The organism is Superficieibacter electus (assembly GCF_002915575.1).
GTDB classification, from domain to species: Bacteria; Pseudomonadota; Gammaproteobacteria; order Enterobacterales; family Enterobacteriaceae; genus Superficieibacter; species Superficieibacter electus.
Window position 1 is genome coordinate 57,672 of sequence record NZ_PQGD01000015.1, and the last position, 57,671, is coordinate 115,342.

The 57,671-nt window shown below is 51.3% G+C and carries 51 protein-coding genes (2 of these 51 cut by a window edge); 23 read left to right on the plus strand and 28 right to left on the minus strand.

The window, feature by feature from the left end; all coding sequences use genetic code 11:
* The 7 genes from ptsP to rhaS form a co-directional block, all read right to left on the minus strand.
* Nucleotides 1-528: the start of a phosphoenolpyruvate--protein phosphotransferase gene (ptsP, locus tag CHU32_RS18335; RefSeq protein ID WP_103676837.1), read on the minus strand. It extends 1,944 nt beyond the left edge of the window; the window shows 528 of its 2,472 coding nt (coding positions 1-528); its start codon is at nucleotides 526-528; its stop codon lies beyond the left edge, outside the window.
* Nucleotides 521-3,130, minus strand: a complete 2,610-nt coding sequence (locus tag CHU32_RS18340) for a glycoside hydrolase family 38 N-terminal domain-containing protein (RefSeq protein WP_103676836.1) — start codon at nucleotides 3,128-3,130, stop codon at nucleotides 521-523. The genes ptsP and CHU32_RS18340 overlap by 8 nt, the downstream gene beginning before the upstream one ends.
* 97 nt (nucleotides 3,131-3,227) lie before the next feature.
* The gene (locus CHU32_RS18345) at nucleotides 3,228-4,346 is read right to left on the minus strand and encodes a PTS fructose transporter subunit IIC (RefSeq protein ID WP_103676835.1); all 1,119 of its coding nucleotides are present in this window, start codon (nucleotides 4,344-4,346) and stop codon (nucleotides 3,228-3,230) included.
* Nucleotides 4,339-4,653 carry a PTS fructose transporter subunit IIB gene (locus CHU32_RS18350; RefSeq protein WP_103676887.1) on the minus strand — a complete coding sequence of 105 codons (315 nt, stop codon included), beginning with the start codon at nucleotides 4,651-4,653 and terminating at the stop codon, nucleotides 4,339-4,341. Before CHU32_RS18350 ends, CHU32_RS18345 begins: the two co-directional genes overlap by 8 nt.
* Nucleotides 4,654-4,664: 11 nt before the next feature.
* Complete coding sequence (locus tag CHU32_RS18355; RefSeq protein WP_103676834.1) at nucleotides 4,665-5,117, minus strand: hypothetical protein; 453 nt, start codon at nucleotides 5,115-5,117, stop codon at nucleotides 4,665-4,667.
* Between the two features lie 120 nt (nucleotides 5,118-5,237).
* Nucleotides 5,238-6,110, minus strand: coding sequence for an HTH-type transcriptional activator RhaR (rhaR, locus tag CHU32_RS18360; RefSeq protein ID WP_103676833.1), 873 nt, complete (start codon nucleotides 6,108-6,110; stop codon nucleotides 5,238-5,240).
* 75 nt (nucleotides 6,111-6,185) lie between these two features.
* A complete protein-coding gene (gene rhaS, locus CHU32_RS18365; RefSeq protein WP_103676832.1) occupies nucleotides 6,186-7,022 on the minus strand; it encodes an HTH-type transcriptional activator RhaS in 837 nt (278 codons plus the stop codon).
* Between the two features lie 290 nt (nucleotides 7,023-7,312).
* Here rhaS and rhaB point away from each other — a divergent pair, with 290 nt between their 5' ends.
* The 5 genes from rhaB (at nucleotide 7,313) to rhaM (ending at nucleotide 12,981) form a co-directional block, all read left to right on the plus strand.
* Nucleotides 7,313-8,782, plus strand: coding sequence for a rhamnulokinase (rhaB, locus tag CHU32_RS18370; RefSeq protein ID WP_103676831.1), 1,470 nt, complete (start codon nucleotides 7,313-7,315; stop codon nucleotides 8,780-8,782).
* Nucleotides 8,779-10,038: an L-rhamnose isomerase gene (gene rhaA, locus CHU32_RS18375; protein WP_103750905.1), complete on the plus strand. Its 1,260-nt coding sequence runs from the start codon at nucleotides 8,779-8,781 to the stop codon at nucleotides 10,036-10,038. Before rhaB ends, rhaA begins: the two co-directional genes overlap by 4 nt.
* Before the next feature lie 466 nt (nucleotides 10,039-10,504).
* Nucleotides 10,505-11,335, plus strand: a complete 831-nt coding sequence (rhaD, locus tag CHU32_RS18380) for a rhamnulose-1-phosphate aldolase (RefSeq protein ID WP_103676829.1) — start codon at nucleotides 10,505-10,507, stop codon at nucleotides 11,333-11,335.
* A gap of 186 nt (nucleotides 11,336-11,521) precedes the next feature.
* Entirely contained in the window at nucleotides 11,522-12,670 is a 1,149-nt protein-coding gene (gene fucO / locus CHU32_RS18385) for a lactaldehyde reductase (RefSeq protein WP_103676828.1), read from the plus strand.
* Nucleotides 12,667-12,981 (plus strand): L-rhamnose mutarotase, encoded by a 315-nt coding sequence (rhaM, locus tag CHU32_RS18390; protein WP_103676827.1) that lies wholly within the window; start codon nucleotides 12,667-12,669, stop codon nucleotides 12,979-12,981. The genes fucO and rhaM overlap by 4 nt, the downstream gene beginning before the upstream one ends.
* Before the next feature lie 289 nt (nucleotides 12,982-13,270).
* On the opposite strand, the gene CHU32_RS18395 is transcribed toward rhaM, so the two are convergent.
* On the minus strand, nucleotides 13,271-14,671 hold the full coding sequence (locus CHU32_RS18395) for a carbohydrate porin (RefSeq protein ID WP_103676826.1): 1,401 nt from the start codon (nucleotides 14,669-14,671) through the stop codon (nucleotides 13,271-13,273).
* Nucleotides 14,672-15,119: 448 nt separating this feature from the next.
* On the opposite strand from CHU32_RS18395, the gene CHU32_RS18400 reads away from it, so the two are divergent.
* The 4 genes from CHU32_RS18400 to CHU32_RS18415 all read left to right on the plus strand — a co-directional run bounded on the left by CHU32_RS18400 (nucleotide 15,120) and on the right by CHU32_RS18415 (nucleotide 19,922).
* Nucleotides 15,120-16,430 (plus strand): 6-phospho-beta-glucosidase, encoded by a 1,311-nt coding sequence (locus CHU32_RS18400; RefSeq protein WP_103676825.1) that lies wholly within the window; start codon nucleotides 15,120-15,122, stop codon nucleotides 16,428-16,430.
* A 36-nt stretch (nucleotides 16,431-16,466) separates the two neighbouring features.
* Nucleotides 16,467-17,717 carry a PTS sugar transporter subunit IIC gene (locus CHU32_RS18405; RefSeq protein WP_103676824.1) on the plus strand — a complete coding sequence of 417 codons (1,251 nt, stop codon included), beginning with the start codon at nucleotides 16,467-16,469 and terminating at the stop codon, nucleotides 17,715-17,717.
* A 155-nt stretch (nucleotides 17,718-17,872) separates the two neighbouring features.
* Nucleotides 17,873-19,111, plus strand: coding sequence for a PTS sugar transporter subunit IIC (locus CHU32_RS18410; protein WP_103676823.1), 1,239 nt, complete (start codon nucleotides 17,873-17,875; stop codon nucleotides 19,109-19,111).
* Between the two features lie 19 nt (nucleotides 19,112-19,130).
* Nucleotides 19,131-19,922, plus strand: coding sequence for a GntR family transcriptional regulator (locus tag CHU32_RS18415; protein ID WP_245880239.1), 792 nt, complete (start codon nucleotides 19,131-19,133; stop codon nucleotides 19,920-19,922).
* Nucleotides 19,923-19,959: 37 nt separating this feature from the next.
* Here CHU32_RS18415 and CHU32_RS18420 read toward each other — a convergent pair whose 3' ends face one another.
* From CHU32_RS18420 to CHU32_RS18455, 8 genes are all read right to left on the minus strand, one after another.
* Entirely contained in the window at nucleotides 19,960-21,222 is a 1,263-nt protein-coding gene (locus tag CHU32_RS18420; protein ID WP_103676821.1) for an MFS transporter, read from the minus strand.
* 41 nt (nucleotides 21,223-21,263) lie between these two features.
* On the minus strand, nucleotides 21,264-23,387 hold the full coding sequence (locus tag CHU32_RS18425; RefSeq protein ID WP_103676820.1) for an alpha-galactosidase: 2,124 nt from the start codon (nucleotides 23,385-23,387) through the stop codon (nucleotides 21,264-21,266).
* A gap of 110 nt (nucleotides 23,388-23,497) precedes the next feature.
* Nucleotides 23,498-24,493 (minus strand): substrate-binding domain-containing protein, encoded by a 996-nt coding sequence (locus tag CHU32_RS18430; protein ID WP_103676819.1) that lies wholly within the window; start codon nucleotides 24,491-24,493, stop codon nucleotides 23,498-23,500.
* A gap of 69 nt (nucleotides 24,494-24,562) precedes the next feature.
* The gene (locus CHU32_RS18435; protein ID WP_103676818.1) at nucleotides 24,563-25,642 is read right to left on the minus strand and encodes an ABC transporter ATP-binding protein; all 1,080 of its coding nucleotides are present in this window, start codon (nucleotides 25,640-25,642) and stop codon (nucleotides 24,563-24,565) included.
* Nucleotides 25,643-25,659: 17 nt separating this feature from the next.
* Complete coding sequence (locus tag CHU32_RS18440) at nucleotides 25,660-26,475, minus strand: carbohydrate ABC transporter permease (protein WP_103676817.1); 816 nt, start codon at nucleotides 26,473-26,475, stop codon at nucleotides 25,660-25,662.
* Nucleotides 26,472-27,215, minus strand: a complete 744-nt coding sequence (locus CHU32_RS18445; protein ID WP_245880240.1) for a carbohydrate ABC transporter permease — start codon at nucleotides 27,213-27,215, stop codon at nucleotides 26,472-26,474. Before CHU32_RS18445 ends, CHU32_RS18440 begins: the two co-directional genes overlap by 4 nt.
* A gap of 189 nt (nucleotides 27,216-27,404) precedes the next feature.
* Nucleotides 27,405-28,652, minus strand: a complete 1,248-nt coding sequence (locus CHU32_RS18450; RefSeq protein WP_103676816.1) for an ABC transporter substrate-binding protein — start codon at nucleotides 28,650-28,652, stop codon at nucleotides 27,405-27,407.
* Between the two features lie 311 nt (nucleotides 28,653-28,963).
* On the minus strand, nucleotides 28,964-29,512 hold the full coding sequence (locus CHU32_RS18455; protein ID WP_176691672.1) for a helix-turn-helix domain-containing protein: 549 nt from the start codon (nucleotides 29,510-29,512) through the stop codon (nucleotides 28,964-28,966).
* 103 nt (nucleotides 29,513-29,615) lie between these two features.
* On the opposite strand from CHU32_RS18455, the gene CHU32_RS18460 reads away from it, so the two are divergent.
* Both CHU32_RS18460 and CHU32_RS18465 read left to right on the plus strand, forming a co-directional pair.
* A complete protein-coding gene (locus CHU32_RS18460) occupies nucleotides 29,616-30,278 on the plus strand; it encodes an AzlC family ABC transporter permease (RefSeq protein WP_103676814.1) in 663 nt (220 codons plus the stop codon).
* On the plus strand, nucleotides 30,278-30,601 hold the full coding sequence (locus tag CHU32_RS18465; protein ID WP_103676813.1) for an AzlD domain-containing protein: 324 nt from the start codon (nucleotides 30,278-30,280) through the stop codon (nucleotides 30,599-30,601). Before CHU32_RS18460 ends, CHU32_RS18465 begins: the two co-directional genes overlap by 1 nt.
* A gap of 251 nt (nucleotides 30,602-30,852) precedes the next feature.
* Here the strand turns inward: CHU32_RS18465 and CHU32_RS18470 are convergent, their stop codons facing one another.
* Genes CHU32_RS18470 through CHU32_RS18500 form a run of 7 tightly spaced genes read right to left on the minus strand, consistent with a single transcriptional unit; the run spans nucleotide 30,853 to nucleotide 35,681 of the window.
* Nucleotides 30,853-31,413, minus strand: a complete 561-nt coding sequence (locus CHU32_RS18470; RefSeq protein WP_103676885.1) for a P-loop nucleotide/nucleoside kinase family protein — start codon at nucleotides 31,411-31,413, stop codon at nucleotides 30,853-30,855.
* A complete protein-coding gene (locus tag CHU32_RS18475; RefSeq protein WP_103676812.1) occupies nucleotides 31,413-31,850 on the minus strand; it encodes a PTS sugar transporter subunit IIA in 438 nt (145 codons plus the stop codon). Before CHU32_RS18475 ends, CHU32_RS18470 begins: the two co-directional genes overlap by 1 nt.
* Nucleotides 31,851-31,859: 9 nt before the next feature.
* Nucleotides 31,860-32,126, minus strand: coding sequence for a hypothetical protein (locus CHU32_RS18480; RefSeq protein ID WP_103676811.1), 267 nt, complete (start codon nucleotides 32,124-32,126; stop codon nucleotides 31,860-31,862).
* A 60-nt stretch (nucleotides 32,127-32,186) separates the two neighbouring features.
* Nucleotides 32,187-33,029, minus strand: a complete 843-nt coding sequence (locus tag CHU32_RS18485) for a class II fructose-bisphosphate aldolase (RefSeq protein ID WP_103676810.1) — start codon at nucleotides 33,027-33,029, stop codon at nucleotides 32,187-32,189.
* Nucleotides 33,016-34,383 (minus strand): PTS sugar transporter subunit IIC, encoded by a 1,368-nt coding sequence (locus tag CHU32_RS18490; protein WP_103676809.1) that lies wholly within the window; start codon nucleotides 34,381-34,383, stop codon nucleotides 33,016-33,018. Before CHU32_RS18490 ends, CHU32_RS18485 begins: the two co-directional genes overlap by 14 nt.
* Complete coding sequence (locus CHU32_RS18495; protein ID WP_103676808.1) at nucleotides 34,376-34,690, minus strand: PTS sugar transporter subunit IIB; 315 nt, start codon at nucleotides 34,688-34,690, stop codon at nucleotides 34,376-34,378. Before CHU32_RS18495 ends, CHU32_RS18490 begins: the two co-directional genes overlap by 8 nt.
* A 10-nt stretch (nucleotides 34,691-34,700) precedes the next feature.
* Nucleotides 34,701-35,681, minus strand: coding sequence for a 6-phosphofructokinase (locus CHU32_RS18500; protein WP_103676807.1), 981 nt, complete (start codon nucleotides 35,679-35,681; stop codon nucleotides 34,701-34,703).
* A 495-nt stretch (nucleotides 35,682-36,176) separates the two neighbouring features.
* Between CHU32_RS18500 and CHU32_RS18505 the strand changes: the two genes are divergently transcribed.
* The 4 genes from CHU32_RS18505 to CHU32_RS18520 are packed head-to-tail and all read left to right on the plus strand — an operon-like array spanning nucleotide 36,177 to nucleotide 40,882.
* The gene (locus CHU32_RS18505) at nucleotides 36,177-36,623 is read left to right on the plus strand and encodes a PTS fructose transporter subunit IIA (protein WP_103676806.1); all 447 of its coding nucleotides are present in this window, start codon (nucleotides 36,177-36,179) and stop codon (nucleotides 36,621-36,623) included.
* 10 nt (nucleotides 36,624-36,633) lie between these two features.
* Nucleotides 36,634-38,076 carry a PTS fructose-like transporter subunit IIBC gene (locus CHU32_RS18510; protein ID WP_103676805.1) on the plus strand — a complete coding sequence of 481 codons (1,443 nt, stop codon included), beginning with the start codon at nucleotides 36,634-36,636 and terminating at the stop codon, nucleotides 38,074-38,076.
* Nucleotides 38,066-39,127 carry an aminopeptidase gene (locus CHU32_RS18515; RefSeq protein WP_103676804.1) on the plus strand — a complete coding sequence of 354 codons (1,062 nt, stop codon included), beginning with the start codon at nucleotides 38,066-38,068 and terminating at the stop codon, nucleotides 39,125-39,127. Before CHU32_RS18510 ends, CHU32_RS18515 begins: the two co-directional genes overlap by 11 nt.
* Nucleotides 39,128-39,136: 9 nt before the next feature.
* The gene (locus tag CHU32_RS18520) at nucleotides 39,137-40,882 is read left to right on the plus strand and encodes a putative frv operon regulatory protein (protein WP_103676803.1); all 1,746 of its coding nucleotides are present in this window, start codon (nucleotides 39,137-39,139) and stop codon (nucleotides 40,880-40,882) included.
* A gap of 42 nt (nucleotides 40,883-40,924) precedes the next feature.
* On the opposite strand, the gene CHU32_RS18525 is transcribed toward CHU32_RS18520, so the two are convergent.
* Nucleotides 40,925-42,001 carry a YiiG family protein gene (locus CHU32_RS18525; RefSeq protein WP_103676802.1) on the minus strand — a complete coding sequence of 359 codons (1,077 nt, stop codon included), beginning with the start codon at nucleotides 41,999-42,001 and terminating at the stop codon, nucleotides 40,925-40,927.
* Nucleotides 42,002-42,408: 407 nt separating this feature from the next.
* Here CHU32_RS18525 and CHU32_RS18530 point away from each other — a divergent pair, with 407 nt between their 5' ends.
* From CHU32_RS18530 to CHU32_RS18565, 8 genes are all read left to right on the plus strand, one after another.
* Entirely contained in the window at nucleotides 42,409-45,012 is a 2,604-nt protein-coding gene (locus CHU32_RS18530) for a sigma 54-interacting transcriptional regulator (RefSeq protein WP_103676801.1), read from the plus strand.
* Nucleotides 45,013-45,189: 177 nt separating this feature from the next.
* On the plus strand, nucleotides 45,190-45,672 hold the full coding sequence (locus CHU32_RS18535; protein ID WP_103676800.1) for a PTS sugar transporter subunit IIA: 483 nt from the start codon (nucleotides 45,190-45,192) through the stop codon (nucleotides 45,670-45,672).
* Nucleotides 45,669-46,847, plus strand: a complete 1,179-nt coding sequence (locus CHU32_RS18540; protein WP_103676799.1) for a glycoside hydrolase family 88 protein — start codon at nucleotides 45,669-45,671, stop codon at nucleotides 46,845-46,847. Before CHU32_RS18535 ends, CHU32_RS18540 begins: the two co-directional genes overlap by 4 nt.
* A 13-nt stretch (nucleotides 46,848-46,860) precedes the next feature.
* Complete coding sequence (locus tag CHU32_RS18545) at nucleotides 46,861-47,358, plus strand: PTS sugar transporter subunit IIB (RefSeq protein WP_103676798.1); 498 nt, start codon at nucleotides 46,861-46,863, stop codon at nucleotides 47,356-47,358.
* Nucleotides 47,359-47,369: 11 nt separating this feature from the next.
* Nucleotides 47,370-48,173 (plus strand): PTS mannose/fructose/sorbose/N-acetylgalactosamine transporter subunit IIC, encoded by an 804-nt coding sequence (locus CHU32_RS18550; protein ID WP_103676797.1) that lies wholly within the window; start codon nucleotides 47,370-47,372, stop codon nucleotides 48,171-48,173.
* Nucleotides 48,166-49,008: a PTS system mannose/fructose/sorbose family transporter subunit IID gene (locus tag CHU32_RS18555; RefSeq protein WP_103676796.1), complete on the plus strand. Its 843-nt coding sequence runs from the start codon at nucleotides 48,166-48,168 to the stop codon at nucleotides 49,006-49,008. Before CHU32_RS18550 ends, CHU32_RS18555 begins: the two co-directional genes overlap by 8 nt.
* A gap of 44 nt (nucleotides 49,009-49,052) precedes the next feature.
* Entirely contained in the window at nucleotides 49,053-50,018 is a 966-nt protein-coding gene (locus tag CHU32_RS18560; RefSeq protein ID WP_103676795.1) for an NAD(P)-dependent oxidoreductase, read from the plus strand.
* A gap of 211 nt (nucleotides 50,019-50,229) precedes the next feature.
* Nucleotides 50,230-50,928, plus strand: a complete 699-nt coding sequence (locus tag CHU32_RS18565) for an oligogalacturonate-specific porin KdgM family protein (RefSeq protein WP_103676794.1) — start codon at nucleotides 50,230-50,232, stop codon at nucleotides 50,926-50,928.
* Nucleotides 50,929-50,966: 38 nt separating this feature from the next.
* Here CHU32_RS18565 and CHU32_RS18570 read toward each other — a convergent pair whose 3' ends face one another.
* From CHU32_RS18570 to fdhD, 4 genes are all read right to left on the minus strand, one after another.
* Nucleotides 50,967-52,478: a glycoside hydrolase family 43 protein gene (locus CHU32_RS18570; RefSeq protein ID WP_103676793.1), complete on the minus strand. Its 1,512-nt coding sequence runs from the start codon at nucleotides 52,476-52,478 to the stop codon at nucleotides 50,967-50,969.
* Between the two features lie 231 nt (nucleotides 52,479-52,709).
* Complete coding sequence (locus tag CHU32_RS18575; protein ID WP_103676792.1) at nucleotides 52,710-55,016, minus strand: hypothetical protein; 2,307 nt, start codon at nucleotides 55,014-55,016, stop codon at nucleotides 52,710-52,712.
* Between the two features lie 2 nt (nucleotides 55,017-55,018).
* Nucleotides 55,019-56,854 carry an ATP-binding protein gene (locus tag CHU32_RS18580; protein ID WP_103676884.1) on the minus strand — a complete coding sequence of 612 codons (1,836 nt, stop codon included), beginning with the start codon at nucleotides 56,852-56,854 and terminating at the stop codon, nucleotides 55,019-55,021.
* A 340-nt stretch (nucleotides 56,855-57,194) separates the two neighbouring features.
* Nucleotides 57,195-57,671, minus strand: partial view of a formate dehydrogenase accessory sulfurtransferase FdhD gene (gene fdhD / locus CHU32_RS18585; RefSeq protein ID WP_103676791.1) — the 3' portion only. 336 nt of this gene lie beyond the right edge of the window; 477 of the gene's 813 nt are visible here — the last part of the coding sequence; its start codon lies off the right edge, out of view — the gene reads right to left on this strand; the stop codon is at nucleotides 57,195-57,197.

The following is a 57,671-nucleotide window of genomic DNA, read 5'->3' on the forward strand; positions in this document are numbered from 1 at the left end:
CGCCTGGCGGCTCTCCTCTTTTAGCTGCGTGCGGGTGACTGCCAGCGTATGCGCCAGCCGCTGCTGCTGAAGGCCAGCGTCTTCCGGCGCTTCCTGCTCAGCAAACTGCGGCAAATCCACCGCCCCCAGAGGCACCGCCACCCCGCTTGCCAGGCCCGGGCTGACGCCGTTACCCCGCAGGCAGATGGACGTGGTGGCGGCCAGAAACACGGGCAACGGCTGTTCTTGATGCCTCGTCACAGGGGCAAGCGGTCCGTCGCATTCTGCCAGATCGCACGTAATAAATGCGCTCAGCATCTGCCAGGCGTCCTGCTCATCCTCACCGTCAATATGCAGTTCACACGCATCATGGTGAAGCACATCTGCGCCGATGAGCGCCAGCACGCTTCCGGCATCGACCTGCCGCTTATTACGCAGATTATGCAGCGTGACGCGGGAACGAAATTGCGCCACGCGCTGTTGCAATTCGGCCGCCGGCCGGGCATGAAGCCCATTTTCGAGGGGGCATACAAACGCTATTTTACGCATCGGATTTTCCTTTTTCCGCAGGAGCGATTCGCCAGCTGACTGGTGAACAGGGCTGGACAGGGTTATGGCTTCCCGGACGCGGCGTTTCCGCCAGCGTTACGTATGTCAGGTCGCCAGAGATTACGGGTTTGCCACTGTCGAGTGGCACGGTGCCCGGATTCCAGCCGCGCAGGATTAGCGCCTCCTCGTTCTGCGCTTTCTTCAGCGTGCTGAAGTGCAGTGGGGTATCCCAGCGCAGCAGACTGTATGTTGCCGGGAAGCGCATGCCGTGAGGATTGGTTTTAAAGCGTGACCAGCCGGAGTCCAGCCAGCCGGAAGCGGGTGTACGCCAGTTCTCGACGTCACGCCAGAACGCCGCATCCGGCCCGTGATGCAGCGGCACCAGCGCCAGGTGACACTCAAAACGTCCAGGCAACTGCGAGTCCGGCGAAGGGAGCACCATGCCGGAGGCGCGCCCCGGACGCCACGGCATATCTGGCTGCCCCAGCCAGCCGACGCTGCGCAGCAGGGTAATCGCCAGCGTCCCGGGACGGTCAGCGGGGATTTCATACTCGCGCAGCCCGTCGGTGACCACGCACATGCTGTGTTGCTGATCATGCATCATCGCCAGGCTTTGCATCGGCCACAGCGACGCGGGCGCTTCCGTCCACTGCTCATGTTGCCAGATATCCAGCGCCTGCGGACGGTTTTCCCGACGGATCAGGCCAAAGGGCTGATCGGCAAAATGGAACATTCCGCTGATGCCGGTGGGGATCTCAAGCTGGAGCCGATGATCGCGCAGGGCGTTGTCGATCCTAATGTGCACATCCAGCAGCGGACGATCGCGATCGAGGGCGATCGTCATGCTGACGTTAAGTTGTCCGTTACGCTCGTGCTGCTGGCGGGCAGGCAGATCCTGCGGCGCAGCGATGCGCCAGTTCAGGTTAAGCGTATCGGCCAGTGCATCCCGCTGCCAGGTAGCGGATACTAATGCGCCGTCGCTGGTGACCCGCCAGTCATCTTCCGGCGGGGAATAGTTATAGTTATCTCCCGCATCGCCGCCATCAACCAGCCGCAGGATATGGCTCCAGTGCTTGCCACTACGTTTGTCGAGCAGCGAGATGTGCCCGTCCGTCAGCGTCAGGCGCAGCCACGGGTTATCGAGCGCAGAAATCGTTTCTTGCGGCACGGTAAACCCGGCAGGCGCATCCTCCTGCAGGTAAAGCGTTTGGTAACCACAGGCAGGGAGAGCTTTTGCCTCAAGGATAATATCGCATTTGCGATACCATACCGTTGTCGTACTGTTGGAAAGCTCCTGCACAATTACCGACATATCCTGCTGTTCTTCCTGCACAATTTGCCAGCGGCACGGCTGCCCTTCTTCATCCACAATGGCAAAATGTGCGCCCGGCACGTAAACCGTCAGCGCCACTCGCCCGTCGCGCGGGTAAGGCAGCGGGTTGAAGACAATGATTTTTTTGCCCTGCTGCCGCGCAGCGATCCCTTCCGCCAGCATTTTCATGTTGAGTTCGAAAAGCTGGCTGGCGGATTCATGGCCTGAGGTCAGACGGGCTTTCACCATCGCATTGACGCGATCGGCATTGCAGCCGCCAATGCTGTCATGGGCGTGGGATTTCATTGCCTCACGCCAGATATTTTCCACCGCCATTTGCGGATAAGGCAGCCCCAGTTGCCAGACCACGCTCAAGAATGGTTCAAGCTGCTGGCTGAGGAAGGTCTCCAGCCGGACGTTAGCCTGCTTGATATCCATACGCGTTGAGAAAATGCCGCGATGAATACGCATATATTTCGGACTGAGTAACTCGCCCTGATACGTCGCCAGTTCGGCTCCCGTGCGTTCCAGCGCCGCAAAATAGCGGCTAAAATCGCTGCGCACAAAATGGTAGTCAGATTGCTGCGTATTAAGCGCATCGAGCATCGCCGGAACGCCATACTCAAAGGGGGACTGATCGTTACCGTTGGGGAGCAAGATGTGCCCGCTGGTGCTGAATTTCGCCTGTTTTTGCAGAATACCGGGTAGCACCTGCCATGCCTTCTGCGCGTCGGTGGGCAGCCATTTCGCGCAGCCATACCCCCACGGCAGCACGGCGGTGGTGACGCAACTGCCGTCAGCGCTCTGCCAGCGAAACTCGCTGGCAGCCACATCGTGCTCGCACCAACCGCGCCAGATCACCGCGCAATCCATCGCAAACTGCGCCAGGAACATCGGCAACTGGGCGCTCTGGCCGAAGGAGTCGGGTACGTAACCTACCGGCATCCGGCTTCCCATCGCGTTACAGTCCGCCATGCCCAGCAGCAAATTGCGGGTAATGGATTCTGCGCCGACCACTAAGAAATCAGTTTGTGTATACCACGGACCGATAAGCAGCCTTCCCCCGGCGATCAGTTTTTGCACCCGTGCACGGTTTTCGGGCGCGCTAGTAAAATAATCTTCCAGTACTACGGTCTGCCCATCAAGTATAAATGGACCTAATGATTCATCGGCCTCAAGGCGTTGCAGTAAATCAGCCATAAAATAAAAAAGCACGGCGCGAGAATCATTTTCAGTGAAATACCACTCGCGATCCCAGTGCGTATGCTGGATCAAATGAACTGTTTTCATCTTTATTCCTGCCTTTTTTAGGGGCGAGAAAATACCACGGATAATTATCCGTTAATTTTCATGATTAGTGACGAACCGCCGTTAATATATCGTTATATTAACGACTGGCTTTAAATTTAGGTGCCGTCATTTCTTTTTTAATGGCTTCGCCCGGTGCATTGCGAAATACCAGCAGCGATCCACAGGCAATAATCGCGGAGCCGCAGGCGATAGAGAGAACATATATTGGCCAGTGCTCTACCGCCAGCCAGCCGTAAAACCCGGAAATGGGAGCCTGGTTCACCGCACCCAGTCCTACCGCCATTGACGCGCCGACCGCAGAGCCGATCATGTTAACCACAATGATTTTAGGATTGGACAGCGCGAAAGGAATGGCCCCTTCCGAGACGCCAATCAGCCCCATCAGCGTGGACGCCTTGCCCGCTTCACGCAGCGATTCCGGGAAGCGTTTTGCCCACAGCAGCGTGGCAACGCCCAGACCGATAGGCGGTACGATAATGGCAACCTGCGCAGCGGTATTGGGATCGTAAATTCCGGAAGCCAGGAGCGCCATCGCCGTGGTGACCGCGGCCTTATTCACCGGACCGCCGAGGTCAAAGCCCACCATGCCACCAATTACCGCGGCCAGCAGCACTTTATTGGTACCGGACATTGACAGCAGCCAGTGCTCCATACCGTGATTAAGCGCCGCCAGCGGCGTGCCAATAACAAACGCCATCACAATGCAGGTCAGCAGCGTTCCGCCGACCGGCAGGATAAAAATCGGCCCGGCCGAGGCCAGTGCTTTAGGTAATTTGATGTATGTGGTGAGCGCCCGGACGATATATCCTGCAACGAAACCAGCGGCCAGCGCCCCCAGAAAGCCGGTTCCGAGACTGCTCGCCAGTAACCCACCCACCATACCCGGCGCGATGCCCGGCTTATTGGCGAGGGCAAAACTGATATAACCTGCCACTACCGGCAGCATCAACGACAGCGCCAGCCCGCCGAAACCATCGAAGCGATGCAGGACCTGTACGACCAGGCTGGCAGCCTGTTCATGGCTGGCATCCCAGATATTATCAATGCCGTACATCGACGCACCAATACGCGCGATCCCCATAATGACTGCCCCAGCAATCACAAAAGGCAACATCCACGACACGCCGGTCATAATGGCATTTTTCACTTCCGCGCCCGCTGAAAGCTTGCCGCCTCCTCCCTGAAACTTAGCCATGCGCAACCTCCTGTTCAACGGCCTCAAAGACAGCATCCCCGAATTTAATGGGATCGGAGACGCTGCACTCCAGCTTAACCATCCCTGCAAAACGTTCTTTACCGCTGATGGCGACATCGGCGGCAATAATCACCGCATCGGCCCGCGCCAGATCCTCGTCAAGGATCTCATTCTCCGCCCCCATGCTGCCCTGGGTTTCAACTTTAACCTCGTGACCCCGTTTTTTCCCCGTCATTTCAAGCGCTTCCGCAGCCATGTAAGTATGGGCAACACCGGTCGGACATGCAGCAACACAAACAATAAACATCATTCAGCCTCTCAGGTTTGTTCAGACAAAAAAAAGCACAATGGCGAAAACGCGCATTGTGCTTTGTGGATGACACCAAATTGGCCTGCGCGATGGCAATCGGCACCGCTGGCATGGCGGCAGGCGATTAACTGGCGCAGGCTGGATATACGGAAACTAAAACGCAATTCATCGCGTTTACGGCAACATAACACGCGCTGGCAAGGCGACGGCGAAATCGCCGCGAGGCGTTGTTTGTGCCGGTGGAAGCGGGCGCGTAATGCCTGCCCGGTACAATCCCATAAACGGGACCACTCCTGCGACATTTGATAATGCGGACAGTCGGCGGAAGACAGGTCAACGTCGGCAAGATCGTCAGGTGAATTTAGCCAACAAATATCATCAAGCGCGACGTTACCTTTGTTATCTCGCGATAACAAAAAAGCAGCGGCGGATATAAACAGCAAAATGATAAGGGCTAACATTCTACCTCCATGAGTGAATGATATATTATAAAACAAAATTTCCGCAAACAAATGTGATTTATAGCACAGAGATTTATTTTAATTTTCGCCAGCGGTTTGCGAATGTTATTTCGCCTCCCGTTAATTATTCATCATATTTATATTTACCGCAGTTCCGTCGCGGCTGCGATGACGCCATTGTCCCGGTGTCATGCCTATTTCGCGGTTAAATACCACAGAAAAATAATTACTGTCCTCAAAGCCGCACTGCATGGCGATATCACCAATCAGTATTTCCGTGTGCTGCAGGAGATATTGTGCGTGGCAGATCCGCAACTGACGCAGATACTGGCTGATGGTCATCCCTGTCTGGCTGCGAAATTGCTGGCGAAGGGGACGCTCGCTGCACTGCTCCTGTTCGCAAAAGGTTTCGAGTACGAAAGGTTTATCCAGACTTCCTGCCAGCGCGGTGATCAGCTTATCCAGCAATGGCTCGCGCGACGTCGCCGATAAATTATCAGTGGTATAGCGGTGTCTTTTCAGCAGTACCACCAGCTGCGCAAAGAGCAGTTCAGCCATGTCATTGGCCTGCGCGTCATGGTGGATACTTTCATGTTCGAGCTGGGAGATGACCTGCCGGGCCTGCGTCATCCCGCTACTGCTAAGCCGCCAGTGCGCGCGCCGATCGTTTCCCTTAAGGCCAGGAATATGCGCGTCCCAGTCGACATTAAGTTTAAGCCGGTCGGGGCAGTAGATAATATTTTGCAATACCAGGTCGTTGACCGAAGCATAAGAGTGTTTGTCTTCGGCGCGGATATAAAATAGATCGCCGCGCGTAATGCGGTACGGACGGTCATTGAGGACGTGCAGGCCATTGCCGCGCCATACCAGCACCAGTTCGCAAAACTCGTGAGTATGTTCAGCAAAGACGTTTTGCGGATAGCGATCCGCAACGGCAACGGCCTGGCCGGCGCTGGTGAAAAAGTCGGCTTTACGAAGAATTAACTGGCCCACAGCAGGATCACCTCAACGACGAATGACTGGTTATTATCGTCTGACGGGTGGTTAAAAACGTTGATTGTCTTCGCGTTACTGAAGAATTTCGTCGCGCCCCTGGCGGATATCGCGCGGCGACCATGAAAACTCGCGGCGAAAAAGGGTCGAAAAATGGTTACTGTCGCCGAATCCGCAGCGATAAGCGATATCAGTGACGCTATCGTCGCTGTGCCGCAGCAGGTGACGCGCTTTAATCAGACGCAGCCGGTTCAGATAACGTTGCGGCGTCAGGCCGGTGGATTGCTTGAGCTGACGATGCAATGTCCGCAGCGACAACGAGAAACGATCTGCCAGATCGTCCCAGCACACCTCGTCGGCAAAATGATCGTCAAGCCAGGCGATCAGCTGATTCAGACGAGCGTCATTATCCTGCGCGCCTTCCGCCAGGCTGCTTTTACGCAGCAGTACCAGCAGTTGCATAAACAGCAGTTCGCGATTCGCCCGTTCCGGCGCATCCGCCGCGTCGTCTTTCGGTTCAAGCTGGCTGACAAGCTGCCGCACCTGCGTCAGCACCGTCTGATTAACGCGCCAGTGTGAAGGGTATTGACCATTCTGCTCCTGCGGCAGCAGCAGATTCAGACCGCTCAAAAACTGAAAGGCGTCCGGCGATCGGTACAGCACGTTGGTCAGACACAGGTTATCGGTGTGCTCATACAAATGACGATCGTGGTCGCGAACAAAACAGATCGTCCCGCCGCTGATGGTATAGGGCTGTCCGTTAAAAACATGAATGCCAGTACCGTGTTCGACAATCACGATTTCATGAAAGTCATGATGATGCTCCGGGAAGGCCGACTGCGGAAGACGCGGCTCGATCGCCACTGGCGAACTACCCGAAGGAAAGAAATCCACGCTGTGAAGTACGGTCATAAGAGTCGCCACCAGTGAGAAGAATTCTCATCATAGTAATTAAGGGCTCGCATTCTCATCTTGAAATTTTGACGACAAAGCATGCAAACACTGCCGATTTTTCAAGAAACGGCGGGAAAGCGTCGGAAATGCGGCGGCGGTCACATACCCGCTTTCGTGGGAAAGTGTGAGCTTTCTCACGTTCATCTTTGCTTTCTTGCCAGCGGCCAATTGCGCCTGTCAGTAGCAAGAAGGTAGAAACCAACGTCCTTTTTTAGACTGTCCGCAATGACATTAAGAAGGACCCGATCATGACTTTTCGCCATTGTGTTGCTGTCGATTTAGGTGCCTCCAGCGGGCGTGTAATGCTCGCACGCTATGACCGCAAACAACGCACCCTCGCACTGCGTGAAATGCACCGCTTCGTCAATCGTCTGCAAAAAGTGGACGGTTATGACTGTTGGGATATCGACAGTCTGGAGGCGGAAATCCGCCGTGGTCTGGAGAACGTGTGCGAGGCGGGCATCGTTATTGACAGTATCGGCGTGGATACCTGGGGCGTGGATTACGTACTGCTGAACCGCCAGGGCGAACGCGTTGGCTTGCCCATCGCCTATCGTGATAAGCGTACCGACGGGGTGATGGCGCAGGCGCTGAATGAGCTCGGTAAAGAGGAAATTTACCGCCGTAGTGGAATTCAGTTTTTGCCGTTTAACACGCTCTATCAACTACACACACTGGCCCATCAACAACCGGAGGTGACGCACGATGTCGCTCATGCGTTACTGATCCCCGACTATTTCAGCTACCGCCTTACCGGGCAAATGAACTGGGAATATACCAACGCCACTACCACACAACTGGTTAATATCAATACCGATAGCTGGGATGAAACTCTGCTGCACTGGACGGGAGCCGACGCCTCATGGTTCGGTAAACCCACGCATCCGGGCAATGTGATTGGCCACTGGACCTGCCCACAGGGTAATGCCATTCCCGTCGTGGCGGTCGCCAGTCACGATACCGCCAGCGCGGTGATTGCCGTTCCACTGGAAGGCAAAGATGCTGCGTGGATCTCCTCCGGCACCTGGTCGTTGATGGGCTTTGAGAGTAAAACACCGTATACCAGCGATCGCGCGCTGGCCGCCAATATTACCAACGAAGGCGGCGCGGAAGGCCGTTACCGGGTGCTAAAAAACATCATGGGCCTGTGGTTGCTCCAGCGGGTACTCACCGAGCAGAAGGTAACCGATCTGCCGGCGCTGATTACCCGTACTGAAAGGCTACCTGCCTGCCGCTTTGTCATTAATCCTAACGATGACCGCTTTATCAACCCGGATAACATGAGTATTGAGATCCAGGCCGCCTGTCGCGAAGCCGGACAGCCCGTTCCGCAAAGCGACGCAGAACTGGCACGCTGCATTTTCGACAGCCTCGCGATCCTGTATGCCGATGTGTTGAATGAATTGGCGTTCCTGCGCGGTAAACCGTTCAGCCAGTTGCACATTGTCGGCGGCGGTTGCCAGAACCAGTTACTTAATCAGCTTTGCGCTGACGCCTGCGGCATTACGGTGATCGCCGGACCGGTTGAAGCATCAACGCTCGGCAATATTGGCGTGCAGTTGATGACACTGGATGAACTGAGCGACGTCTCTGATTTTCGCAAGGTTGTCGTTTCTAACCACGACCTGACCACCTTTACCCCTCATCCTGATAATGAGATCGCCCGCTACGTCGCGCAGTCTCAGAACACACGACAGACAAAGGAGCTTTGCGCATGACCACTCCATTAGAACACGCCTGGGAACTCGCGAAACAGCGGTTTGCTGCTGTAGGTATTAATGTCGAGGAGGCGCTGCGCCAGCTCGATCGCCTGCCCGTCTCCATGCACTGCTGGCAGGGCGATGACGTTGCCGGTTTTGAAAACCCCGAAGGAAGTCTGACTGGCGGCATACAGGCCACAGGTAACTATCCGGGCAAAGCGCGTAATGCCGCTGAACTTCGCGCCGACCTGGAGCTGGCATTTAGCCTGATACCCGGGCCGAAACGTCTCAATCTGCACGCGATCTACCTCGAAGCTGCCGCCCCGGTTGCGCGCGATCACATCAAACCAGAACATTTCAAAAACTGGGTTGAATGGGCCAAAACTAACAAACTGGGGCTGGATTTTAACCCCTCCTGCTTTTCCCATCCGCTGAGCGCCGATGGCTTTACGCTTTCACATGCTAACCCTGAGATTCGTCAGTTCTGGATCGATCACTGCAAGGCCAGCCGCCGTGTTTCGGCCTACTTTGGCGAACAGCTTGGTACGCCGTCGGTAATGAATATCTGGGTCCCGGACGGCATGAAAGACGTTACCGTCGACCGCCTCGCGCCGCGTCAGCGCCTGCTGGAGGCGCTGGATGAGGTGATCAGCGAGAAGCTGGACCCGGCACACCATATTGATGCGGTAGAAAGCAAACTGTTCGGCATCGGCGCGGAGAGCTATACGGTCGGCTCCAACGAATTTTATATGGGCTACGCCACCAGCCGCCAGACCGCGCTGTGCCTGGACGCCGGACATTTTCATCCGACGGAGGTGATCTCCGACAAAATCTCCGCCGCCATGCTCTACGTGCCGCGCCTGCTGCTGCACGTCAGCCGCCCGGTTCGCTGGGACAGCGATCACGTGGTGCTGCTGGATGATGAAACGCAGGCCATCGCCAGCGAAATTATTCGTCATGACCTGTTTGACCGCGTGCATATCGGCCTCGACTTCTTTGATGCGTCCATTAACCGCATCGCAGCATGGGTGATTGGCACGCGCAATATGAAAAAAGCGTTGCTCCGCGCCCTGCTGGAGCCAACCGAACATCTGCGCCAGCTTGAAGAGGCGGGTGATTACACCGCGCGTCTGGCGCTGCTGGAAGAACAAAAATCACTGCCATGGCAGGCGGTGTGGGAGATGTATTGCCAGCGTCACGATACCCCGGCAGGCAGCCAGTGGCTGGATAACGTGCGCGGGTACGAAAAAGAGATTTTACGCCAGCGCGGGTGAACCTGTGCCGGATGGCGCTGCGCTTATCCGGCCTACAGTGGCCGCCACCGGGCAGGAAGGTTCAACAATCTCGCAGGCCCGGTAAGCGCGGCACCACCGGGCAGGAAGGTTTAACAATCTCGCAGGCCCGGTAAGCGCAGCGCCACCGGGCAGGAAGGCTTAACCATCTCGCAGGCCCGGTAAGCGCAGCGCCACCGGGCAGGAAGGCTTAACCGTCTCGCAGGCCCGGTAAGCGCAGCACCACCGGGCAGGAAGGCTTAACCATCTCGTAGGCCCGGTAAGCGCAGCGCCACCGGGCAGGAAGGCTTAACCATCTCGTAGGCCCGGTAAGCGCAGCGCCACCGGGCAGGAAGGTTCAACAATCTCGCAGGCCCGGTAAGCGCAGCGCCACCGGGCAGGTCAGCTCAACAGTTAACGCAGGCCTGGTAAGCAAAGCGCTACCGGGCATTTTAAGGAAAGTGAAGATATGCAGACTATTACCGATTCCTGGTTTGTCCAGGGCATGATCAAAGCCACCTCTGACGCCTGGCTGAAGGGCTGGGACGAGCGCAACGGCGGCAACCTGACGCTGCGTCTGGATGCCGCAGATATCGCGCCCTACGAAGCCGACTTCCACGCGCAGCCACGCTATATCGCGCTGAGCCAGCCGATGCCTTTACTGGCGAATACCGCGTTTATCGTCACCGGCTCCGGCAAATTCTTCCGCAACGTCCAGCTCGATCCGGCGGCCAGTCTTGGCGTAGTGAAAGTGGACAGCGACGGTGCGGGCTACCACATTTTGTGGGGACTTACCGATGAGGCCGTGCCGACCTCGGAACTGCCGGCGCACTTTCTCTCACACTGCGAGCGCATTAAGGCCACTAACGGAAAAGATCGGGTGATCATGCACTGCCATGCCACCAACCTGATTGCGCTCACTTACGTGCTGGAAAATAACAGCGCATTGATCACCCGCAAGCTATGGGAAGGCAGCACTGAATGTCTGGTGGTTTTCCCCGATGGCGTCGGCATTCTGCCATGGATGGTGCCCGGTACCGATGAAATCGGCCAGGCCACCGCGCGGGATATGCAACAGCATTCGCTGGTACTGTGGCCTTTCCATGGCGTCTTCGGCAGCGGGCCGACGCTGGATGAAACCTTCGGCCTGATCGACACCGCTGAAAAATCCGCAGAAGTGCTGGTCAAAGTGATCTCCATGGGCGGCATGAAACAGACCATCACCCGCGAAGAGCTGATTGCCCTCGGCAAACGTTTTGGCGTGACCCCGATGGCAAGCGCCCTGGAACTGTACGCTTAATATTGCCCCGCCCTGCGCATTCAGACGGGGCGCGGCTTTTATTGCAATTTTCCTCGCCCGCGTAAACGTAGTGCTACCGGGCATAAAAAACATTGCGTCATAACATCATTCAAGCTGCATCAGGACATAAGCACATGACTGGGATTTACCCCGGCAGCCTGAAGGATGTCATTAAGGAGAATGATCATGAGCTTTATGTTGGCACTTCCCAAAATCAGCCTGCATGGTGCAGGCGCAATCGGCGATATGGTTAACCTCGTTGCCGGAAAACAGTGGGGCAAAGCGCTGATCGTCACCGATGGTCAGTTGGTCAAACTCGGCCTGCTGGATAGCCTGTTTGCCGCGCTGGATGCGCATAATATGTCTTACCATCTGTTTGACGAGGTTTTCCCGAACCCGACAGAAGCACTGGTGCAACAGGGTTACAAAGCATATCAGGACGCAGAGTGCGACTACCTCATTGCCTTCGGCGGCGGTAGTCCGATTGACACCGCCAAAGCGGTGAAGATCCTGACCGCCAACCCTGGCCCCTCTACGGATTACTCCGGCGTCGGCAAAGTGAAAAATCCGGGCGTGCCGCTGGTGGCAATCAATACCACCGCCGGGACCGCAGCCGAAATGACCAGCAACGCGGTGATCATCAATAGCGAGCGTCAGGTAAAAGAAGTCATTATTGACCCAAATATCATCCCGGATATCGCTGTAGACGACGCCAGCGTGATGCTGAACATTCCCGCATCCGTGACGGCGGCAACCGGCATGGACGCCCTGACCCATGCGGTTGAAGCTTATGTTTCTGTGGGCGCGCATCCGCTGACTGACGCCAACGCGCTGGAGTCCATCCGCCTGATCGCCCAGTGGCTGCCGAAAGCAGTTGATGATGGACATAACCTGGAAGCCCGCGAGCAGATGGCGTTCGGTCAGTATCTGGCGGGAATGGCATTCAACAGCGCTGGTCTCGGACTGGTACACTCGCTGGCCCACCAGCCAGGCGCTACCCATAACCTGCCGCATGGCGTCTGCAATGCCATCCTGCTGCCCGTGGTCGAAAACTTTAACCGTCCGAACGCAATAGCTCGCTTTGCCCGCGTGGCACAGGCGATGGGAGTGGATACGCGCGGTATGAGCGATGAGGCAGCAAGCGTGGCGGCGATCGACGCCATCCGTGCCCTGAGCAAACGCGTCGGCATTCCGGCTGGCTTCAGCCAGCTCGGCGTGACAAAAGCGGACATTGAAGGCTGGCTGGACAAAGCTCTCGCTGACCCCTGTGCGCCCTGTAATCCACGCACCGCCACACGTGACGAGGTCCGTGAGCTGTATCTGGAGGCGTTATGATCCGCAAAGCCTTTGTGATGCAGGTCAATGCCCACGCGCATGAAGAGTACCAGCGCCGCCATAATCCCATCTGGCCGGAACTGGAAGCCGTATTGAAAGCGCACGGCGCGCACCACTATGCAATTTACCTTGATAAAGAACGCAACCTGCTGTTCGCCAGCGTTGAGATTGAATCGGAAGAACGCTGGAATGCGGTGGCCGGAACGGAAGTCTGCCAGCGCTGGTGGAAGCATATGCGCGACGTAATGCCTGCGAATGCGGACAACAGTCCGGTGAGCAGTGAGCTGCAAGAAGTGTTTTATCTGGCATAAAGGAAGCATGGCGTTAACGCCAGGCATCAGGCTCCACGGAATAACGCTTGCTAGCCATCAATAAAAAACGTCTGATTTATCAGGCGTTTTTTAATTATACTCGCTGTTTTATCGGGTGGCGGTTTCGCCTTACCCGGCCTACGAAAACCATCAATATCGATACGTTATGCGTAACCCGTAGGCCTGTGCAAGCGAAGCGCCGCCAGGCATAATTCCACGGTATAACGTTTGTCAGCAGTCTAAAAAAACGCCTGATAAATCAGGCGTTTTTTGCACTTCAACAATAAACTTAGAAGTAGTATTTGAAACGAACACGCGCGCCGTAACGATCGTCGTCGCTGGAAATCTCTTCGCTGCTCTGGATTTTAGAGTAGTACGCCCCCAGATAGACATTGAAGTTCTGCATATCCATTACGTTCGGGATCAGGTAAGACGCATGAACGGTGTGGATGTCATAGGTGCCTTCATCATCGATCCAGCAGTCGTTATCGCAGACCACACCGTTGAAATCGTCGATTTTGTTATGCGCGTAGATATAACCCAGCTCGAAGTTTCTCCACAGGGCGTTGGTTGCCGCAGTGAAGTCTTGTTCGTTATCTGCATCCATATAGGCGGTATTCAGGTTGAATACAATACCGTTTTCCGGATCGGATTTCAGGCCGTTCCAGGTCATGGTCAAACCGTAACCAGTACGACCGGACTGATCGACAAGATCGCCTTTTTTATCGTAATAGCCATAGGCGTTGTTAACCACGTTAGCTTCCATACCCGCCGAGAACGACAGTTCCGGCGTTGCGGCCCAGGAAACGACCGGACGCAGGTAAACGACATTTTTCTCTTTCGTCATTTCGCGGCCATGATAGGTGCGGCCATCCACACCCTGGATATTGCCGCTATCGGCATAAAGCGATGAACCATCTTCAATCAATGAGTTCAGCTCGAAGTACCAGTTATCGATCTGTTTGCTGATCAGGAAATTACCGCCCGCATCTGAACGACCACGGCCTTCTTTCATCATATAGATGTAGCCCTGACCATCGCTATAAAGATCATTGGCGGTATTACCGGAATGCTCAACAAAGGTATCCTGGTTCAGCGGGAACATATCGAAGGCTTCGAAGCGGCCTACCTTCACTTTCCAGTCATTTGTCTCGCCAAAGTGGAAGTACGCATCATCAAGGAACATGGAGCCGTACATATCGGCCAGCGGCTGAATAGAGAAGCCAGCGAAACGGCCATCGTCCAGTGTACGCATGCCGTCGAAACCGATCAGGATACGACCGTCCATATCCCACTGTTCAGTAGTATGGTCTTCGTTAAGTTTGGTCAACGTACCGCGACGGCTCTCACCGTCCATGTTGAATTCCACATCGCCGTAGATTTTGAGATCGCCATAACCGGTCAGCAACAGGTTAGGTGTAGAAGCGTTCTTTTTCGTTTCTTCTGCCGGGGTCTGCCCATTGACTGGCGTGTTACCCTGAGCGGCTTTGATTTCTTTAATTTCAGCAGCCTGTTTTACTTTTAACTGCTGAACCTGATTCTCGGCCTGGGCTGCACGATTTTCAGCGGCTTCCAGCCGTGCTTCCATTTGCTCTAAGCGCTGTTCCAGAGTCATACCCTGAGTTTTTGCAAACCCGGTGTTGGCAACCATCAATAATCCTATTGTGATTGCAAGCGTTGTTTTCTTCATTATTACCATTCCTTTTCAATGATCCATTAATTCTTAATATCTATGCTGAAGTAGAACATATATTTCTGGTGAATATTATTTTTATAATTTACCCACATTCCTGAAATCACAGCTACGGCACTGTAAAGGCAAACTCTTTTATAAAATAAAATGTGTAACCAACGCAGGCCCGTGCAGAGTATTATCAAGGTCTCCCCAAGTAAATATTGATAAATACAATAACGTGAGCAACGTAACATTATTTAACGAAAATAAATTGAACTATAAATATAAGATATCAATCGCATCAAATTAATTATTTTGTGAATGTAATAAAATTTAACCTGCGGTATTTCCTGCATTTTTCCCTCTCTTAAAATTTGTGAGCTAGCTCGCTATTTCACTGGGAATGGATTGCTATATTTTTCCCGCATCTGGCATATGCCAGTTAAAATAAGGGTGAGTCTACATGAAAAAGTTGAAAGTCGTGACGATTGGCGGTGGTTCGGGCTATACCCCTGAATTGATCGATGGTTTTATCAAACGGCACGCCGATCTTCCCGTTACAGAATACTGGTTGGTCGATATTGAAGCAGGACGCGAAAAGCTGGAAATCGTCGGCCAACTGGCGCAAAGAATGGTCAAAAAAGCCGGTATTCCTATGACGGTACACTTGACGACCGATCGGCGGGAAGCGCTTAAAGATGCAGATTTTGTCACCACCCAGATCCGTGTGGGTCAGTTAGCGGCTCGCATCAATGATGAAAAAATCCCGTTGAAATACGGCGTTCTGGGTCAGGAAACAACCGGACCAGGCGGCTTCATGAAGGCTCAGCGCACTATTCCGGTACTGCTAGACATTTGTAAGGATATGGAAGAACTATGCCCTGACGCCTGGATGATCAACTTCACCAATCCGGCGGGCATCGTGACGGAAGCCATCGCGAAATATAGCCCCATCAAGTCGCTGGGGATCTGTAGCGGGGCGAATAACATGATGATGGATGTCGCCAAAGCTTACGGCGTTGAACGCAGTGCGGTGACTGCTCGCATAATGGGCCTGAATCATCTTATTTTTGCCGATCGCATTCTCCTGAACGGTAACGATACGACCGCCGATTTCATTGAGAAACTGGCCCAGGGTACAGGCACTAATAAACTGAAAAACGTGCCGGATATTGGCCTGTCGCCCGACTTTATTCGCGCACTGAAGCTCTATCCGCTCTCCTACCTGAAGTATTTTTACCTGAACCGGGAAATGGTCGAGCATGAGCTGGAAGATCAGAAAAACGGCGGTACGCGCGGCGAGCGCTCGCTGGAAATAGAGCATGCTTTACTGGAGTTGTACAAAAACCCGGAACTGTGCGAAAAGCCAGCGGAGCTTTCCAGCCGTGGCGGCGCGTTGTATTCCGACACCGCGTGCTCAATCATCAGCTCAATCTATAACAACAAACATGAAGTCCATGTGGTTAACGTGCCGAACCAGGGAACGACGCCCGATCTGCCTGATGACGCGGTGATTGAGACCAACGCAGTAATTGACAAGCTGGGTGCCCACCCCCTGGCGTATGGTCGTCTGCCCGTACGTATTCGTGGATTGATTCAAAGTGTAAAAGCGTTTGAAGAGTTAACGGTTGAGGCGGCAGTGACTGGTAATACTGATGCCGCGCTGCTGGCGCTGGTAAATCATCCGCTGGTACCTTCGGTTGACATTGCGCGGCACATTCTTAACGACTATCTGGCGGCGAACCGTGATTTTCTGCCGCAATATGCTTTCTGAATTGATCGCAAATTGTCTCAGTAAAGGGATTTTTTTATGCAAGACTTTCTGGAAAACAAGCTACTCCCCATCTTAATGAGGATAGGTAATAACGTCATTCTGGTCGCAGTACGCGATGGGATTTCATTTACGCTGCCTTTTATTATCGCAGGCAGCGTATTTCTGATTATTGCCAACCTGCCCATTCCCGGATGGAGCGAGTTTCTTGGCCCGTATGCCGAAATGCTAAGCGTCCCGGTGCAGGCCACGTTTGGTGCGATTGGTTTGATTGCGGCGATTGGTATCAGCTATAACCTGGCAAAACGCTATAATCTGGACTGCCTGAGCTGCTGCTGTATTACCGTCGCAGTCTTCCTGCTCGCCCAGCTCGACGATGCTCATAAAATCAACGTTAACAATTTTGGTGCCGCAGGGTTGTTTTCGGCGATTATTCTTTCGGTCATCACCGTCTATATCGTCCGCTTTTTCGTGGAAAAGAAGATTTATATCCGCCTGCCAGACAGCGTGCCTCCGGCGGTACTTCAGTCTTTTATCAGCCTGGCTCCAGCGATGGCCTGCCTGACGTTGATATGGCTGATTCGGGTGGTACTCAATTTTGATATCAATGCATTTTTCACATTGATCTTAAGTCCGCTGGTAATGGGCCTGGATACGCTACCGGGGATACTCATTCTGGTGGCGCTGATATCATTACTCTGGAGCTGTGGCATTCACGGGACTAACGTTCTTTCCGGCATTACCAGCCCGATATTTCTTAAGTTCATTGCTGAGAATACCGAGGCCTATTTGCAACACCAGCCGGTACCGCACATCACCGCTGAAGGGTTTTATAACTTCTTCATTTGTACGGGGGGTTCGGGCGCAACGATGGGACTGGTACTGGCAATGTTGCTGTCCAAAAGCCGCTACTATAAATCCCTGGGGCGTATCTCCATTGGTCCGGCTATCTTTTGCATTAACGAACCGGTGATTTTTGGTGTTCCAATGGTCTTCAACCCGGTAATGATGCTGCCGTTAATCCTGACGCCAATGGTCATTTGCACCTGCTCATATCTGCTGATGCAGTTTGGCATTATTGGTCGGCCGGTGTTCCAGATCCCCTGGACCATGCCACCCATACTTAATGGTTACTTCGCCACCGGCGGCAATATTCCGGCTGCCATATGGTCTGGTTGTATGGTGATTATCTCAACGGTCATGTACTACCCCTTCTTCCGCATTCTCGAGCGTAAGCAACTGGCTACAGAAAAAGAGGAGGCTGCGGCCGCACTTACTGCTGAGGCGTAAGTCATTAACGGGAGGATTTATCCTCCCGTTGTCTGTCTGGCGTCGTTTACACGACGTAGCCCATTTGCTGCTACGCCTGACCAGGAATAAAGCTGTACCTGCCCCGATCGACGCTTGCGTGAGTTGTCACACGACGTAACTAAAGGGATATTTATATGCAAGATTTTCTGGAAAACAAAATACTACCCATTTTTATAAAAATTGGTAACAACGTCATCCTGGTTGCTGTACGTGATGGGGTTGCATTCACCATGCCATGCATTCTCGTCGGCAGTCTTTTTCTTATTATTGCTAATTTACCTATCTCCGGATGGAATGAGTTTCTGGGCAGCTATGCTGAGATAATCAGTGTCCCGGTGCAGGCAACCTTTGGCAGTATAGGTCTGGTTTCAGCTATTGGCATCAGCGTCAGCCTTGCACGGCATTACAAACTGGATGGTCTAAGCTGTAGCTGTATTACCGTAGTGGTTTTTATCCTCGCTCAGGTCGATGATAATCATAAGGTAAATGTCGATAACTTTGGCGCAACCGGATTGTTTTCAGCGATTGTGCTAGCCATTGCGACGGTTTATATCGTCCGTTTTTTCATCGTTCATAAGATTTATATTCGGCTGCCCGATAGTGTGCCTCCGGCCGTACTGCAATCTTTTATTAGTCTCGCCCCGGCAATGGTCTGTCTGACGCTTATATGGCTGGTACGTATCGTCCTGAACTTTGATCTCAACGCGTTCTTCACGATGATATTTAGCCCGTTAGTCATCGGCCTTGATACCTTACCCGGCATCTTAACCCTGATAGCGTTGATTTCGCTGTTGTGGGGTTGCGGTATTCACTCCAATCTCTTTTCCGGCATAACCACGCCGATTTTCCTGAAGTTTATCGTCGAAAATACCGAGGCGTATCTTAATCATCAACCGATTCCGCATATCACCGCCGAGTTTTATATCTCCTTTATCAGCATCGGTGGGACGGGCGCAACGCTGGGTCTGGTACTGGCGATGCTGACGTCAAAAAGCCGTTATTATAAATCGCTTGGCAAACTGTCCATTGGCCCCGCCATCTTTTGCATTAACGAGCCAGTAGTCTTCGGTGTACCGATGGTGTTTAACCCGGTGATGATGTTGCCGTTGATTATTGCTCCCATTGTAATTTGTACCGGTTCGTATCTGTTAATGCAGTTTGACATTATCGGTCGTGCCGTATTCCAGGTTCCATGGACCATGCCGCCCATTTTGAACGCCTATTTTGCTACGGGAGGTAACATCCCGGCAGCGATCTGGTCGGCCTGTATGATTGTTATTTCGATGGCAGTGTACTACCCCTTCTTTCGCGTGATGGAGCGCAAACAACTGGCAAAAGAGCGTGAGGAAGAAGCGCTTAAGGCCAGCGCCTGACGCCACTGCCCGACAGCGTATGCTTGTCGGGCAAGCGATCCCTGTTAAACTATTTGCCCGTACTCACTACAGACATGCCGACATGGCCGCTCGCTATATTCAAATAAAAAATGCAATTAAAAAACAGATCCTCAGTAATACCTGGCAGGTGGGCGAAAAAATCCCGTCAGAACGCGAGCTAGCGGCAGAGCACGGTGTTACCAGAGTTACGCTGCAAAAAGCGATGCATATGCTTGAGCAGGAAGGGTTAATTGAACGAATCCACGGCAAAGGCATGTTCGTTACCCGGGCAATTGAAGACGATGTTTTCATGCTCAACGATGGTACCAGCGATTCCGTACAGGGGTTCTCCCGCGAATTTCGTGAGCAGGCGAAAATTTCCAGCCGCCTGATTTGCCACCAGCTTTTACCTGCGGATAAAACCGTTTCCCGGCATCTGGAAATCAACGAGGGCGAACCGGTACATTTTATTCGTCGCGTACGCTTGATTGATGGCGAACCGGTTTTAGTTGAGGACTCATGGATTAACCGTAGCGTTATCCCGGTTATCCCTTCAAAAATCCTCGAGGAAGGATCGCTTTATGAATATATTGAACACACCACCAGTAAAAAAATAAAATTTTATAGTTCGGTTATCGAAGGCGATCTGTTTGGCGATGAACTGGCGGGGCTGCTTTCTATTCAACCTGGCCGCCCGATGTTAAAGGTCTCCGGCGTGACTAAACTCGAAGATGGTACGGCCTTTAACTACTCTTTTAGTTATAACCGGGCTGATAAGTTTAAAATTAAAAACAACTGGGTAGGAAAATAACCGGCCGGCAGCCGTCGCTGCCAGACGGGTACGGCTATTAATGGGCTACACAGCTGTTCACAGGGTTCATCAGCGGCTTACCGGATAAGGTAAACGCCGACAGCACCGTCATTGCCAGCACAAAGCAGCCAAGGATCATATAAGTATCCTGGAAGCCAATCCGGTCATACATATTACCTGCGAACGCCGACAGGAAAATGGCCGCCATCTGCTTGGCAAACTGGAAGCCAATCAGATAAATCGTCGCGGAAAGACGAGTATCAAAAACAGCTGTAATATATTTGAATACGCCCACCAGCAGGAACGGCACCTCCAGCGCATGCAGCATCTTCAGGGCCACGACCTCCATTGCCGTGGTGGCAAATGACGAACCCACAATACGCACCGTCATAATGAGACCCGCAATCAGCAGCGTATTTTTCGCCCCGATGCGGTTAATGATCCACGGCGAGCAGAACATAATCACCGCATTGCAAATCTCACCCGCTGTGGTAGCAAAACCGAAAGCGCGAGTGCCCGCTTCAGGGGTAGCAAAAAAGGATTTAAAAAACGTCGCGAATTGCTGGTCGAAAACGTCATAAACACAGGCGACGCCAATAACATACAGGACCAGCATCCACATTTTACACTGGCGAAACAAATTAAAGACCATCCTGGCGTTGATTTGCGGCTGGTTAGCCCCGAGGGCATCCATCACCTGCGCAGTCTGATTCTGCTGCGGTTTCGCCATCAGCAATAATAGCATCAGCAAAATAGCTGCCACCGACCCCATCCAGAATACCCATTCAGGATTGACGCTGAACAGCATGCCTGCCGTGGAGGCGCACAAACCCCAGCCCAGACAACCAAACATCCGCGCCTTGCCGTATTCAAAGTAGCTATTGCGGCTCATCCGCTCCACGTAGGCTTCCATAGCGCCGGCACCCGCCGAGAAAACAAACCCGATATAGACGCCTCCGGCCAGCGCGCCGAGCCAGATATTGGTTTTCAGTAGCGGCGCGAACACGTAGAGGAAAAAAGGCGCAAACAGGAAAAGCGCAACCGCGATCACCCACAGCAGGTTCTTTTTCAGTCCCAGCCTGTCAGAAATCACTCCAAGCACCGGTTGAAAGCTAATGGCAAACAGGGAGACGCAGGAGAAAACAATCCCGGTCTCCGTTTTGGTCAGGCCGATAATGTCGGACAGCCAGATGGGTAGAAATGGAAAACAGGTGGCCATAATAAAAAAGTAGAGAAAAACAAACAGACCAAAAATCCAGAAATTTGGATTATTTTTATGGGTACAGGCAATCGTATTCATTTTTATTCCTTATCTGTGGGCCGCCTGCGCGGCCCCGCTGATCACACGCGTTCGAATCCAATCAGAATGGCGCTTTCCGGGTCCAGCACCGGCAACGCCAGTCCCGCCTCCATAAGCCATTCGCCGCTGACCGTTTGCGGCGTCAGCATCCATTCCGGCAGCTTGCGCATGGTATGCCCACCCTCACCGGTAATACGGATATCCGGATGGTCGAGCAGCATAATGCGGTACTGCGCGTCCGCCTCCAGCCCGGCCATCCGCAACGGTGACATCAGGGTGTAATCCGGCATCGCCAGTTGGCTCACCAGCAGCAACGCCTGACGCCGATCCTGTGCGACCACCGCCTGCGCCAGCGTGGTGGCATCCGGCATATCCAGTCGCCACTGCATCCCGCTATGGATCAAAGTGCGCCATTGCTTGTACAGCGCAGCATAATGCCGGTAACCTTCACGCTCCTGCGCATCCGCGCTGACCGGGTCCAGCTCCAGCCCCATGTGGCCAAACAATGCGGTCAGGCCGCGAAACGCAATGCTGTGCTGGCGGAACGTAGCGTGGCAGTGCTTGTTGCCAATGTGCGCGCCCATGACTTCGGGCGGGAAAAAATAGCTCATGCCGCGTTGAATGGTGTTACGCTCCAGCGCGTCGTTATTGTCCGAAGGCCAGAAACGATGGCAGCGGCTCAGCACCTCATAGTCGATTCGCCCGCCGCCGGATGAGCAGGATTCAAATTCGATGTGCGGAAAACGGACGCGTAGTGTGTCCAGCAGGCGATAGTATTGACGCGTCTGCGCATCGGCAGCGGCTTTACCTTCATGGGCTGGCTGGACGATTTCGCGGTTCATATCCCACTTCACGTAGTCAATATCATGTTCGCCAAGCAACCAGCTCATACGCTCAAGCAGATAATCGAATACCTGCGGTATGTTCAGGTTCAGGACCAGTTGATGACGCCCCAACAACTGCGGATAGCCTGGCATCGCCAGTACCCAGTCAGGATGCGCACGGTATAAGTCAGCGTCAGGGTTAACCATCTCCGGCTCCACCCAGATGCCAAATTCCATGCCCTTTGTCTTAACGTGGTCAATGACCGGTTTCAGCCCCTGTGGGTACTTTTTCTCATCCAGATACCAGTCGCCCAGTGCCGCATAGTCATCGTTACGGCCTTTAAACCAGCCATCATCAATGATAAAACGCTCCACACCCAACGCCGCTGCCTCATCGGCCATCTTCATGATGTACGCCGGATCGTGGTCGAAGTAGATCCCCTCCCAGGTATTGAGATGTACCGGACGCGGTTTGTTCGCCGGGAAGCGAATGATATTTTCACGCAGATAGCGGTGGAACTGCTGGCTCATGCCATTAAGACCACATGCGGAGTAGCTGGCGTAAAGTCGTGGCGTCCACAGCGTTTCCCCTTCTTCCAGCGCCATTTCGCCCGGCAAATACAGTGCTTCGGCCTGAACGTAACGACGACCATCGGTTTTCACTTCCGCACGCAGACGGTGGTTGCCGCTCCAGCCAAGGTGAACACCCCAGACGTCGCCGTGCATTTCACTGAAAGCTGGCGTGCCGGTCATCAGCGCCGGAAAGTGTTCATGCGAACTGCGTCCGCGACGACTCTCGAGCACGAAACTGTCATGTTCAAGCGTCAGGCGATGCGGCTGAAATTCACGGGTCCAGCGACCATGAAAGGCCATCACATCGCGAGCGCGTTCGGCCACCGGCAACGTGACCGCCAGCCTGTCCACCTGCCATGCCTGCGCGCGCAGATTGGTTACACCGTGGCGCACGGTGAGTACGCCGCTACCGTCAAGATGGATTTCGCTGACCAGCCGCAGCCCCGCCAGTTCATCCTTAGCGTTAATTGTCAGCGTTTGCCCCTGCCGCTCCACGCCCACCGTTTTAAATACTGGCGAACCGTCCTGTGCCTGACGATGACCTTCAATCCCCGGTGTGCCGAATAAACCGTGTCCAGGCTCAGCCATCAGGGTTAACGGCACATCAATATCCAGCCTGCCGTTAGCGACCGGGCGAACCAGGCTTCCTGTGTTCTGCGACGAAAAGTGACGAAGATGCTTTCCCCAGTAGAGAATTTCAGCAAATGGATGTGTTTTTATCACCACATCTACGGTGGCGCTTTCAAGGCGTATTATTGAATCTTGCATTCGACATCTCCTGTTATCGGAATGTCTTACTGTTGATCCGAAACGTTTCGGTAGACAACCAAAACGTTTCGGATCTGTGATCCATCTATAGATTTAGCCGAAAAAAATGCTTACGCCGTGTCGCCGGGGATAAATTCAGGTTGCCACAATACCTGGAGGTGGGCGAGATCGTCGCCTGCAATAAGCTGGCGAACCATCGCTGCAATTTGTTTACCTACGCCCTGTCGGGTTGACTGGATCACGGCTGCCACGTCGTTTTCCACAATGCTGTCCTGCGGCAGACCATCATAGACGACCAGCGCTACGCGGTTGTCGCCCTCCAGCCTGCCCATATATGACAGCGCCATCGCCGCGCCATCACCATGGGTATTACAGTCAGTCACTATCGCGGTGGGAGGTTCGGGTAACGCCAGCAATGCCCGGGTCGCGTTATAGCCAGCGCGACGTGAAGGAGGTACCAGCCGCAACCATGCTTCTGACAGGCCCGCTTCGCGCAACGCAGTCAGGTAACCGTTACGTCGCTGGGTAATGAAAGCCTGACCGTTATTTTCGCTTAACAGCGCAATACGCTGATGACCCTGTGCAATCAGGTGGCGCGTGGCCTGATATGTTCCGGCATGGTTGTCGAAATCAAACCAGGCGTAGGGCTGCGGAAGCTGGCTGCGACCTAATGCGAGGAAAGGGAAGCCGGCACGCTGCAACTGCTCAAGACGCGGATCGTGATCCAGCGTATGAGCTACGATCAGCGTGTCAACGCGCCGACTTTGCACCATGCGCATAAAGCTGTGTTTATCGGCTTCGTCGTCATCGGCAATCAGTAGCAAATCAATTTCATCGCGCGCCAGCTCATGACTGATTTCGCCTACCATTTCCATAAAAACGTTATTGCTCAGCGGTGCGGGACGCACGGGAAATACCAGCCCTACCGCGTCGATTTTGCCCATTTTCAGACGGCGGGCAAATGTATTAGGACGGTAGCCACGCCGCTGTGCTTCCGCTTCGACGCGGGCACGTGTTTCCCGTGAAACATCATCGTATCCGTTCAACGCACGACTTACCGTGGTGACGGAAAGCTTTAATTCTTTGGCAATAGCTTTAAGTGACATAAATCCCCGGGGACAAAACGAAACCGCCGCTAGTTTCCCGCAATGCGCACGGCGCGTCTATGAGGCAACTTAATAAATGCGCTGTTCATCTTCGCCAAACATTAATAATGAATGGCTAAAGAAGCGGGCACGATATTGCGTTCCGGCGACAAGGTGTCGTCCCTGGCGGGTTTCAATCGTCAGATTTCCGCCCTGCATGCCGCGCGCCCAGGCAATTGTCTCGCTGCCCAGGTGCTCAAGCATATCAATAGTAACCAGCAGTTCACTATCCCCGGCGTCATCAAAGAGCTTGGGCCTGATCCCTAGCTTGACCAGGCTGCCCGTAGCCACCTGACTTTTGACCGGAACATGAAGTAGCGCATCGCAGAAGTCGGGTAGCCTGACGCCTACCGCGCTATCCGTTTGCGAAACCACAATTCCCGACATAAAGTTCATCCGCGGCGAACCGATAAATCCGGCAACAAATACGTTGGTCGGATTATCATAAAGCTCCAGCGGCGTTCCGACTTGTTCAATTTTACCGGCACGTAATACCACGATTTTATCGGCCAGCGTCATCGCTTCAATCTGATCGTGGGTAACATACACCGTGGTACTTTTTAATTCCCGATGCAGACGAGCAATTTCGATACGCATCTGTACCCTGAGTTCAGCGTCCAGGTTGGATAACGGTTCATCGAATAAAAAGACCTTCGGATCGCGGACAATGGCCCGACCAATGGCAACGCGTTGCCGCTGACCACCGGAAAGCGCCTTCGGTTTGCGGGTCAGGAGATGCTCAAGCTCCAGCGCTTTCGCAGCCAGCATCACTTTTTTCTCAATCTCAGCTTTATCGACGCCGGCATGCTTAAGCGCAAAGGCCATATTTTCCCGCACCGTCATATGGGGATAAAGCGCATAGGTTTGGAAAACCATCGCAATACCACGCTGCGAAGGTTCAGCGTCGTTCATACGCACACCATCAATCGTCAATTCCCCGGCGCTCAAATCCTCCAGCCCGGAAATCATTCGTAATAGCGTAGATTTCCCACATCCCGATGGCCCAACAAATACCACGAACTCGCCATCGTTAATGGTCAGATCCACACCCTTAATAATATCAATTTTACCGAAAGATTTTTTTACGCCAGTGAGTTTTACTTCAGCCATCTTCCTTTCTCCTCAGGTTATTTAACCGACCCCAACATTCCTTGTACAAACTGTTTTTGCATGGCGAAAAACACAATTAACGTGGGTAACGTCGCCAGGATCGCTGCCAGCATAATTACGCCAAAGTCAGGCGCGTATGCTGAGCCAAGCGATGAGAGCGCTAAAGTAAACGTTTTTTGTTCATTGGATTGCAGTATAATTAAGGGCCACAAATAACTATTCCACGCGGTCATAAAAGCAATAATAAACGCCGCCGCATAGGTAGAACGCATCACCGGAACATACACAAATAAAAATATCTTCCACTCTTTCAGACCATCGACTCTGGCCGCATCACGTAAATCCGCAGGAAAGGCCTTAGAACTTTGGCGAAAATAGAAGATCAGATATACCGAAGCAACGGTGGGTAAAATAACCGCCATATGCGAATCTACAAGGTCGAAGGTTGCCATTAAAATAAACAACGGAATCATCATCGCCGCAAACGGGATCATCATGGTCAGCAGTAGCCCCTGATAAATACGTTCTCTGAACCGGGAGCGGAAAATCTCAAAACCATAGCCTGCCATTGAGGAGACCAGCAACGTGAGTATGGTGCCGACAATAGCTATCTTGCCGGTATTCCAGAAGAGCAGACCAATATCAAAGGTCTGGATAAATTTCAGGTAGTTATCTACCAGGGCAGCACCAAAAAACACTTTTCCTTTGATAATATCAACGCTGGTATTTGTCGCCCCAATGACCATCCACAGGAAGGGAAAAATGGAAAGGAAGGCGGTTAATGCCAGCAGAAAATAGATGACTGCCTGCCGAATAAGGCGCATACGGATCATACAGTGCGCTCCCTTGCTAACCAGAACTGGATCACTGCCAGAATCGCCACCATGAACACAATGAACCAGGATACCGTTGTCGCATAACCAAAATTGGGGACGAATTTGAATGACAAATTATAAATATACATTGAGAGGGTCAATGTGCTGTCTGCCGGGCCGCCGAGAGTGATGTTCATTGATTCATCAAACAGTTGTAGCGTGCCAATCGTCGAGGTCACTGTCGTGAACAAAATCACCGGTTTCAGCATGGGGATAGTAATCGAGAAAAACTGTTTTGCTGGCGATATTCCATCAATGCGCGCAGCTTCATAAATAGATTTATCGATATTTTGCAGGGCGGCCAGATAGAAAATCATGTTATAGCCTGTCCATCGCCAGGTGATCGCCAGAATAATAACGACTTTGGCCCAGAACGGATCGGTAAGCCAGGAGATAGGCTCGCCGATAATCCCCATCGCATCCAGCAGATGATTAACTACACCATCGTAAGAAAACATGCTTTTGAATAATACTGAATAAGCCACCAGCGATGTTACGCAAGGAAGAAAAATGGCCGTGCGCCAGAACCTTCGGGCACGCAGGCCAGGCATATTCAAGGCTGACGCCAGAATTAACGCCAGCAGGATCATGACGGGCACCTGCACAATCAGGAAGGTCATGGTATTGGTTAAGGCTTTCAGAAAAATGGGGTCGTTCGCTAAGCGCAGGATATTGCCAAATCCCACGAATTTAATCATAGCGCCCTGTCCCGAATGAAACGAAAGCCAGAACGATTTTACGACCGGATACAAAATGAAGATGCCAACTAATAGCAAAGCCGGTAGAACGAAACCCCAGCTATTAATCGACATGACACGTCTTTTTCGTGAAGCGATCATCAGCAGTACCTCAAATATAGGGCGGATTTGCATCCGCCCGGATATAATTTACTGGATCTGAGTTTTGACCTGCTGCTCAATATTTTTCAAAATGCCATCAACTGGCGCGCCGTCTTTCAGGGCTGGAAGCTGTGCGCCTACCGCCGCATCGGCCTCATAGGTATACATGCCATAGTTAACAGCCGGGATAACCTTCAACCAGTCGCTGAACGTACTCCAGATGGGGGTATTACCAAAATAAGGATCGGGTTGTTTGTACGCTTCACCCTCACGAGAATTGAGGTTCGATCCCATTGCTCCATTTTTATGCAGAATGTGCTGATAAAAATCGATGTTATTAACGTAAATCTCATTGAGGAATTGAATCGCCTGCGCTTTTTCCGGACTACTCTCCATCACATACCAGCTTGATCCCCCGAGATTTGAAGCGTGAGTCGCTCCCTCAACCGTTAGCGCCGGGATGGGCGCAACGTTCCACAACCCGGATTGCTTCGCTTCGGCCTTGATTGAGCCAGTTGCCCAGACGCCCGTAACAACGCTTGCCACATCTCCCCGGTTAAACGCCCCTACCCACTCAGCCCAGCCAATGACCGGCTTAACAATGCCTGAGCGGGTTAGCTTTGCCTGCGTTTCAAGCGCCGCTTTCAGTGCCGGATTACCAACAATATCCAGGTTGCCCGCTTTATCAAAGTACCAGCGCCCCGCCGACTGCATCATGACCCGAATTAACCCGGCGTCGTTCGGGTCAATCGCCATCATTTTTTTACCTGTCTTTTCTTCGACTTTTTTACCTATTTCTATAAATTTATCCCACGTAATATTTTGTAGATCTTTGGCGCTATAACCCGCTTGCTCAACCAGATCCTGACGGTAATACCAGACCGTTACGCCAGTGTCGAACGGCACACCATAGGTTTTTCCCTCAATGGTCATCAAATCGACTTTATATTTTGCAAAGCGCGTAAAATCAATTTTGCCGTTGAGAGGTGCAAATGCGCCAGGGAAGGAGCGTAAATATTTGGGCGCATTATAATCCTCAACCAGCACGATATCCGGCAGCGCTTTTGTCATCCCCGATGCCAGCATGGTTTGCAGCTTTTGCTCAAGATCGGCTTTGGCCAGGTCAACAATATCAAATGTCACCTCTGGATGCGTTTTCTGATAAATCGCGGCAGCATCCTGCATAATGGCGACGTTATAATGTGGGTCCCAGGACCAGATGGTAATTTTTTCAGCCTGAGCCGCAAAGGCGGCGCACAACACTGAAGCGGCGACTAATATTTTTGTTTTATTCATAGGTAGAGTCTCTTTTGTCATTAATCGGTTTTTAATAGCAGTCCCTGAACCTAATCAGGTGATTTTTAAATACATCGCGCTTTAAACATTCATATAAAAAATAATTATGCTTTCCGGTTCGATAAACGGGCGAACGCCTCCTGAAGACGCGAAATGCGTCTTTTTTCTCATAAACTGGACAGCGTTATCGTTGATCCGAAACGTTTCCGATCACAACCGAAACGTTTTGGTATTGTGATCGAGCTATAAAAAATTCGTGGCAGATGACCAGGACGTGATGGCGCAGGACCATCGTTATTGCAGGAAAGAAATCAGTTCTGCTCGGCGACCAGAATAGCCTGGGTATCCGGCTCCAGCGCTTTGAAAACATGGGGCTGGTCACCCGGATAACAAATGTAATCCCCTTCATTTAACTCTTCTGGCGATTCAGTTAACCCTACCAGTGCCCGGCCCTGGGTTACGATAATATGCTCAACGGACCCTGAAGGATGAGGATGCGAAATACGATCGGCACCGGGCTGGGTCAAGAGCAGATAGATATCACGGCGTGCGCCCGGCGGACAGGTTGCCAGTAAAACGGCCTGATAATGCGCCTGCTCCGCCACCACTTTGGTGCCTTCTCCGCGCCGGATCACCTGGGTTTGATGCTGCTGCGGTTCAAGCAGACGGGCAAAGGGAATATCCAGCGCCACGCACAGCGACCACAGCGTTTCCAGGCTAGGATTACCGTTGCCTGATTCCAGTTGTGAAAGCGTTGATTTGGCGATCCCGGCCCGCCGGGCAATTTCTGCCAGCGACAGCCCGGTTCTCTGGCGCTCCCGAACCAGACTTTTGGCAATGGTACTAATTGGCTGCGTCATAAAACCGCTCCACTGTTTCATATAACGAACGTAACGTTCGCCTTGAAAAACGATAGTAATGTGTTCATTATAATGGATACCTGTTCGTTATGGCGATAATAGTATGTCTTTCCCTCTTTTTTCCAGCCTGAAAGGCGACACCTTAAAAGCGATATTTCTGGTTTGTCTGGCCGTCGGCGTGGTCGGCGCGTCCTACGGATCGCTGGCGATGGCCTATGGCTTCCCGCTGTGGCTACCGCTGCTACTTTCCATCGTCGTGCTGGCAGGCGCGTCGGAATTTATGTTTATCGGTATAGTCGCCAGCGGCGGTAATCCACTGGCGGCAGCGGTAGCGGGACTGCTGGTGAATGCCCGGCATTTTCCGTTCGGCGTTACCGTTCGCGATCTGGTCGGAAAAGGGGTCATGAGTCTTATCGGATGCCATATCATGAATGACGAGAGCGTGGTTTTTGGATTGTCTCAACCCACGCCGGAGCAGCGTAAAGCCGCCTTCTGGCTGTGCGGCATCGGCGTCGCGCTATTCTGGCCAGTGGGCACGCTATTAGGGGCGGCGGTGGGCAAACTGCTGCCTGCGCCGGAGACGATTGGACTGGATGCGGTGTTTCCCGCCATCCTGCTGGCGCTGGTTCTCCCGGCGCTTAAGAAAAAGACTACCCTGATCCGCGCCGCCAGCGGGGCGGTAATCTCACTGGCCGCTGTGCCTTTTGCACCAGTGGGTCTGCCGGTATTGCTCTCCCTGCTGGGCTTAGCGGCGAGGAAAAAATAATGGCTAATTACACGCTAATCCTTACCGGTGTGGCCATCCTGTCGATTGGCACATATCTAATGCGGCTGGGAGGAGCGAAACTCGGCAATCGTCTGACTCTTTCCGAACGCTCGCAGGCGCTGCTTTCTGATGCAGCAACGACGCTGCTCTTCTCGGTGGCGCTGGCGACCGCCCTGTATGAAGGTGGACACTTCGCGGGCATGGCGCGGGTACTGGGCGTGGCGTTTGCAGTCTTTCTTGCCTGGCGTAAGATGCCGTTGATTGTGGTGATCGTCGCAGCGGCCATCGTCACTGCGCTGTTACGACTGGCAGGAATTCAATAAAAGCGCCCGCAGGCGCTTGAGGTTGATGACAAGCTGTTTTACTACTGTGCTCGCCGTTTTGCCGGGTGGCGGCTTCGCCTTCCCCGGCCTACGAAAACAATAAACATCAACACGTTATGCGTAACCCGTAGGCCTGTGCAAGCGAAGCGCCGCCAGGCATAATCCCACGGTATAACGTTTGTCAGCAATCTGAAGCGCCCGCAGGCGCTTTTGATCAGGAACACATTAACAATGTGCGGCTTGCTCTTCGCTTAAACCGCCTGCGCTACGTAAGAAGCGATCCATTTCGTCAGTTCGGTTTCATCGTATCCACGGTCCTGCTCAATATGATAAACAGGTCCACATGCCATCGGTTTGGCGTTGTCGGCAAGCTCTGCCAGCTCGGGTAAATACTCCTTACCCGGATGGCCTTGCGGACGAGTGTCAAGTCGTTGGGCGTAGCGGGCAACCGCCGTGTCTGCCGAAATCTGATTCCAAATCTCCAGCGCCTGCGTTACCCCGGCACGGGCCAGATAATGCAGGAGTGTTTCCCGGGACTGGAAACCAAACCAGGCATCAATCACAAATGGATATTCCGCAGGCCCGCTTGCCACAATTGACCAGATCACCTCATAAGCCGCCAGTCCCAATTTACGATTAAATCCACGATCGATGTTCGTAAATTGCGCCATAAACGGTTCTTTGATGCCATCAATCGTGAGTAGCGGTAAGGTAAAATGGCTGGCTATCTGCTGAGCAACCGTACTCTTACCTGAAGCCGGTACGCCGTTAACCAGAATTACCGTTTTGCCTTTTGAAAGAGGTTTAACCATCATAATATTGCTATAACCTCCTCGCGACTGCGTGCGGCACGCAATTTTGCCATCGTTTCATCATTATCAAGCAGATGAATAATGGCGCGAATGCCTTCATCAATATGGGCATTGCTATTCTCAGCACCAAACATAATGACAATATCCGCCGCTTCGCTTTGGGCAAAGCGTACTGGCGTAGTCAGCAGAACCAGACTAAAACAATTACGTTTTACACCGCTTTCGGGCCTGGCATGCGGCATAGCTACTCCTTCATCAAAAACGTAATAAGCGCCATGAGTTAAAGTATTCTCTATTACGGCCCGACCATACGACGCCTCCAGATAACCGTTTTCGACAAGTGGCTTCGCGGCAAGATAAATCACTTCTTGCCAGTTCGTCTCACTTATTCCTACCTGAATAGCATCAGCTTCGATGAGTAAATCTTTGATTGTCATCTGTGCTCCCTAAATATTACGCCGAATAATATTACGCAAATTATCAATTCGAAGAAAGAGATCATCCACCCTGTGACGCCAGGTCTCACTTTTGGCAAAGCATGTTAATGCCCGGTTATACGTCAGCATTAGTTTTTTCTGTTGCTCAGTATCCTGAGGAAATTCAGCCAGTTTAGCTTCCAGAACATCTATTTCATCTGAAATTAATTTTGCCTGTTGATCCTGAGCTTCAGCAGAAAGCTTTTCATTTTTCGAAGACTTTAACGGATTAAACATAAATGCATCCCGCTCCGGCGATGCCGGAATATAAAGATAAAATAATTCCTGATAACGATGTTATTTAAACAAAGAGATTTTCTCTACTAATACCCGGGTAACAGCATCGTTGGCTGGAATAAGGAATTTACGCACGCTATCGTTTACTTTGCCTTTATCAAAAGTCGATTTACATTGTGCGACCCATTGCACATTCATCTCGGTACCCACGTTGACTTTATTAATGCCCTCGGTCACGGCCCGACGCATATCGTCATCGCTGACTCCTGTCCCACCATGCAACACCAATGGTATTTGTGTTGCTTCACTAATTTCCGCCAGACGCTGATGTTGGATCTGTGCTTTCCCGGTATAAAGACCGTGAACGGTCCCCACGGATACTGCCAGCATATTCACCCCGGTTTCATCTACATATCTTTTAGCATCTTCAACCGTAGTGAATGAGATATGTTCGGCGGCCGTGGCTTTACCATCTTCTGCACCACCGATGGCACCCAGTTCTCCTTCGACACTAATATTAGACTGACGCGCAATATTTATGACCGCACAGGTATTTTTAATATTCTCATCAATACTTAAATGCGATCCGTCATACATGACTGAGCTGAACCCTGCATCAATGGCAGTCTGGATATCTGAAATATTTGAACAGTGGTCCAGGTGCAAACAGGTGGGTACGTTTTGACTCTCTGCCAGAGAGCAGACAGAATCAACTAATAACCGATAGCCAAGATATTGTGCGGTTCCCGTTGAAATTTGGATCATTAACGGGCTATTGGTTTTCTGCGCCGCTTTAAAAAATGCAGGCAACATTTCAAGACAATGCAAATTAAACGATCCAACGGCTTTGAACTCGCGTGTTTTAGCAATATTATATAACTCATTAAAATTATACAGACCCATGAACTTTACCCTCTTCAGATTTAACAGCTTTCCCATTAACAAACCAGGCGATGACGCCGACAAAAATAATAAACAGCGCAACCAGTAGCCAATTACCCTGGAATGCATGACCCAGTACCAACCCCGAACTGATTACATCGGAATCGCTGAAAGTCACGCCGGTAAAACCATAACTTTCCAGCATTGGAACCAGAATCGCAGGTAAGAAGGTGATAAACAGACCGTGTACTACCCCGCCAATAATCGCGCCGCGACGACCTCCCAGTGCGTTACCGAAAATACCTGCGGTCCCACCGGCAAAGAAATTGGTTAACAATCCCGGCAAAATCATGGCCAGCCCAAACATAGGGAAAACTAACATTCCGATAATTGATCCTGCTGTTGTCGCCAGAAAACCGACAATGACCGCATTAGGCGCATAGGGAAAAAGTACCGGGCAATCTAAAGCCGGTTTGGCATCCGGTACAATTCGCATCGCTATTCCCCTGAACGCCGGAACCAGTTCGTTAAGCAACAGACGTACGCCGCTGTAAAGAACGAAAACGCCAGCAACAAACTGAATTGATTGCATAAAGGCATACATCAGATAGTTCATGCCATTGGCATAGTTCGCTATAAACTCCGGACCAGCGGCCAGCGCGGGGATTAAATACATGGGGATCATTACGACCGCCATTGACAGATAGGTATCCTGCAAAAACTTAAAGTTATCAGGTAACTCCAGATCCTCCGTTGAACGAGAACCTTTACCGACCACCTTCGCTACCGCAGCCTGTACCAAATAACCTATGGTGCAAAAATGCCCCAATGCCACGTCATCAGAATCGGTAATGCGCCTGACGACCGGTTGCGCCAGTGCTGGCATTAATACCGCCATTACGCCGCCAAAAATGCCACCGGTCAGGATCAAGGGCAGCCCCGTTAGCCCGGCCTTATAGCCAATTACTGCGCCAATCGTCGCCATCCATAGCAATGCCTGGCCGGTTAGAAAGATATATTTAAAAGGCGTTAGTCGGGCAATGATGATATTGACAGCAAAAATAACCATCAGGGTGAGTGCAACTTCAGAGCCCAACTCCCGGTTCGCCAGCCCGGCAATAGCCGCCACGTCAGTAATATACCCTTTCATACCAAAACCCTGGGTAAAAATGGTATTCAGGAAAGTGAGTGCGGCAACAATGATATTTATCCCGGCCATCATGATGAGAAAGCCGAGGAGGGTTTTAAATGTACCCTCTGCCGTTTTACCTGGAGATTTTTTTTGTAGAATCAATCCCAGCATGGCAATGAACGCGACCAAAATAGATGCCTGGCCAAGCAGATCCTTAACAATAAATTCAACGATACTATTCATGATCGGCGACCTTCATGTTATGGAGAGTTAAAAAGGCGAGGATTTTCTGCTCAATTTCCTCTTTATCTGTAAGCTTATTAAGTACAACTACTCGTTTGATTTCATCTTCACTGGCATCGGCTGTTAAAATGTCAGCAAATGTTTTCTGTGTAAGGATCATGTCAGATTTAAACGCATTCGCCTCTGAAACTGTGGTATGTTCGACCTGCGCCGGAATTTCCAGTTTCTTCAACACTGCTTTTGCGCTCATCTCAATTGCGAAGCTGGAGCCTAAACCACAGCCGCATACACAAAGGACCTTAAGCATAAAAATCTCCTCAAATAATATTGAGTTGTTTGGCTAATTTATAATGATGCCCTTCTGGGTCAACCAGTCTTTTTTTCATACTGATTAAATCTATTGGAATGGGCTTATTACTATGATTAATAATAATAGCTTTGTTTTTCATACCGGACTGAATACAGCGCACGACTTCATTCGCCATAATTGTGCCCTGATAAATTTCCTCGCAGGTTGGATCGCCGTTACGCAATCCGAAACCAATAATGGTTTTACGTATCCTTACTCCAATCTTAGGTTCAAGTTGTTTGATCATCGTGTCAATTGCCCCCTGAAATCCAGGAGAATACTCCTTGGTATAGCCCTCAGAGCATAAAACTATTACGCTATTCTGCTTCGCCAGACGTTCACGAATACGCCGGGCCAGAACTTCCGGTGGGATTTGGCATTCAGGGATAAGCGCAATATCAGCATTACTCTTAATCGCTGATTGCAGCGTCAATTCACCACAATAGCCGCCCAGAAGCTCTACCATAAATACGCGGCCTGGCAGTGCCCGTCCGGTATTTCTCAGCCTGGAAACCTCCTTAATGATCTGCTCACAAGCGGTTGAAAAACCAATCGTATAATCGCTACCATAAACATCGTTATCAATCGTCATGCCGACACCAAAACAGTTCACATCAAATTCACTTAATATATTAAGAAACTGTAATGAACCGTCTCCGCCCGCCATGATGAGAACATCTATCCGTAACGCACGTAATTTTTTGCTGATTTTCTCATATTCACTACGTACCAGTTTACGCGTAGTTCTTCCGGACGTAATGACGGGTATGGCGGCGACAGAAAAATCGACTAAGTCGCGCCAGCAAATATTTTTGTGATCGTTTCCCAAAAGGCCAGGAATACCTCCATGAAATAATGTTATTTCTGCCCCTGAAACTCTTGCCACCTGGAATATAAAATTATTAATGCCGGTAACATCTCCTCCGCTAATAACAATGCCAATTTTCATTTTTAATCCTCATTGATGCTTTGCTGTAAATATTTTTCCCAGAGTTCAAGCTCTGTATTTGCAACGGACATCACAAAGTGGCGATAAAGTACGAGTGCAAAGGCATTGACAGCAGGACACAACACTCATTTATTGTGATTAAAATCACATTAATGATTGAAATACTTTTGCTGGGAATTCATAAATAAACAATGAAAATCAGCAAGTTATTTCTTTGATATGGAAAAACGTGTTTTTTATGCTCTTTGCACTATCCACACGGAAAATGACATCGCCATTTTGTGACTTTTATCGCATTTTTATCCAAATAATAAGCGCATAGGCCATAACTTTTCCGTCTTCCTGATTTACCCAACCAGGGAAATTGTGTTCACCCTCACAAAACCGGCCTGTTGTTTATCAGGAAATTGTCATAACCACCGGACATATTTTGGCTCAGCACATACCTTTTCGCCGGGTACTATTACAAGAAAGATTTTTTAATGGAGTAAATAAATGGCGACAATTACCCTAAGCTGTATTGACCTCAACATCCCCGGCAACAGCGCCTATTCCATTCTGAAACAACTGGCGGAAATGGCCTGGCAAAACGGCTATATCAGCGATCGGGGCACATTCCTGCAAACGCTGTTGCTGCGTGAAAAACTCCATTCCACCGGTTTTGGATCGGGTGTTGCCGTTCCGCACGGCAAAAGCGCCTGCGTTAAACAACCGTTCGTGTTATTCGCCCGTAACTCACAGGGGGTGGAGTGGAAAGCCAGTGATGATCAGCCCGCGACCTGCTGGATTTGTCTCGGTGTACCTCAGGAGGGCGAAGAAGATCAGGTCAAAATGATTGGTACCCTGTGCCGTAAAATCATCCACGCCGACTTCATCGACCAGCTTAAACAGGGCGATGCACAGCAGATCCTCTCTCTGTTAACCCATACCCTGAATCAATAAGGAGGCGCTCATGGAAGCCTTACGTCTCGTTGCTATCACCAACTGTCCGGCCGGTATTGCCCACACTTATATGGTGGCGGAAGCACTGGAGCAGAAAGCCCGTACGCTGGGACATACCATCAAAGTAGAAACCCAGGGCTCCAGCGGGGTGGAAAACCGATTAAGCGATGCTGAGATTGCGGCGGCGGACTACGTCATTCTGGCCACCGGACGCGGTCTGAGCGCGGAAGATCGCGCACGCTTCGCCGGAAAAAAAGTGTATGAAATCCCCATCTCCCAGGCGCTAAAAAATATTGACCAAATTTTTACGCAATTGCCGACACATTCACAACTTTTTGCCGCTGATAGTGGCGTTAAGCTGGGAAATCAGGAAGTGCAGAAGGGAAGCGTGATGAGTCACTTGATGGCGGGCGTTTCCGCTGCTCTCCCCTTTGTGATTGGTGGCGGTATTTTGGTTGCCCTTGCGAATATGCTGGTGCAATTTGGCCTGCCCTATACCGATATGTCGAAAGGCGCACCGTCATTTACCTGGGTGGTAGAATCCATCGGTTATCTCGGTTTCACCTTTATGATCCCGATTATGGGCGCTTATATCGCTTCCTCTATTGCTGATAAACCTGCCTTCGCCCCCGCATTTCTGGTCTGCTATCTGGCGAATGATAAAGGGCTGCTCGGTACACAGTCCGGCGCAGGTTTCCTCGGTGCGGTCGTACTGGGACTGGCCGTCGGCTACTTTGTGCTTTATTTCCGTAAAGTCCGCCTCGGTAAAGCGCTGCAGCCTTTGTTAGGGTCAATGCTGATCCCGTTTGTCACGCTGCTGCTTTTCGGCGTACTCACGTATTATGTCGTCGGCCCGGTGATGTCCGATATTATGGGCGGCTTACTCCACTTCCTGAATACCATTCCACCTTCAATGAAACTCGGTGCTGCATTTTTGGTTGGCGCAATGCTGGCTTTTGATATGGGGGGTCCGATCAACAAAACAGCGTGGTTTTTCTGCTTCTCGCTGCTGGAAAAACATATTTACGACTGGTACGCCATTGTCGGCGTGGTCACGCTGTTGCCACCGGTTGCTGCCGGTATCGCTACTTATCTCGCGCCTAAGTTATTCACGGCGCAAGAGAAAGGAGCCGCCAGTAGCGCCATTGTGGTTGGCGCAACCGTCGCTACTGAGCCCGCCATTCCGTACGCTCTGGCCGCACCGCTGCCAATGATTACCGCCAACACTCTCTCTGGTGGTATTACCGGTATGTTGGTTATCGCTTTTGGAATCAAACGCCTGGCCCCAGGATTAGGTATCTTCGATCCTCTGATTGGCCTGATGTCGCCGGCAGGTTCGTTTTATCTGGTACTGGCGATTGGGTTGGTACTCAACATTAGTCTCATTATCATCCTTAAAGGGATGTGGCTACAACGTAAGGCCGCGCAACAGGAGGTTGCCCGTGAACACTGATTTACTTCGTAAACTTTGCGATGCCAGCGCCGTCAGTGGCGATGAGCATGAAGTACGCCAGGTACTGATCCAGACGCTGGAGAAGGTCGCTGACGACATTACGTTTGACGGTCTGGGCAGCTTTATCGCCCGTAAAGGCACTCGCGGGCCTAAAGTCGCCATCGTCGGCCATATGGATGAAGTAGGCTTCATGGTGACGCATATTTGTGAGAAAGGATTTCTTCGCTTCACGACGGTAGGTGGATGGTGGAGTCAGTCAATGCTCAACCATCGTGTGACGGTACGCACGCGCGATGGCCAAAAAATCCCTGGCATTATCGGTTCCGTTGCGCCTCACGCACTGACGGACAAACAAAAGCAGCAGCCACTGACGTTTGATGAAATGTTTATTGATATTGGCGCAGGCAGCCGTGAAGAAGTTGAAAGTCGGGGTATCGCGATCGGTGATTTCATCAGCCCCGAGGCCAATTTTGCCCGCTGGGGTGAGGATAAAATCGTCGCTAAAGCGCTGGATAATCGGGTGGGCTGCGCGCTGATGGCTGAGTTATTCCAGACGGTGAATAACCCGGACATTACGCTCTACGGCGTGGGTAGCGTGGAAGAGGAAGTCGGACTCCGCGGTGCGCAAACCTCCGCTGAGACCATTAAACCGGATGTAACTATCGTGCTGGATACTGCCGTTGCTGGCGACGTTCCCGGTATTGATAGTATTAAATACCCATTGAAGCTGGGTGACGGCCCCGGTGTCATGCTGTTTGATAAGCGCTATTTCCCAAATCAGAAATTACTGGCCCTGCTCAAGCAAAGTGCTCTGCGTAGCCACGCCCCACTTCAGTTTGCCACGATGAAAACCGGCGCGACCGACGGTGGGCGCTATAACGTAATGGGCGGCGGCCGGCCTGTCGTCGCACTCTGCCTGCCCACGCGCTATCTTCACGCCAATAGCGGTATGATCGCCGGCAAAGACTACGAGGCCGCGCTGACCATGATCCGTGAACTGCTCATGTCGCTGGATGAACAGCACGTTCAGGCCATGAAGGATTTTCGCTAAGGACTGATTATGCTTAACGAACGCCAGCGTGCTCTGCTCGATCTTCTTGAACAGCAGCCCGGTTCTCTTATTGAGCTGGCGCGGGTCACTGCGGTTTCCGGTCGCACTGTCTTACGCGACATTGATTATATTAACTTTACCCTTAGCGGGACGGCGCATATTCAGGGGGCGGGCAGTTCAGGCTATCGGTTAGAGATTTTTGATCGCCGCCGTTATTTTCAGCTACTGCAACGGCATGATAATGATGATCGGTTGCTGGCGCATCTGCTGATTAATGCGTTTACCACCCGCACCCAGCTCGCTGAGGCCCTCAATTTACCAGAGGCGTGGGTGGTCGACAGACTGCCGCGCCTCAAGCTACGTTACGAACGCGCCTTTAACTTGCAAAGCCGCCCTGGCGTAGGTCATTTTATTGATGAGCCGGAAGAAAAACGCATTATTCTGCTGGCCAATTTACTAAAAAAAGATCCCTTTATCGTGGCATTACCGGGTGTCACAGCAGAGGTCGTCGATGCGCTGTCGGAAATTGACAGTGACAATTTACAGCTCTCATTGATTCCAGGCGATTATATCGCAAGTATCGTGCTGGCCGTCTACGCACTGCGCCAGCGTCTGACCCACCGCTGGCCTGATAGTCAAAATGAGACATTACGCACGGCTATCGAACACGCGGGATTGTACCTGGGTAAGGAAGCGTTAAACACGTTAAACGGCCTGCTGGCTCGTCATCAACAGCATGCCAGTGAAGTGACATCCGCCAGTATTGAGGCATTGCTACTGTCTCTGCCTGATATCGTCCGGCTTAATATTATTGATACGCCCCTGGTGGATGATTTAACTGGCCACATCCTGCGCTGTACTGCTGCCCCCGTCTGGCTATCAGAAAACCGTCAGGGCAGCCTGAATAACCTTAAAGCCGCCTGGCCTGCTGCATTCGATCTCAGCCTGCATTTTATTAACCGGCTTAGTGAGCAGTACGATATACCGTTATTTGACAGTGACCTGGTCGGCCTGTATTTTGCCTGTGCTCTTGAGCGTCATCAGAATGAACGCCAGCCGGTGATCCTGCTTTGTGAGCAGAACGCCATCGCCACCATCAACAAACAGGCTATAGAGCGAGACATTATCAATTGCCGGGTTATTATCGTGCATTCGCTGGTGGAGCTGCGCAATACCTGCGCCGAGATAGAGCCGCTACTGATTATTAATAACAGCCACTTTTTCCCCGATGAATCCCGGTATCATGTACTGGTTATCAAAAATATTATTACCGCAGCCGGAATAAATCAGATTAAAGATTTCCTCGCCTCAGCATTTATTCGACAGCAACCGGAGCGCTTCTTCCTGGCCGAGGGAAGCTTCCATTATGACAACGCACCGGATGAATCATGGCAGATAATAATCACGCGCATCTGTGAACGGCTGGTAATAAATACGCATTTAACGGCAGATGAGGCTGAGCGTATTTGCCAGCGTGAGCAAGAAGGTGAAAACCTGATTGTGAACCGGATCGCCATTCCCCACTGCTGGAGCGAACAGCAAACGCGTTTTCGCGGTTTTTTTATCACGCTGACTTCAGCAATCCAGGTCAACGGAGAACCGGTCAACCACGTGCTGATTACTTGTGCCAGTTCCAGCGCCCGGCATGAACTGAAAATTTTTAGTTACTTAGCCAGCGTGTTGTATCGTTATTCCGGTGAGGAGGTTATCGCGCTGAACGGGTATGAGGCGTTTATCGCCCTGTTGCGGGAATAGCCATGCGCCCGGCGGCATGCGCCACCGGGCAGGGTGTAGTAATTAATGCAGACGGTTGTAGTCATCCACCATTTCGTTATAGCTCTTCAGTGCAGCGGGATACGAGCCTTCGACCATCCAGCCCGCATTGGCATCGGCAATCCACTCCCGTTCTTGTTCTGAATAGGGTTCTTTGTCCCTGATGCGACGGATATATTTCTTGGCGTTAAGCTGATAGTCCTCAACGGAAGAAATAAAGCTCCCCATAGAAATATTGGGCTGGGCTTTATCTTTCGCTTTAAGCTCTTCAGTGATTTTCTCCAGCGCATTAAGCTGCTTCATAGCTGTTTCAGGGTCAAATTTGTCTTCTTTGATAATACTGTCGACTTTCTGCGCATCAATCATGATCGCCAGTTTATAATAATTAACTGACTTACCTTCGCTTTGCTCGATGGCGTTTAAATGCGCAATCTGGCGTTCGTCATCCACTTTTTTAATGGCTGCAGCATAAGCGCTGGAGGCAGGTTTAAAGGCTTCCCAGTTTTTTAACAGGGTCTGGTGGAGCGCCTTGCCTTGCGCAAACGCGTCGTCTTTATAGTTTTCCTGCTCATAATACTTATCAATTTCGTTAATCGTGTTGGCGATGTCTACCGCGCTGGTCACGAACGCCGTTGCCGCCTCATCCATCCCTTCAAGCGCAGGGGTTAATTTTGCCACTTCAGGGATCTGCTTCTGGCACTTCGCAATTGAGGATTCGGAGACAGAATAAATACCGTAAACAATGCTTTCCCTTCCGGTCGGACCGGTGTGGAAATCTTTCAGCCAGCTGGCATAACGGTCGATGCTGTGAAAAATCGAGAGCTGCAAATCATTGTAGCAATCAATATACGTATTCATCTTCTCGTCATAGATAACGTCTTTATCTGCCTGCACCGCCGGTGCGGTTTGCTCAGTTTGCGCTGGCGCATCATCTTCTGCTGCTGTGTCTTTCGCTGGTGTCGCGGGCGCTTCAGTAGTCTGAGCGGGCGTGCTGCTGGCGGCGGCTGGCGCAGCTTCGGCTTTATCCTTATCGTCACAGCCGGTGAGTCCCGTTGCCATAAGAGCAAATACAATTGCTGATGCTAATAAACTCCGTTTCATAAAATTCCCAAAGCAGTAATAAAAGATAACGTATCATCGTCCAGGCTTTTATTAAAATCAACCTCAGGATTAAAAATCACGCAGGGTTATAATTAGAAATGAATTATATAGGTGAATATATACAGCAGCCGATAATTCTATAGCAGCATACAGTGGGCGCATGCTGATAATGAGTTTTTTTGCATATCCTGTTTCAGTTCATCTCACAGCAACGAGGAGGGAAACCTCCAGGCATGCCTGTGACATAAGCCCGGCAAGGTGGATTGCGAAACGCATCACATAATTATCAAAACATCATTTCATTTTCCAGAATAAGAGCGGAAAGTACTAGTGTCTAATCAATTTATTAGTGTCTAGCGTCTAATTTATTTCGACGCTATTTTCTACTCTATCCAGGATATTGAGTCATGGCGCTGTCGGCGAAAGAAAAATTGTTCCACAAAATCCTCACGCATTATGCTGAAAGTGCTTCAGGATTCACAGCTCAGGACTGTGCCGATTTTATCAGCGTGAATCGTAGTGTGATTAGCCATTACCTGAACCGCCTGTGTGAAGATGGCCGCTTAGTGAAAGAAAATACCCGACCGGTGCGCTTTTATGTCCGTCATAGCGGCCAGGACGCACCAGTGCGTGCCTGCATAGTGTCGAAAACCGAGGACGCGTTTCTGAATTTGATTGGCGCTCAGGGAAGTCTGAGCGAGGCGGTATCGCTTTGTCGTTCAGCGGTAGACTATCCTGGAGACGGCCTGCCTGTGCTGCTGTCCGGCGAAAGCGGCGTTGGGAAAAGCTACCTTGCCTCGCTGATATATCAGTATGCGGTAGAACGTCGCGTTATTGCTGCTGATAAACCCTTCGTTGAACTTAACTGCGCCGACTACGCCAATAATCCCGAACTGCTCTCTGCAACGCTTTTCGGTTATACGCGTGGTGCATTTACCGGTGCCGACCGTGAAAAGCGCGGTGCATTTGATGATGCCGATGGCGGCTTCCTGTTTCTGGATGAAGTGCACCGTCTGTCAGCGGAGAACCAGGAAAAGTTATTCCTGTTTATGGATAAAGGCTACTTCTACCGTCTTGGCGATAACCGTACCCGCCACCCGGCCTCGCTACGCTTTATTTTCGCCACCACTGAAAACATCGACACGGTGCTACTCAATACCTTCCGTCGTCGCATCCCCGTTCGCGTGACATTACCGAATTATCTCTCCCGTCCGCTTAGCGAACGTGTCGCGCAAATCCTTCATTTTCTGCGCCAGGAGGCGCGTAGTCTTCAACGAGATATTCACCTGGACAATCAGTTAATGCATCAACTGGTGATATCGCCGGTACGCGGTAATATTGGCGAGCTAAAAAACCAGATCAAAGTCATGTGCGCCAGCGCGTGGAGCGACAATCGCGAGGCTGAGTTCATTACGCTTTACACGCCCCATTCAACCGGTGAGGTGCTGGTTGTCTCCGCCCATGACCGCGACAGGTTACCGGATATTAGCGACCTGTTGCCAAAAGCGATGCGCGACGACGTCATTTTCCGTGATTTTTGCCATAGCGGTAATGTGTTGCTGCTCAATCGAAAAATGGAGCAGTGGCTGACCACTATCGGCGGTCTGGTCCCGGCTGAAGCCCTGTACAGTGGCTATATCTGGCAAAATACCATGCACGCGCTTAATGAACTGGAGACCCAGACCGGGATTCAGTGCAGCCAGGAAATCCGTAAAGCGATATGGCTATGCCTGAGCTACGCATTACACATGCCGCAGGACACCGCCACGCTTGCTGAGCTACAAAGCATTTCCGACTACGTTTCCGGTAAGGCGCGTTTACTGGCAGAAGAGTGCGTTGCTTTGTTGACCAGACACGTCGTTAATCAACCTCTACCGTTATTGCTGCCGCTGCTAAGTTGCGCTTTTCATACCCTGGCGGGTGAAGACGATCATATTCAGGGCATTATTGTTTCGCATGGGCGGTCTACTGCATCCAGTATTGCTGCCGTCGCTAACCAGCTTACCGGTGGCTATTATTTCAAAGCGTTTGATATGCCCAACGCAACCTCAACACGTGAAATTATTGACCTGTTGATCGCCCATCTTTCCCATCTCACCCAGGGCGCAGGATTAGTTATCCTGGTTGATATGGGATCGCTCAAAGAAATTTATGAGGAGATTAAACGCCATCTGCATGGTGAATTGCTGGTTATTAATAACGTCAGCACCGCCATGGCGCTGGATATCGCATCCAAAATACAGGATAAGCTGTCGATGGCGGACATTATTGACAGTGCGAAAGGTGCATATGACGTGGAAACCCGCTATTACGCGGGCGTGATGCCGGGCAACAAAATCATTATATCCTGCATTTCTGGCGAAGGTATTTCCCACAAGCTCAAAGACATTGTCCAGCGCTATCTGGCGCAGGAAGACATCGATATCATGACGATGGAATATGACGATCTTAAGTGGAAAATCGCCCATTCAGACCCGGCACTGAACGGTACGAGACTGATTATCACCACCACCGATCTGGAGGCGGGCTATATTCCACTGCTCAGCGTCGAACAACTGATCAAAGAGAAAACCCTCATACTCAAGCGCGATTATTTCAGCGGCCTGCTGACAGAAGGCGGGCTGGAGCCAATGATTGACGAGGTTGTGAAGCTCTTTACCGTGGAGGGCGTCGCCAGCCGTCTGAGCTTTCTCAATCCGGTGGTAATCATTGATGAGGTCGATGCCGTCATTAAACAGTATGAAGCGTTTTATAAAATCCATTTTGAAAGTTATCTGCGCATTAATCTCTTTATGCATATTGCGCTGATGATTGAACGCGTAATGGTTAATAACGGCGTGCGTCATCGGGAGGAGGCAGAATTAACGCTACAGCAACAAGCGTTTGTTGCCGTACACGATACCTTTTTCCAGGCACTGAATCGCAAATACCATATCACTCTGCCACTTACTGAAGTACTGATGATTTATGAAATCATGGAGCCATGGATTGCCACCGACGCCAGCTGGTAATTCCCGCTGCCAGTGCACGCTGGCGGCCACCTTCGACACTACCTTCATGGCCGTAATTCAACACTATTCTCAGCGTCCATAAATTAATTTTTATCATTGAAAATCAAACAATTAATAAAATGGCACAGCAATTGCTATATCTCTGACATACCACTAAAAATGATTAAGGAACGCAAAATGCGAGAGATGTATATCGCAACTCATGGCCGCTACGCCGAAGGAATAATCTCCGCGCTGAATCTGCTGATTGGAGACGATCATGACGTACAGCCTCTCTGTGCATATTGCGGTGAAATTGGCTCTACGGCAGAACTGGCCATCCGTTTCGAAGACATTGCCCGCCAGGCAGCACGTCGCGGCAACGAACTGGTTCTGTTTACCGACATGCCCGGCGGTAGCGTTAATAACACCGCGGTACAGATGATGGTCAACTATCCGCATGTCCACGTCATCAGCGGCGCGAACCTGATTATGCTGATGGAGTTTTGCATGTCTGAGCATGAAGAAACGGCAGCACGCTTGCAGGATGCCATCGCTGCCGCCAGCGGCGCAATGCAGTACATGAATCTCATACCTGAAATCATCTCGGCGCGTCAGTCGGTGCAACCCGCCCCACAGAACGATGTTGATGATTTTTTTAGCCAGGAGGAAGGATTATGACCGTTACCCTGGAAACGCTTGATGCTCGCTATAACATCCCACAGCCAGCTCTTAGCCGCAGCTGGCTATGCGAGGCGATGGCCGACGTCCTGAACCAACTGGACGCCATGCTGCCACGCTTTACCACAACGTTTCCCGCCGCCAGTGCAAGTAAAGGTCGTTATCCCGCAGTGGAAAACGTCGACTGGACTGAGGGTTTCTGGACCGGCATGTTGTGGCTGGCCTGGGAAGTGACTGGCGATGATAAATACCGGGTGGTCGCTGAACGTCTTATCGACAGTTTTGAAGAACGGCTGGATAAAAAGATCAAAGTTGATACTCACGATCTGGGTTTCCTTTACCAGCTCTCATGCGTCAATGCCTGGAAGTTGACCTGCAACACCCGTGCACGCGGCCTGGCCCTGCGCGCTGCCGACCTGCTTTATCAGCGCTTTAACGCCACAGCAGGCGTTATTCAGGCCTGGGGAGACCTTAGCGATCCGGCGCGTCAGGGGCGAATGATTATCGACTGTAACCTCAATGTGCCGCTGCTGTTCTGGGCCGCCGATGAAACGGGTAACAGCGCGTATCGTGAAGCGGCAGTCCGCCATCTGGCGCAAGCGGCACGTTATCTGGTACGCGATGATGCCTCGACCTTTCACACTTTTTATATGGACATTGAGAACGGTCAGCCATTGCGTGGTGACACCCACCAGGGTTTTAGCGACAGCTCATGCTGGGCGCGCGGCCAGGCGTGGGGGATTTACGGTTTCGCTCTGGGTTTTCACCACACCGGCGATACCACGCAGCCGGAGCTGGCTCGTCGGTTAGCCCATTATTTTCTTAACCGTTTACCTGAGGATTACGTGTGCTACTGGGATCTGATTTTTACCTCCCAGGATAACGCGTTTCGCGATACCTCAGCGGCCGCTATTGCCGTTTGCGGGCTGGCAGAGCTACTCAACATTCTTCCGCTGACCGATCCGCTACGCCCGGCCTACCACAACGCGATTAAATTAATAATGCGTAATTTATCTACCCATTATTTTGCCTCTGCGCAGGACGGCCTACTGCGGGAAGGGGTTTATAACTTTGGCCGCCATATGGGAATTAATGAACCCAATCTGTGGGGCGATTATTTTTATTTCGAAGCCCTGGTTCGCCTTTCCCGCGTCTGGACACCCTACTTTTGCTAACTGGAGCTACACCATGATTTCTTTAGTTCGTATTGATGATCGTCTTATTCACGGCCAGGTCGCCGTGGTCTGGACCAAACATCTTGGCGTCAATCGTATTCTGGTTGCCAACGATCAGATTGTGAATAACGAGGTACAAAAGATGTCGCTGCGCATGGCAGCACCGGATACCGCGAAATGCGCGATTATGGCGGTAAAGGACGCGAGCGATGTACTTAATGATCCGCGTTCAGAAAGCATGAAAATAATGGTTATCGTTAATAACGCAACCGATGCCCGTCGTCTGATCGAGCAGGTTCCGGGAATAAAAACGCTAAACGTCGCTAATTCGGGACGCATCACCGATAACCTGGCGGCAAAAAAACGCATTAGCGATACCGTCTATGTCACGCCGGAGGATGTGGCGGATTTTAATGCTATCGCCAGTCGCGGTGTGAAAGTTGAATACCAGGTTCTGCCCTCTCATCCAGTGAAAAATCTGATTGAGATGCTGGATAACGCCGCCAGTTAAGCGAGGTCATCATGTTAACGTCTGCAATTCTTGTTGCTCTGGTGATGTTTTTGGTGAAAACCGCCGATCACACGCTAGGTCAGCCGCTAATAGAACGTCCGTTGATTTGCGGCGCACTGGTAGGGCTGGTGCTGGGTGATGTCCAGCAGGGCATCATTATTGGTGCCACACTGGAGCTTATTTTTCTTGGTACTATCACCATTGGCGGCTCGGTTCCTGCCGATCTCGCGGTGGGGTCGGTGCTGGCAACCGCATTTACTATTCTGACCCATGCTGCGCCTCCGGTTGCCGTTGCGCTGGCATTGCCGATCAGCCTGTTGGCCGTATTTGTCTATCAGGTGCTGAAACTGGTTTATACCGCGCTGGTAGAAAAATATGACGCGCTACTGGAGCAAGGACACGATCGCGCCGCGCTCGGCCTGACGCTGGGAATGACCTTCTTCTATGGTGTCCCTTTCGCCCTGATTGCCTTTTTCGGCATTCTGTTCGGCACTGACGTGATCCGCAGCCTGGTGGAAAGTATTCCCGGCACGGTGATGCGCGGCATGACGGCAGTCGGCGGTATGCTTCCCGCACTGGGATTTGCGATCCTGCTAAAAGCGTTATGGAACCGTAATATTGCCGCCTTCTTCTTCATCGGCTTTGCAATGGCAGCGTATCTGCAACTGCCGATTATGGGCATCGCGATTATCGCAGCCTCCGTTGCGGTCTACCTTTGCTTCAATGAATTTAACCAACTTAAAGCGAATAAACAGGCGACGACAGTAGCAGCACCGGCGTCGGTAGATGATAAGGACGGGTTCTTCAATGACTGATATCCAGATAAAAAATGTCAGTGCGTATAGCGATGACAAAAGCGAGAAAAAACTGTTTCGCCAGCTATTTATCCGTCAGTTTCCTCTGCTCGGGTCGATGAATTTCACCCGGATGGAAGGGTTAAGCTATGGCTGGGCGCTGGCACCGATGCTGAAAAAAATCTACGCTGGCGATCCGCATCGTTATCTTGATGCGTTAAAGCGTAATAGCCAGTTCTTTAATACCAATCAACATCTGGCTCCTTTCATTATGGGGCTGACGCTGTCGATGGAAAAAGAAAATGCGGCCAACCCGAATTTTGATACCTCCAGCATCAACGGTATCAAAGTTGCGCTGATGGGGCCGTTTGCCGGAGTCGGCGACTCCTTTTTTTACGGTGTGCTGCGTATTATTGCTACCGGTATCGCTATAGGCCTGGCCTCACAGGGCAATCCGCTCGGCCCGCTATTATTTCTGCTTATTTATAATATTCCCAGCTACCTGCTGCGCTATTACGGCGGCGTGATGGGCTATCGTCTGGGATCGAAGTACATCGCCGAAGCCACGCAATCCGGCCTGCTTAGCTGTATCACTAAAGCGTCGTCGATCATGGGGTTAATGATGGTTGGCGCGATGAGCGCCAGCATGGTGAAATTTACTACCACCTTTAAGACAACCATTGCCGGACAGCCCTTTGTGCTACAGGAGATCCTCGATAAAATTTGTGTTGGTCTGATCCCACTTTTACTGGTGCTGGGCTGTTTGAAACTGCTGAATAAGAAAGTCAGTCCTAATAAAGTATTAATCCTGCTGATCGTTCTCGGTTTTGCCGCCGCCGGTGTAGGAATTATTTAAACCGTCAGCCCCCTTTGCATAAGGGGGCGCTTTACGGAGTATTTATGAGCTGGCACGCTGCTTTATTTACCTGCCAATCTGAAAAACTTTATCAGGTTTATCAACCATTACATATCAATGAAATTAACGCACGTTGTAACCTGTATCCTGTCCCGATCACACCAGAAAATATCGAAGCTGCATTGCCCGCACTGAAAGATCTGCAAGTCATATTTACTACATGGGGAATGTTTCCGCTTACTGAAACACAACTTGATATGCTGCCTGCCCTGAAAGTTGTGTTTTATGCCGCAGGCGCAACGGACTACTTTTCCGCGCCGTTATTAGCCAGAAAAATAAAAGTAGTCAGCGCCTGGCAGGCAAATGCAATTCCGGTGGCAGAATTTTGCCTGGCGCAAATACTATTGGGTTGCAAAGGATATTTTCGTAATCAGCGGGAATATACCGATCCCTCGTTATTTTCATCGCTGGCGAATCATCATCCAGCGCCAGGAAACTATCAAGAGCGTGTAGCATTAATTGGTGCCGGAGCAATATCTCAGGCGTTGCAGCGTTTGCTCCAGCCTTTTTATCTGGACGTTATTGTCATTCCTTCACGCGAGGAAAAACGCACTCTCTCTTTGGAGCAGGCTTTTGCCAGCGCTTACGTGATCAGTAATCATCTACCCGATCGTCCGGATAATATCGGCATTCTTAACGGAAATTTGTTTCGTCGAATGCGGTCAGGCGCAGTTTTCATAAATACCGGCAGAGGGCGTCAGGTGAATGAAGAGGAACTTATTGAGGTTCTGCTGGAGCGTCCGGATCTCACGGCCTTGCTGGATGTCACCAAACCGGAACCACCAGCGGCAGAGTCACTACTTTATACATTACCCAATGTGCAGCTTACCAGCCATATCGCTGGCGCACTTAATAATGAAACTCGTCGGCTTGCGAATTGCGTACTGGATGAATTTCAACGCTGGTTAAGCGGAAAACCATTACTGTATGATATTTCTGCCAGAATGTGATGATTATCGCAATTAGTGTTTACGCTGATGCTAAAAGAAAGATAAAAATGGCTAAAACGATAGCAGTGTCTAATGAATTTATTACCCTTAAGTTTAACCGCATGTAATTTAAGCACTTTATTTTTTGGCACATCTTTTGCAATTTTATATGACCTGGCGTTTCTTTGAAAAAAATACTGCAAAGAACGCATTACATCTCAAGGGAATAAAAATGAAAAAATTACATGCAATGATTATTGGCTTACCACTGTCCTGTTTTACTCTGAATGCTATGGCTGCGGCAACCTGGATTGATAATCGATACGCACATACTACGGCTGCTGAAAAAAATCAGTATAAAATTGGTTTGGGACACATATTTGATAATGGCGCTGGCGTTCTTGCTTCTGCCATGTATGATTTAGGGCAGGATTTTGACCAAATGAAAAGCTCTTTCCAGGAGTTTGAAGGCTGGTATCCCTTCCCCTTAGATGATAAATGGACCCTGACGCCCGGCGGATTAACCGATATTGATAGTAACGGGACCAAACTGGCACCTTATTTGACGCTGGATTATAAAATTAATAAAGCATTAAGTTTTAGCGGTCGTTATCGTTATAACCATATGACGCATAAAGAACGCGATTACAATGGATATATGGATTATAACGACAGCCATCAATTTGATCTGTATCTTAATTATCAGGCCAGCGAAAAATTGTGGTTGCAACTTAATCCGGAATTTTTCGTGAACACGAATGATTTTAATGCCTCGAACGGGCAGAAAACGCACTGGGAACCGAGTATTGTCGCCCGTTATCGTGTCGATAAACACTGGTTGCCTTATGCAGAAGTCGCCTGGCTCGATCAGGATCAAAATCACGACGACCAGGTGCGCTTCCGGCTGGGTATCCGTTACTATCTTGAGTAAGGTAACAACGGGAAGGGGCAGCCTGACTGCCCCTTGTACTACTGCTGCGTCACGACAAATCTGGAAAACGTGACCTTACCGGTATGTTCTTCATGTTGTCCACGTGCGTAAATTCCCATCCGTGCGCCGATCCATTTCCCTGCGCTGGCAGAAAATGGGGGCGTAACACTCTGCCAGCTATCGCCGGATAGTCGGTACCGGAAAGAAACAAGGCCATCGTAACTAACGCAATATCCCAGCTCGATGTGGGCTATATCGTTAAGTTCCCTGACCGGCAGGACAGCCTCATTAATCGCCCCTCGATCGTCCATCCATCCATGACGAAAACAAAGCGTTATCCCGGTGTCAGTCAGCATTACGCATAAGGCAGCAAAACGCTGACCATAGATCGCAATTCCCCCTTCATCGCCTTGCTGGTAGAACACAGGCTGTACAACAACACGGGCACTAAAACGTTCAGCGGGAAATTTTTGCAACAGCAACTGGGGTAAATAATAAAGGCTAAGATCGGCGGGCGTTGGTATACAACGCAAAGACAGCCCCACGGGGCCTGAAGCAAGCCAGTTATCTTGCGGGTTCGCCTGCCACTGCCACTGTAGCCCGGGCTTGCCCCCGGCAAAATCATCACTATCCTGTAACACGCAAGGCGAAGGGGCTAAAGCGGGTAGCCGGTACGTCTGCACCGGCTGCCCCTTACCATTTTCATCCAGCGGCTTGCCAATATGTGGCCAGCCGTCATTTGCCCAGCGCAGCGGCTGGAGATGGATAATGCGGCCATATACTCCTTTATCCTGAAAATGGATGAATCCGTTTTCACCGTTCGGCAGCTCAACCCATGCGCCCTGATGTGGACCATTGACGGGCGTTGCCCCCTGGTGCAGAACATCACGAAACGCCCAGGGACCGTACAGCGATGTTGCCCGGAATACCGTTTGCCAGCCGCGCTTAACCCCACCTGCCGGAGCGAAAATCCAGTATTCGCCGTTGCGCTTATACAGTTTCGGGCCTTCCAGCGTCGGGTGTGAAGGCGTACCGTCGAAAATAATACGTTCATTATCCAGCAGACGAGAGGCGTCCGGCATCATTTCGACCAGTTGCAGCTTATTTTTAATCCCGCTGCGGCTGAAAGCAAACGCATGGATCAACCACGCTCTGCCGTCATCATCCCAGAAGGGACAAGGATCTATCCATCCCGGCTCTGCTTTCAGGCAACGCGGTTCGCTCCACTTACCCAGCGGATCACGCGCATGCGTCACAAAAATACCGGTATCAGGCAGGCTGTAAAATACCCAAAATTGATCGTTATGAAAGCGGATTGACGGTGCCCAGACCCCTTTTCCCGGCTGCACGGAATCGTATTCCGGCGAGGGGAGAGCGGTAATAATGTGATTCACTATTTTCCAGTGGATGAGGTCGCGGGAGTGAAGCAGTGGCAGACCCGGAAGTTGATGAAAACTGGACGACACCAGCCAGAAATCCTTCCCGGTACGTATGACATCCGGGTCAGCATAATCCGCATGAATGATTGGATTTTGGTAGAGCAATGACATAGTGCAGAGCCTTTGGTTATTGACTAAACATATCAATGCAATACCTGGTCCACCTCTATAAATAGCTTTATTAACAGTTTGTTATGATAACTACCAGACACAAATAAAAATTTTAGACGCTAATTCAGGTTCCCCGGGAAACAGAGTTGAGTCAGGTATAAATATTATTCAGGGCTAAGACTACCACTATTTTCGGTAAGCTCAGCCCTGACCCGCGGTCATCCGCAATCGCTACATCCCATAACGCTCCGCAATGGCGCGATGCTTGTCTTCATTTGCGCCAGCGGCCCGCGCCAGTCCCCACCAGCACAGGGGATGTTCCCAGTCTGCGGTTAAACGGTCGAGAGTTTTATCGATATCTACTTTCGCCACCGACTGCGGCACGCTGATGACAAAATAGAAGCCCGGCAGCGGCTCTGCATCTTCACTCTGCCGGCTATCCGTTAGCGTGTAATCTTCCGGGCTATTACTCCAGTAATGCCACTGCAATTCATTTAATGCCTCGCGGAACGCGGTGTACTGTGCTTCCTCTGGCATAACGCCATCGCAGAACCAGGACTCACCATAGGTGGTGGGGATTATTGTCCTTAACACATTGTAAAGCGGCATGAAATTCTTCCGCTCTTCCTCATCTTCCGGTGGTCTGTTCAGGAGTTCAGCGTCAAACACCACGATTTCGTCAACATGCTGTGGAAGATCGGTGCGGTAAGCAGGTTCAATGACTCGGGCGGTTACCGGCCCGATGCGCTGGGCATAATAGTAACGGCTCTCATAGTTTTCACGGTAATGCAGGCGGATAATGCCCAGATTATCATCAATAAATCCTTCGCCTTCGGTGAGCGGCATATCAAGCTCTGCCGCCGTTTGGCGGACGATATCCCAGCGCTGCAACGTACTGGCGGCGGCCATGATATCCCATTGGGTGTTGCGGGTATCCTGCTCACGCCGGGCCTGTAAGGCCAGAAGCTGTTGTAAATACTCAAGCTGCCGGTCAAACGCTGACTGCTTTTGTGCTGCCCAGGCATTTAATTGATACACGCCCGGCCATTCGCGGGCAAGCTCATGCTGGAGTAATTGCTGGCCCAGTGCTTCCAGTCCAGCCCAGTCGCCTTGTTGATTGAGTACCCGGGAACGGAACCATAACGCCATATGTTCTACGCCAGCGTCTTCATAGCGACGCGCCAGCTGTTCAATCGCCTCAACATCACCCTTAGCGACCAGCAAATCAAGCAACTGGAAGCACAACGCTTCGTCATCCTGTAAATGCCGCTCAACATAATGATGCAGAACCTCAATCGCTTCATCCCTGGCATAACAGGCGTTCAGGGCGTCAGCCAGTTTACCGGCCAGTTCCGCATTATCAGGTTCTTGCAGGAATGCACGTCGATAGGTTTCGACATCTTTTTCCGGATCGGCGGGCACTTCTTCAGCACTATTTTCCATGGCGGTGACCGGAGGGCTGGCAAGCAATTCGGCTTCCTTCGCCGCAATTTTTTCGCTGAGTTCAAGGAATTCAACATCCACACCCAGCAAGGCGCGTAATTTGGGAATGTGCCGCTGCGCCAGTTTCAACGCTGATTTTGCTATCCAGACGGACTCACGCGCCAGCGCCAGCGTGATTTGCAGCTTAGCCAGTTCGACGACCTTGCGATGCGCGCCAACCTGCGAGCGTTGTTCCAGTATTTGCTGAATCACTCTCGCCAGTTGCCAGGTATTGCGATCGGGATGACGCGGCAGTAATACGCCAATAATATCAAGCCACTGATCCCAGCCGTATGGCGTAATATCCGACAATGAAGGAAGCTGCTCCCAGACCTCATCGTCTTGTCCCGAGAGCGCCAGAATATACAGTTTCTTTAAGAGATAGCTGACGCGATCGCGCGCCCAGTAATCATTTTCTTCGCCAAGTTCTTCAACCAGGGCTTTTGCTTCATCGTAACGCTGTAGCGCAATCAGTATATCAATCCGCGTCGCTAATAACGGCTCAACATTTTCCTCTCCGGATGCACGAACGGCGGCAATTTGTTTATCCAGATACGCCAGCGCCTGCTCATTTTTTTGCGTATCCATTAATGCGCTGGCGTATTCGGTGGATAAACATTGAAAGCAGCTCCAGGTCGGGTCGATGCGGCCCATCGTCTCCTCGCAAACCGCCATACGTTCCGCCGCCCACCCCGGGCCATCAATGTTTTCATAACAGGCGGACAGATCCTGGGTCACGCATACCGATTGTGGGCAGCCCACGGCGTCTTCGCGATGCGCTTTTTCGAATAATGCAACGACATCCGGCAACACCTTTTCACCTTCACTATAGTTCGTCAGGCGATGACGTAGCTCCCAGTGGCCAATAAATATCTCCAGCCAGGGGTTTTTCGCAGTCTGATTAAGCGCCTTCACTTCCGGCAATAATGCGTCGGCTTTCTCCATTTGCAGGTGCAGTACGCTATCGGAGAAATCTTCAATCAGCTGGGGAATATACCCTTGTCCGGCATCGCTCAATTCTTTACTGTATTTGTTGTACCATTCCCATGTATCCATTTTTATTCTCCGTTATTAATTAATGTGGGTATTACCTGAGTAAAATCGTCGAGAGCCTGGTGGAGATCCCACTGCTGATGCTTATTACCGCCAGCACAAAGTATGACCTTCAATGACTTTAATACTTTTAACGCTGCAATCGGTTGGCGCTGATGCTGCAATGCAGCGACGAGTTGCATAACGCAGGGGTTATTTAAATTAAGGTACAGGCTCGACGTTTTGGTTTGTTTGATTTGCGACGTAAACTGCCGCGCAAGCATTAATGCTGCGGTGCTCATGCGCTTATCGGCATCATCCTGCTCAAGGATTTGTTTGAGTTCCGCCTCCCGATCCAGTGTCACTACTAACGGCAGCACGGCAGGTTCAAAGCGGGAAATGATAAGCTGCTCGCCATCGCAGAGATGCGTTTCCAGATAAGTAACCTGTTCGTCGGGTAAATCAGCAAGGCTAAAAAGCTGTTCATTGCCCGTACGCGTTCCCACCTCTATGATCCGACAGTGGTAAGTTGATGCCCAGCGACGCAGAAAAGGCACAACCGCATAGCGATCGCCTCTGGCAACAGGACGCTGCAATATATGAAATAGCATCTCCTCAAAGCCGCCGTCCTGGCTTAACAGGATATTGATGCTGTTATTCACCCTTAAGTCTTTAGCCAGCAGTGCACCTTTGGACGTGGGTACCTGTAGCCTGTCTTTCAGCAAGTCGAACAGACGGTCGTCACACAACGCGGCTCCCAACAATGCCTCATTATGGCGTAACAGTACACGCCGCCAGAGTTCCGGCTGGTTTTGTGCTAAATCAGATAACCCGGCAATGAGCGACTCGGTTAATGCGTCCCGCACGGCATGCCAGATTTCATCTCGTTGCAGATCTTCACGGCTTGCTGTTGGCGTCAGGGTTGATGATTCAATCACTCCGCCAATAAAACCCGCCCAGGGAGGCAGCAACTCGCGCGCTTCGTCATCCAGCAACATACCTCGTAAAAAAAGTGATAAATTGCGGTTATCGCTGGTGCCATAGGTCGCACCGTCCTGAATCCACAGAATCCCTACCGCATCGCTTGAACCCAGAGGCGTCACTGGCATGGTACAAATGGGTTCAAAAGACGATTCAAATTGCGCCGCAAAGGCCAGATTTTTACGCTGTACCAGTGCCCGGTGTAGCGTTACGCCTTCCGGTGCAGCGTCGCGCCAGGGCGGCAGGAGTTTATTGACGGGTTCAGACGCATCGCCGACATAGACCGGTTCGTGAAGCAGGATGCAGTAACGTGAGAGCACGCGTTCCAGCAGCGTATTACTGGCAAGGTGGCTATATTCATCTTTCAGCTTGAGTATCACCCGGGTACCCGGCGCGGTGGCCTCGCAGGGGGTGACGGAATAACGCTGCCCGTCAGTGGAATGGTATTTCCAGCCCTGCTCAGGCGTTTGCCACGAGGTCGTTATTACGCTGACGTCTTTCGCCAGCACAAAGGCGGATAAAAAACCGAGGCCAAACATGCCGATTAACCCGGTATCATCATCCTGCTGACGCAGCATACGCGTATAGCCTACGCCAACCGTAGCTAAAAAACCGTGAATTTCACTTTCGGTTAACCCGGCTCCGGTGTCAGAGATGGTAATGATAGAGTGCGCGACATCCGCCGTAACGCGGATCTGATTATCCTGCGGCGCGTTCGGCTGCTCTATACGCCTGCGGACGATGGCATCGTGCCCGTTCTGAACCAGCTCACGCACGGCAACAATGGGCGTAGAATAAAGATGTTTACTTAATACTTCTATCAAGCCGTTTAGGTTAACTTCCGTAGAAAAACAATCACTTCCTGGTTGCAACGCTCTCATTTCTTCAACACCCATGCTCCCTCTCTCGCTATTGAAAAATAGCGTCATGGTTCATTTTGTAATTTGTATTGTTTACATAATATTGCTGAATAGCTCTGAGTGTAGATACTCCTGGTTATAGGCATTGACATCAAAAACTCACGATATAAATATATATTTATCATATCGAATCAGTCGCAATGGAAATAATTCAGAATAGCTACAAGTAGTATGAGATTATGAAGTAGACTTTTGTAAAAGCAAATACTTAGCGTTATAAAGGTCTGATATCGTATTCAGTAGTATGCAGTGAGCAAAAGCTGGCAGCCATAGCCCTTTATGAGAAGGTTGCATAGAATATTCACCCAACGATCAGTCGCTGCGGATGCGTATAAATCGTCGCCCTACCCGGCTTGCAAAACCCGACCAGCGTCAGATTACAACGTTCCGCCACCTCTACTGCCAGCGTCGTGGCTGCCGACACGGCAAACAGGATCTCCACACCGCACATTGCTGACTTTTGTACCATTTCATAGCTGGCGCGGCTGGACACCAGCACCGCGCCCTGCTGCCAGGCATTCCCTTCAGTCGCGCGGCGGCCAAGCAGTTTATCCAGCGCCACATGACGACCTACGTCTTCATGTCCCCCCGCCAGCTCGCCGGAAGGAAGCATCCAGGCGGCGGCATGGGTACAGCCTGTCAGCTGGCCGATGGGCTGGAAGTTGCGCAGTTGCGCCAGCCCACGATCGAGATCGGTCAGGGAAAACGTCTGCGTAAAGGATAAAGGCGCGACGGGCTTGCCGATATCGTTAAGCTGTTCAACGCCGCAAACCCCGCA

Bases quoted from the DNA above. Each gene is read 5' to 3' on its own strand.
- CHU32_RS18445 (WP_245880240.1), bottom strand. From the start codon at position 27,215: ATGATTAAATTCGTGGGATTTGGCAATATCCTGCGCTTAGCGAACGAC.
- CHU32_RS18345 (WP_103676835.1), bottom strand. From the start codon at position 4,346: ATGGCTAAGTTTCAGGGAGGAGGCGGCAAGCTTTCAGCGGGCGCGGAA.
- rhaM (WP_103676827.1), top strand. From the start codon at position 12,667: ATGATCCGCAAAGCCTTTGTGATGCAGGTCAATGCCCACGCGCATGAA.
- CHU32_RS18355 (WP_103676834.1), bottom strand. From the start codon at position 5,117: ATGTTAGCCCTTATCATTTTGCTGTTTATATCCGCCGCTGCTTTTTTG.
- CHU32_RS18415 (WP_245880239.1), top strand. From the start codon at position 19,131: ATGCTTGTCGGGCAAGCGATCCCTGTTAAACTATTTGCCCGTACTCAC.
- CHU32_RS18570 (WP_103676793.1), bottom strand. From the start codon at position 52,478: ATGTCATTGCTCTACCAAAATCCAATCATTCATGCGGATTATGCTGAC.
- CHU32_RS18480 (WP_103676811.1), bottom strand. From the start codon at position 32,126: ATGTTTAATCCGTTAAAGTCTTCGAAAAATGAAAAGCTTTCTGCTGAA.
- CHU32_RS18530 (WP_103676801.1), top strand. From the start codon at position 42,409: ATGGCGCTGTCGGCGAAAGAAAAATTGTTCCACAAAATCCTCACGCAT.
- CHU32_RS18395 (WP_103676826.1), bottom strand. From the start codon at position 14,671: ATGAAGAAAACAACGCTTGCAATCACAATAGGATTATTGATGGTTGCC.
- CHU32_RS18500 (WP_103676807.1), bottom strand. From the start codon at position 35,681: ATGAAAATTGGCATTGTTATTAGCGGAGGAGATGTTACCGGCATTAAT.
- CHU32_RS18565 (WP_103676794.1), top strand. From the start codon at position 50,230: ATGAAAAAATTACATGCAATGATTATTGGCTTACCACTGTCCTGTTTT.
- CHU32_RS18485 (WP_103676810.1), bottom strand. From the start codon at position 33,029: ATGGGTCTGTATAATTTTAATGAGTTATATAATATTGCTAAAACACGC.
- CHU32_RS18450 (WP_103676816.1), bottom strand. From the start codon at position 28,652: ATGAATAAAACAAAAATATTAGTCGCCGCTTCAGTGTTGTGCGCCGCC.
- CHU32_RS18575 (WP_103676792.1), bottom strand. From the start codon at position 55,016: ATGGATACATGGGAATGGTACAACAAATACAGTAAAGAATTGAGCGAT.
- CHU32_RS18580 (WP_103676884.1), bottom strand. From the start codon at position 56,854: ATGAGAGCGTTGCAACCAGGAAGTGATTGTTTTTCTACGGAAGTTAAC.
- CHU32_RS18555 (WP_103676796.1), top strand. From the start codon at position 48,166: ATGACTGATATCCAGATAAAAAATGTCAGTGCGTATAGCGATGACAAA.
- CHU32_RS18465 (WP_103676813.1), top strand. From the start codon at position 30,278: ATGGCTAATTACACGCTAATCCTTACCGGTGTGGCCATCCTGTCGATT.
- CHU32_RS18535 (WP_103676800.1), top strand. From the start codon at position 45,190: ATGCGAGAGATGTATATCGCAACTCATGGCCGCTACGCCGAAGGAATA.
- CHU32_RS18410 (WP_103676823.1), top strand. From the start codon at position 17,873: ATGCAAGATTTTCTGGAAAACAAAATACTACCCATTTTTATAAAAATT.
- CHU32_RS18510 (WP_103676805.1), top strand. From the start codon at position 36,634: ATGGAAGCCTTACGTCTCGTTGCTATCACCAACTGTCCGGCCGGTATT.
- CHU32_RS18455 (WP_176691672.1), bottom strand. From the start codon at position 29,512: ATGACGCAGCCAATTAGTACCATTGCCAAAAGTCTGGTTCGGGAGCGC.
- CHU32_RS18425 (WP_103676820.1), bottom strand. From the start codon at position 23,387: ATGCAAGATTCAATAATACGCCTTGAAAGCGCCACCGTAGATGTGGTG.
- CHU32_RS18505 (WP_103676806.1), top strand. From the start codon at position 36,177: ATGGCGACAATTACCCTAAGCTGTATTGACCTCAACATCCCCGGCAAC.
- CHU32_RS18340 (WP_103676836.1), bottom strand. From the start codon at position 3,130: ATGAAAACAGTTCATTTGATCCAGCATACGCACTGGGATCGCGAGTGG.
- rhaA (WP_103750905.1), top strand. From the start codon at position 8,779: ATGACCACTCCATTAGAACACGCCTGGGAACTCGCGAAACAGCGGTTT.
- CHU32_RS18550 (WP_103676797.1), top strand. From the start codon at position 47,370: ATGTTAACGTCTGCAATTCTTGTTGCTCTGGTGATGTTTTTGGTGAAA.
- rhaS (WP_103676832.1), bottom strand. From the start codon at position 7,022: ATGACCGTACTTCACAGCGTGGATTTCTTTCCTTCGGGTAGTTCGCCA.
- CHU32_RS18560 (WP_103676795.1), top strand. From the start codon at position 49,053: ATGAGCTGGCACGCTGCTTTATTTACCTGCCAATCTGAAAAACTTTAT.
- CHU32_RS18460 (WP_103676814.1), top strand. From the start codon at position 29,616: ATGTCTTTCCCTCTTTTTTCCAGCCTGAAAGGCGACACCTTAAAAGCG.
- CHU32_RS18520 (WP_103676803.1), top strand. From the start codon at position 39,137: ATGCTTAACGAACGCCAGCGTGCTCTGCTCGATCTTCTTGAACAGCAG.
- CHU32_RS18470 (WP_103676885.1), bottom strand. From the start codon at position 31,413: ATGGTTAAACCTCTTTCAAAAGGCAAAACGGTAATTCTGGTTAACGGC.
- CHU32_RS18435 (WP_103676818.1), bottom strand. From the start codon at position 25,642: ATGGCTGAAGTAAAACTCACTGGCGTAAAAAAATCTTTCGGTAAAATT.
- CHU32_RS18350 (WP_103676887.1), bottom strand. From the start codon at position 4,653: ATGTTTATTGTTTGTGTTGCTGCATGTCCGACCGGTGTTGCCCATACT.
- CHU32_RS18420 (WP_103676821.1), bottom strand. From the start codon at position 21,222: ATGAATACGATTGCCTGTACCCATAAAAATAATCCAAATTTCTGGATT.
- CHU32_RS18475 (WP_103676812.1), bottom strand. From the start codon at position 31,850: ATGACAATCAAAGATTTACTCATCGAAGCTGATGCTATTCAGGTAGGA.
- CHU32_RS18440 (WP_103676817.1), bottom strand. From the start codon at position 26,475: ATGATCCGTATGCGCCTTATTCGGCAGGCAGTCATCTATTTTCTGCTG.
- CHU32_RS18540 (WP_103676799.1), top strand. From the start codon at position 45,669: ATGACCGTTACCCTGGAAACGCTTGATGCTCGCTATAACATCCCACAG.
- CHU32_RS18400 (WP_103676825.1), top strand. From the start codon at position 15,120: ATGAAAAAGTTGAAAGTCGTGACGATTGGCGGTGGTTCGGGCTATACC.
- fucO (WP_103676828.1), top strand. From the start codon at position 11,522: ATGAGCTTTATGTTGGCACTTCCCAAAATCAGCCTGCATGGTGCAGGC.
- CHU32_RS18405 (WP_103676824.1), top strand. From the start codon at position 16,467: ATGCAAGACTTTCTGGAAAACAAGCTACTCCCCATCTTAATGAGGATA.
- rhaB (WP_103676831.1), top strand. From the start codon at position 7,313: ATGACTTTTCGCCATTGTGTTGCTGTCGATTTAGGTGCCTCCAGCGGG.
- CHU32_RS18495 (WP_103676808.1), bottom strand. From the start codon at position 34,690: ATGCTTAAGGTCCTTTGTGTATGCGGCTGTGGTTTAGGCTCCAGCTTC.
- CHU32_RS18545 (WP_103676798.1), top strand. From the start codon at position 46,861: ATGATTTCTTTAGTTCGTATTGATGATCGTCTTATTCACGGCCAGGTC.
- rhaD (WP_103676829.1), top strand. From the start codon at position 10,505: ATGCAGACTATTACCGATTCCTGGTTTGTCCAGGGCATGATCAAAGCC.
- CHU32_RS18525 (WP_103676802.1), bottom strand. From the start codon at position 42,001: ATGAAACGGAGTTTATTAGCATCAGCAATTGTATTTGCTCTTATGGCA.
- CHU32_RS18430 (WP_103676819.1), bottom strand. From the start codon at position 24,493: ATGTCACTTAAAGCTATTGCCAAAGAATTAAAGCTTTCCGTCACCACG.
- CHU32_RS18490 (WP_103676809.1), bottom strand. From the start codon at position 34,383: ATGAATAGTATCGTTGAATTTATTGTTAAGGATCTGCTTGGCCAGGCA.